Raw genomic sequence first — 54,839 nt, forward strand, 5'->3', positions numbered from 1 at the left:
GTGTGCGGCTAGCCAGCCGTGGCCTGTCGCGCGGCCTCGTCGATGCAATCGGCCAACCGCCCGGCAATCGGCTGGCGGCTATGGCCTGAACATCATTGCCCCTACACCAAGAAACAGTACCGCTGAGAAGTAGAGGATCCGGCATGATTTTCACGATTTGAATCGGAAGGCATGCCATGAAGACGAGCAAGTTCACGGAGGCGCAGATAGCATTGCTCAAGCAAGCGGATCCAGGCACGAAAGTCCGCAAGCAGGGCGTCAGCGAAGCGACGTTTGCCCAGTGTGGCAAGCCCCAAACCATGAAGGTGGGCAACGGCAGCGAGTTCATCTCATAGGCGATGGACCGCTGGGCATACGAGCAGGGTGCGGAACTCCACGAGAGCTTCAACGGGCAGTTCCGGCAAGAATGCCTGGACGAGCGTTGGCTCTTGTCCCTGGAGGACGCTCGGAGCAAAATCGTCGACTGGCGGCGGTACCATAACGAGCGTCGCCCCCAAATCCGCGCTGCGGTGGGCGAGCCCGCCGAATTCGCCTGTCAGGCAAGGAAAACACCTCGACGGAACAACTCAACGACGCCGGAAATCTCCACTTCTGGACGGTACGAATTGCGGTGCAGAATCACTGATGCCTCCGGAAGTGATCCCGATTTGTCAGGGGAGTAGCGCGATGACACATACGACGGAGTACCGTGGTTACGATATTCACCTGGAACTCGTGGGTACATCCAAGGACATGTTCGATCTGTGGTTTTGTATCGAAGGCCCAATACAGCCCCCCGGCATTGCGGCAATCGGCAAGCGCATCAAAGTCCACGGCGGCCCCTTCTCTCGACGTTGGGCGCACTTGATCGGTGAGCTGGCTGGGCGAGCGGCGATCGATGTGATCCTTGGTGTCGAAGACGAGCCGCCCACAACGGACGAGTGGTGAACGACTACTATCTTCTTACCACGTGCTGATTCCGAGCGCGGTGTCGATTGGCATGCTGAATCCCAGATCACTGCTTGCAATGGCCTGAACTTCCACCAGCGGTCGCGACGGTTTGACATTGCCGAAGACCATGGCAATTGGGACATCCGCAGCGTCACGCCCCGTACCGATTCGCAGAAGCCCCATGGGCACTGACGCATTCGATGGATCGACCAAATACCATCGTTGCCCCAAAAACACCTCCACAAACGCGTGAAAATCCGGTGGACCCAGCAGCGGATCAGCACCGTAATCCAGGCTGCTCGAAAAGCGTGCTGGAATACTCAGTGCACGGCATAACGCGATCATGAGGTGCGCATAATCCCGGCACACGCCTTTGCGCTCAACGAGTGTGCTCACGGCAGACGTACGCTCGTTCGTAGACTGCGGCGAAAATCGCACGTAGCGGCAGACCCAGTCCCGAATCGTGATGACAAGCGGGTACCCACGCTGATAACCGCCGAACTCTCGCAGCGCGAATTCCATGAGGCGATCCGATTCGCAGTAGCGACTTGGGGCCAGGTATGTGATGACATCGAGCGGGAGATCTGCAACGGGGACTTCGAACAGCTGCTCAGGAGGCGTCAGCAGATGGTCGATGTCGACGGTTGCGGCATAGCTGACGGAGAAGGGTCCCTTGGGCGCCCGGACACGCAGGCGTCGATTGAGCAGCGTTGGTTCTGTGTGGGGCTTTGCTGGCAACGCCGGAGTCAACTGCAATGACTCGGTGATGACTACCTGGCGCGCTGTTTGTGCGGCGTGGAAATTGAAGATGAAATCGGCGGTCGGGTCGCACACCTCATAAATCAAACCGACCGCATAGCGCATGCGGACCATACGGCCTCCTGCTGTCTGCCTCCAGCGTCGCTTGGTAGTCGGCGCAGACAGGTCATGGGCGGTGCAGTGCCGGCACTGGCTGCAGGTCTGATGCACCTACTCGGAAATCATGAATTGGCCAGGAAAAAATCCATCGATGACATCTTCGGCCATCTTCGCAGCCGCATGTTTGGCTGTTCCGATGCTCTCCCATTGGTCGCTTGCGGCGCGACGATGCGGCTACCCCCGTGCCGTCACAACGCTATCGCTCTTAGCTCGAAACTCGCGGATGCGCGTACCTAGTGCGCGTCTTTCTTCATGTTCTCGATTTCCATGGCGGCGATCCATTCCTCGTACGCCTCAATTGGCTCCGTGGCCTCATCCACGAGCGTGGCTGCGCGCTCCGCAGCGGCCGAAGCCGCCAGAGTGGACTCGCTCCGACTGTCGTCCTCGGTGCTTGGGGGCAGAAGCATATCTTTCAGCATCGCCCGCAACTCCGGGGTATTCCATGGCTTGCCCAGCCTGCGCTGCCTGTTCAAGTAATGACGGACTTCCGCCTCTTGCTGGGTTGTTAGGGGAAGCCCTCGGAATGTCTGATGTATGTCGTGGTGGATCATGGTGCGCCTCCCGAATCGGTCTGCGCGTTCGACTGTCAATGTGGATGGTTGGCGTCGCGATAGAGAACGTCGCGCTTTACATATCGGCCCTGCATGGCAGGTCTGCAGCCAACGCGTTACGTCTTCTTCTTGGCAGCAGCCTCGCTTGCGGCCCGCGATTGAACTGTGCTGAACGGCGTTGCTGGCACCGCAGGTTTCTTCGGTTGCTTAGGCTTCTTCGCTTCGCGGTTGCCGCGCAATTGACTCTTGGCCATGGTGGTACTCCTGTTGCGTTGCTTGCCAAGTGGCAGTCCCCAGCATACGCGCTTCACCCTCGGCAAAGGGGAATATCTTCCGCAGGGTGTGATGCGATTGGCAATGCTTGCCGAAGGCGCCTCCCCCCTCGACTTAGCCGGCATGGCCTTGCTTGGCAAAAATGTTGCGGCACGGGCGTCTGCCGCAAACCCACTCACAGTGCATTGCCCCGCTCGACTGGTTTCGGCGCGGATTCGACTTGCCCGCAGCAACATCGCCCCCCGTGATAGACGAGCTGCGCCGGTGCGCCACCACGCACAACGCCGTGCCTCGACAGCAAACTTCACACCGCCGCCGCGTTTAAAACACGCGGCAAATGGTCGCGGTAAAAATAACAAAAGGGACTGCGCACGTGCAGCGTTATCAACGTTGTGCAGTCCGTGCGTGTCAGTTTTACATGAGCATGTGGCGGCCCGTGCCTGCCGCGGCAAATTAGGGCGAAAACGGCTTTCTTATTGGGGTTTCGGACAGTCAGCGAAACCCTTACAGTCTGGCCCGCGACTCGCCTTCTCGATGTAGTCGAGACCCCGACAAGAAGCACGACGATACGAAGCAACAGGGTTTTTGGCGCGTTTCATCCCTCGTCACTCCCCCCGGTTTTGTGGCGCTTTTTCAACTTGGTCGACCACCGAGTTTGGCGAAGCTTTGCCCGAATTCCACGAGGTGACGCGGACTTAATGCGGCGGTTGCCACTGCCACTGACCCACTTGCATAGGAAGTCCTGTTTCATGCGCACCCAGTTGTTTTCCTTCGGCCGTCTTGGCCTGCTTGCCGGCGCGGCGTTTGCCCTGTTTTCCGCCCCCAGCCAAGCCACCTGCGTGGCCAATCCGCCCACGCAATCCAACAGCACCTTTCCGGCCAGCCTGACCGGCAAGCTCGCGTACCACAGCTACGTGAGCTATGGCGACGGCACCAGCCAGATCTTCATCTACGACTTCTCGGCACGGACGCTCACGCAGGTGTCGAAGGCAGCCTGGGGCATCCAGGACCCGATGAACGCCGTGTTCAGCCCCGACGGCAAGTGGCTGGCTTTCATGGGCATCACCAACAACGCGTGGAACGTGTTCTTCTGGCAGGTCGGCTCGAGCAGCCAGCCAATCAACCTGACCAACAGCACCGGCCAGACGCGCAATGAAGACCCGAAGTTCAGCACGGACGGCAAGTCGCTGCTCTTCAAGCAGAACGGCGACGTGATGCAGGCCGCGTTGTCGTACACCAGCTCGGGCCCGGTGTTCACGTCGGTCATTAACCTGACGCACACCGCACCGACGCTGGAAAACTCGATGCCGTTTGCCACGCCGGATGGCACAGCCGTGTACTACACCACGGGCACGGGTTCGGGCATGGGCCTGTACAAGCAGACGGTGGGCAGCACCAGCAAGGTGGCGTTCGACACGCCGGCAGGCCTGGCCACGTACTACCCGATCGTGCGTGCGGACGGCACCGTGTTCTACGCCCGCTGGCACGACGCCACCAGCCAGGCTGACCAGATCTACACCAAGGTCAACCCGAGCGACACGCCCAACCAGCTCTCGCTCAACGACTGCAATAGCAACAACTCCGACCCATCGCCCGTGAACAACACGAACTACTTGTTCTTCTCGTCGACCAGCGCCGGCGGCTACCAGCTCTACCTCGGCGATGTGACCACCGGCCAGCGCTGGAGCCTGTCGCAATTCGGCGTGAACTCGGACACCACCAAGGCCAAGCTCGGTTCGAACTACTACGCTGGCACCACGGTCACCGCCTCGCAGGCCGTTACGCTGCTGTCGCAAGGCAAGCCGGCCAGCGCATCGTCGAGCTACAGCGCGAGCCTTGGCCCGGCCTACGCATTTGACGGCAACACCACCAGCACCCGCTGGGATTCGGTGGAAGGCGTGGCGGGCGCGCAGTGGCTGATGGTGGATCTGGGCTCCACGCGCACCATCACCGGCGTCGATCTGTACTGGGATGCGGGCGCCAAGGTGTATTCCATCCAGACGTCGAACGATGGCGTGAACTGGACGAACATCTACTCGACCTCGAACGGCGCATCGTGGGGCCACGTGTCGCTGGCCAACCTCAAGGGCAGCGGCCGCTACGTGCGCATGTACGGCACGCAGCGCGCCACGCAGTGGGGCTACTCGCTGGACGAAATGCAGGTGTGGGGTTACTGATCGCGCCGATTTCCCTGTCGGCCGACGGACTCGTCGCTTGATATGACAACGCCCCGGTGGCTTCGGTTATTCCCCCCAACTATCCATACATAGTTAGGGCTAGATAAGCAGCATCCCGACCCCCAACACCCCTGAAGAGGGGTGTTTTTTTGTTCGGAAATTTATCAAACTATTCCCTAAATGTTGATTTGCACCGAATCCTGACCCACCCGAGGTAGGTTTTTGCATCGAATGTTGACCCACGTGTAGAACACTGTCCCGCTCGGCAACGAGCGGGAGATCGGAGTGATCGACGTGGCCATATTGGGCATCATTCGACGCTGGCACCTTCGGCGTCAATGCTCAACACAGCGGTTCGATTCAGCTCCCGCCAGGGAGTCGCTCGGCCATCAAATTCGACTATTACGTATTCGCGCCCACAGGTCCGCGCACTGCTGCATGGTGGTCGGTTGGGTGCCTCATCCCACTTGATGGCAGCCCTGTTCCGGAGTTCGGCCAGCGCCGCCGCAAAACTTTCGAACTCGCCTTGCCATTCGGCGTGAAGCTCATCTTCAATGACAAACACTGGCATCCCGATATGCGTTCAGTTGTGTTGCGCCATTTTATTGGCGGAACGGCCGTTAACTGTCACGGCCTGACCTACAGAACAATGCCATGCTCTGCCGCCGGCTCGATAACATCGCTCTTCTCACCAAGCATGTCCATGAGATCACGTTCGATCTTCCGGCAGATCCGCGCCATGGGCACGTCATTCGGGTTGCCTTCGAACGGGTTCTCTGTACTTTCGCCCACTTGCTCCAGCGCGAGGTACATCCACGAGATCATCGTGCTGAAGGGAATGACGAGCCAGATCATATGGCCATGCATGACGCCTGACACGCTGGCATTGAGCTTTTCGAACTCCGTCAGAATGCCAAACGGCAGCAGCAGACAAAAGGTACTGACAAAGAGCTTGTTGATGACCTCATATTGCCTGGGGTACGGGTACTCCTTGACGCGCTCCGCCCGCCCTTGCTGTACGAACAGGCTCCGGATCAATCCTCCCAGCTCCAGGTAGAAGGCATTGCTGATCTCGCCGGCGGCAAGCAGTCGTTTGATGGCCGCCGCTTGCGTTCCGAGCAACCGGGTTGTCCTGCTCTCGGCATGCAGAACCGAGTCGAGCTCGGCTTGCGGCAGATACCGCGCAAGCGCATGTTCCAATGGGGTTTCCCACTCGGGGACCTGGTAGTACTTCCGGTATTCCATGTTAGCTGCCTTGCCTGCGTTTTCCCACACTCGTGGGCTTCGCAGTTGATAGCGAAGCGCAGTCAGCCACGCGCAATGCCGGAGCATCAGTTCTCGCCCGGCTGCCGGCCCTGCCGGAAAGTCTCGGCTCATCACACCCAGACATCGGCTGAGGCTTAGGATTTCCGTCCAGGCCTGCTGTGCCTCCACGGCTCTGCCGTAGGTCTGCACGTTCCTGAAACCCACGATGAACGACGTGGCGGTGCCCAGCAGCACCACCACCGACACTGGAATCGACAGCCATTTCAGCCCGAGGAACTGGTAAAGGACAACGGGCAGCGAAGCGCACGCCAGAGAGGCATAAAGTTGTCGCCTCGACCAGCGCGTGAACTCGGATAATGAATACGATTTCCCCAGATGCATGGTGTGCCTCTCTCGACGGTGTGACAGAACGCTGGCCGAGGAACTGATTGCCTGGTGTCAGTGGGCCGCAGCCGCGCTGCCGGACGCGGCCCCTTTGTCGGGCTTCGTGAACCAGATCAGCGGAATGACGGCGGCAAAGATCACACCTGAAATCCAGAATATGTCGTTCAGTCCAAGCATGATGGCTTGCGTGTTCAGGCCGCGTTCGAAGTAGGCAGCGGCTTGTGCGGGACTGAAGCCCAGGGTCGACTCGATCGACTGAAGCGCCGCGCCATACAGCGGGTTGCCCGGGCTGGCCTGCTCCACCAGACGCGCATGGTGCAGCACGGCCCGGTCGTTCCAGATGGTAGTGGCCAGCGACGTGCCTACCGCTCCGCAAAAGACTCTGACGAAGTTGGACAGCCCGGCGGCGGCCGGAATCTTCTCCGGTGGCAGGCCCGACAGGATGATAGCCGTCAGCGGAACGAAGAACAGCGCGGTCGGAATGCCTTGCAGCAACGTGGGAAGCACCAGCGTGAACATGTCCACGCCGGTGCTGAATTGCGAGCGCATGTAGAACACGCCGGCAAAGCCGAGGAAGGACAGCGTGGCAAGCACGCGCAATTCCGACTTGGGCAGGATCTTGCCCACGACCGGCGCCAGCAGCACGGCAAAGATGCCCAGCGGCGCCATCGCCAGCCCTGCGTTGACGGCGGGATAGGCCAGGTATTGCTGCATCCACTGCGGCAGCACCACGAGGTTGGCAAAGAAGAGGGCAAAGGCCACCGAGATGGCGACCGTGCCTGCCAAGAAATTGCGGCCCTTGAACAGGCGCAAGTCGACGATGGGATTCGGTTCGGTCAGCTCCCAGATCACGAAGAAGAGGAAGCTGAGTAGCGCGACGATGGCCAGGGCGACGATGACCGGTGAACTGAACCAGTCGAGATCCTTGCCCTTGTCGAGCATGATCTGCAGTGATGCCACCCAGGTGACGAGCGAGGCGAGGCCCACGACGTCAATTGGCAGCACGCGCGTGGCGGTTTCGCGGTCACGGTAGATGGCCCAGGTGACGGCTGCGGCGAACAGGCCGACCGGCACATTGATGTAGAAGATCCACGACCAGGAGTAGCTGTCGGTCATCCAGCCGCCCAGTGCCGGGCCAGCGATCGGTCCTACCGTGGCCGTCATCGCCCACAGCGCAAGCGCCGCGGCACTCTTCTCCTTGGGATAAGAGGACAGCAGGATCGACTGCGATAACGGAATCAGCGGACCCGCCACGGCGCCCTGCAGGATACGCGCGGCCAACAGCGTGACCAGGTTGGGCGCGATGCCGCACAGCCACGACGACAGCACGAACATCAGGATTGCCCCAACGAACAGGCGCACTTGGCCCACGCGCTGGGTCAGCCAGCCGGTCAGCGGGATGGCCACGGCGTTGGCGGCAGCGAACAGCGTGATGACCCAGGTACCCTCATCCACCGAAACGCCTAGGTTGCCGGAAATTGTCGGGATCGCGACGTTGGCGATCGACGAGTCCAGCACGTTCATGAAAGTGACCAGGGCCACGGCAAAGCTCCCCATCACGAGCTTGGCTCCGGTCAATGGAGGTGGCACGACTGAGGGCTGGGCTTGGGACTGCATGATGCGCTCCCTGGGGAGTGGGTCACATGAAAAAACTGATATGGCAGGCAAATGCGAAAAGACAGGCCGTGGGCGCGGCGTACTGCCTAGGCGGCTGCCTGCCCAGCGCGATGTGCTGACGCGCCGGGAGCTGCACGCAAGCGGTTCTGCACCGGCTGCAGGACACCCCCCTGCTTCTGTTGCCGCACGTGTTCAGTTGCCTGTTCTACGCTGGCTGCGCCGTTGCGGTTCTGCGAAATGATCCGATCGATTTCTCGATCGGCTTGCTCGCCGTAGTGCTGGAATACATCGGTGCGGTACGTCGTGCGGACCGGCGCTTCGCCACCAATTCGGCTGCCGCTGGCAAGGCGTGAACCGTCTTCCTTGCGCGTTTGCACGTCGACCTGCATTGATAGACCGACCTGTAGCGGATGCTCGCGCAACTCAGCCGGATCGAGCTGAACGCGCACAGGCAGGCGCTGCACCACTTTGATCCAGTTGCCCGTGGCGTTCTGCGCGGGCAGGGCCGAGAACGCGCTGCCGGTACCAGCAGAAAAGCCGACAACCTTGCCGTGATAGGTCACCTTGCCACCATACACATCGGCATGCAGTTCGACCGGCTGACCGATGCGGATGTGCTGGAGCTGGACTTCCTTGAAGTTGGCATCGACCCACACACCGTCAAGCGGCACGATGGCCATCAGCGGGTTTCCGGGGGCCACGCGCTGGCCAACCTGCACGGAGCGGCGCGCCACGTAGCCGGTGACCGGCGCGGGTAGCGTATTGCGGGCATCGGCCAGGTAGGCTTCCCGCACCTTGGCAGCTGCTGCAAGCACGCTGGGATGGCCGGTAACGGTGGCCTGGTCGGTCAACGTATGGTTGGACGCAAGCTGCTGACGTGCAGTCTCAAGCGCGGCTTCGGCGGCCGTGACTGCGTCGCGGGTGTGGGCGAGGTCCTCCGCAGCGACCGCGCCGGATTCGACCACCTCGGCGCGTCGGCGCAGATCCCCTCTTGCGCGAGCGAGGTCGACCTGGCGCTGCTGCACCGTCGCTGCGAGCACATTGTTGTTCGCATAGAGCGCACTGACTTGCCGCACGGTTTGGCCGAGCGCCGCCTCGGCTGCAGCGAGCGCAACCTTTGTATCGGCCGTGTCGAGCGTGACCACGGGCTCACCGGCCTTCACGATCTGTGTATCGTCAGCGTTGACGGAGACCACCGTGCCGCTCACCTGTGGCGTGAGCTGGATCAGGTTGCCGTTGACATAGGCATCATCGGTTTCCTCATGGAAGCGCGCGACGGTGTAGTAGTACGTGCCATAGCCAGCTGCGACGAGTGCGGCGCTCAGACCAAGCAGGATCAGCAAGCGCCTGCGGGTGTTCCTGCTGGCGGGCTGAGTGACGGCAGCGGAGCGCGCGCCGGTCTGTTGGGTAGCGGGGGCCGGGTGGGCCGAGGGGGTCGTTTGGTTCATCGCGTCACCTTTTCGTCTTCGCTCACGGCGGGCTCCGTATAGCCGCCGCCCAATGCAGCCGCCAGGGCGATTTGCCCGTCGCGGCGCGTCATGCGCAGATTGGCAAGCGCCTGGCTGCTGGCCAGCGCGTTGGTCTGCGCGTTCAGCGCCGTCAGCTGTGTGGTCAGGCCAGCCTTGTATTGCGCCAGCGCTAGGGTTTGTGCGCGGCGCGCGGCGGTATCGGCGCGCACGGCGTTGTCGATCTGCGCGTCGACAGCGCGGATGTCCGAGAGTTGGGTCGCAACCTCGGTCAAGGCATTGACCAGGGTCTCGTTGTAGTGGGCCACGGCGAAGTCGAATTCGGCATAGCGGCCCTTGAGCTGGGCGCGCAAAGCGCCACCATCGAAAATCGGCAAGTGGATCGCCGGACCAACCGAGGCGGTGCGGCTGGCGGCACGCAGGAAGCGGCCCCAGCCGAAGGCATCGAGGCCGATCATGGCGCTCAGGTTGATGTCCGGATAGAACTCCGCCTTGGCCACCTTGATGTCGTGCAAGGTCGCGTCCACGCGCCAGCGCGCGGCGACGATATCCGGGCGGCGTGAAACCAGGTCGGCCGGCAGGTTGTCTGGCAGGCGGACGGCATCGCCAGTGCCGAGGGCGGGACGGCGGATCGCAAGGCCGCGATCCGGCCCTTGCCCGAGCAGTGCACCAAGCTGATAGCGCGTGCGCTGGAGACCGCCGTCGAGCGACGAGAGTGCCACTTCACTAGCAGCCAGATTGGCTTCTGCGGTGCGCTTCTCCACCTCAGTATCCAGGCCCAGCGTGACGCGCCCGTTGGTCACGCGCAGCACTTCGCGGCGCTGCCTGACCTCATCCTGTGCGATATCGTGCAGCGCATAGAGACGGGCCAGTTCGTTATAGGCGCGGGCAATCGCACCGCTGAGTGTCAGCTTGACCTGCTCCGCCTCGGCTTCGCTGGCATGCTGTGCAGACACCGCAGACTTAAGCGCCTCGCGGTTCTTGCCCCACACATCCAGTTCGTACGATGCATTGGTGAACGCCTTGTTCTCCGACTGCCAGGCGCCTGCAAACGGGGGCGGTACCAGCGCGCTTTCCGAAAACCGCTGGCGCGCCCATGAATAACCGGCGCCCACTTGCGGCAACGTGTTGGCATTGGCGCCTTCGCTGAACGCGGCGGCGGCGGCCACACGGGCACGGGCTTTTTCCAGCGAGGGATTGGTCTGTAGCGCCTCGTCGATCAACGCCTTGAGTTGCGCGTCGCCAAATTGGGCGGCCCAATCAGCGGATGGCCAGCGGCCCTGCTCGGCGGGAATGCTCTGCGTGGCGGCGTAGGTGCTGGCATCAGCCATGCGCTTGTCGCTTGTGATGCCGGCATAGTTGGCACAGCCGGCCAACACGGCGGCCATCAGAACGGGAAGGACGCACACGGCGGGTCTGACCAGGCGCGCCCGGCGATCGCCCGGCGAACGGCCAATCCGCAGATCGTGGCGCGAGAGTTTCGTTGTCGACGTGCTCATGATCCAGCTCACGTGTTGTGTCGAATGGCAAAGCGGCGCCCTCCGCTTATGCACGGACCGGCGGATCAGCTCTTTTGGGGAAACAAAGTGCGCGGCAAGAACACTGCGGTGGAGCCCTTCTTGCCCGCATGAAAGGGCATCGGCGTTGCCGATGCCTGCGTGGAAGACTCAGCTACTTCACCGGCATCAAGACCGGCGCGCCCTTCTTCTTGATCAGGAACACGACAAACTTGGCCGGCTGCGTGGCACTGGCGTTGCGCCCGACGGTATGGACGTCGTTGGGGCCTTCGTGGAACGTATCACCAGCCTTGAGGGTGACCTCCTTTCCGCCGTTCAAACTCATGACGATGCTGCCTTCGAGCACATAGACAAAGGCGTGCGCGTCATGGCGATGCACGGGGTCGACCGAGCCGGGCGGATAGTCCACCACGATCATCTGAACTTCTTTGCCCGAATACTCCGGCAACGATTCCGTGCGCAGTGGCGTAACGCTCGCTTCCGGCGCTGCCTTAACCAGCTGCGCCATCAGCAGGCACGAGCACACCACGGCTGCAGCAAAGGACACTGGATTTTTCATGGCATCACTCCAGATGGGCCTTGTCGAGCCCGAATGCCTTGTCGGATGACCCCGGCACCATGCGGAACGCCACGTTCAGCCGGTTCCAGCTGTTGATCGCGCCCACAAGGAACGTCAGATCGGCCAGCTCCTTTTCGGAGTACTGGTCGCGCACGCTGTCGTAGATTTCGTCAGACACGCCCAGGGCGGGCATGTTGGTCAGCACCTCGGCCCATGCCAGCGCGGCGCGTTCGCGCGGCGAGAACAGCGTCGATTCGCGCCAGATCGCCACGTGGTAGAGGCGCAGTTCACGCTCGCCGTGGATCTTCGCCATCTTGACGTGCATGTCGACGCAGAAGGCGCAGCCATTGATCTGCGACACGCGCAGTTCGACGAGCTCGCGGATGTGCGTTTCGATCGTCGTTTTCTGAAGCAGCGTGTTGAGCTCCACGAGCTTCTTGCTCAGTTCGGGGGATTGCTGAAAGTAGTTGAGGCGTTGCGTCATGATGCGCTCCTGATGAGATGACCGCGTGGCGGTGCCCGGCAACGGCGTGATGCGCGAATCCGAGCGTTGTGGGATGTCAGCCGGTGATCAGCCGCCCTTTGCCTGTGCGAACCACTGGTCGAGACCGATGCGGCCGATTCGAGCGTCGCCGAGCGGCACGAGCGACAGTTCCTCGACGAGGCCGCCGTAGTACCGTGCGTCGCGATCCGTCAAGACCTGGCGTGTATCGCCGATTGATTTCAGATAGCGCGCGATGATCTGGGCGAAGGGGGCGCGGTCCGGTCCGGCAATGTCGATCGTGCCGTTCAGCGGTGCGGCGAGTGCGGTCTGTGCGAGGATCGCCGCGATATCGTCGGCCGCGATCGGCTGGAACAAGCCGTCGCCGACGCGTACCGTGCCTGCGACCGTGCTGAAGTCTGCAATGCCGCCAATGAACTCCATAAACTGCGTCGCGCGCACGATCGTGTACGGCACGCCGGCCGCTTCAATCGCCTCTTCCTGCGCGACTTTGGCCGTGAAGTAGGCGTTCTCCGCCATGCGGTCGGCGCCGACGATGGATAGCGCGATGTGATGACGCACACCTGCGGCAACTTCAGCCTTGCCAAGGTTGCGGGCCGAGCTGCGGAAGAATTCGAGCACCGCTTGCGGCTCCCATGACGGCGCATTCGTCACATCCACGACGACATCCGCGTCGGTGAGTGCATTGCTCAGGCCCTCGCCCGTCACGGAATTCACACCATTGCGCGGCGAGGCGGCAAGTACCTCATGACCTGCTTCGCTGAGCAGTGTGACAACACGTGAGCCGATCAGGCCCGAACCACCGATTACGACGATCTTCATGGCAGAGTCTCCAGATGAGAGTCAGTGAATGCACAAGGTGCTGGAAGGGCGTAGCGCCGTCTGAACATGTCGCTGTCGTCGCATCGCTTGAGACCCAGTGTGGAACAATCACGCCCTATAAATAAGGGCCAAGAATTGTCGAAATGACTAGTCCAAGTCGTTTCCGTTTCCCTGGCCGACGAGACCGCCATGACTGCTCCCACACCCGCACTGACCATCGAAATCGACCGGCAGGAAACAGTGCCGATCTATCTGCAGATTTGTGAGCGTTTCAGGACGGCGATCGCGGCCGGGCATCTGCGCCCTGGCGATCGGGTGCCTGCATTGCGCGGCCTCGCAGCGCAGCTGAACACGGCGCGCGGCACCGTCGAGCTGGCCTACACGATCCTGGTTGACGAGGGCTACCTGCAGATGCGTGGGGCGGCCGGCACGTTTGTGTCGCCGTCGCTGCCGGCGTCGGTGGTGCGTTCGTCACGCCGGGAAGCGCCGCCAGCGGCAGAAGGCAGGCGGGGCGCAGGAAGACGGCGGGAACAAAAGGCGTCGGACGCGTCGCATCGGATACCGCCGATCCCCACGCGCCCGTTGACGATTGCCGTGGCCATGAGCGGCGAGCCGCGACCATTGCAGCCAGGTCTGCCGGCCCTCGACGCCTTTCCGCGCAAGGTTTGGAATCGGCTCGTTTCGCGTCATGCGCGCAGTGGCGAACGCGCAGTGCTTGCGTACCCGGACCCGGCCGGTTACCGGCCGCTGCGCGAACACATCGCCACCTATCTCGGGCTGTCGCGCGGTGTCACCTGCTTGCCGGAGCAGGTGTTCGTGACCGGCGGTTATCGCGCAACGCTAGAACTCGTCTTACGCAGTCTTGCGCAGCCGAACGACCACGTATGGTACGAGGACCCCGGCTACCTGCTCGCGCGCAGCTTTCTGGCCGAGACTGGCATGCAGCTCGTGCCGGTGCCGGTGGACGAGGAAGGGATCAACGTCGAGCGGGGTATCGAACTGGATACGCAAGCGCGCTTTGCGTTGGTCACGCCGTCTCACCAGAGCCCGCTGGGGCACACACTTTCGCTTGCGAGACGCATGGCGCTGCTGGACTGGGCGGAGAAAGGGTCCCGCTGGATCGTCGAAGACGACTACGACAGTGAGTTCCGCTATCAAGGCCGGCCACTACCGGCGTTGAAGAGCCTGGACCGGCATGATCACGTCATCTATTGCGGCACGTTCAGCAAGATGATGTTTCCTGGTTTGCGGCTCGCGTATGCGGTGGTGCCGGAGCGCGCCATCGATCGCGTCGGGCGAGTGGCATGCAGCATGAACGCCGGCTCGCCGACGTTGTTGCAGGCGGCCGTGGCAGATTTTATGGAAGAAGGACATTTTGCACGCCACGTGAAGCGCATGCGCGCGTTGTATGGTCAGCGGCGCATGCTGATCGCGCACGCGCTGGAACGCGCGTTTGGCGAGCGCTTGCATGTCGAGTTGCCGCCCGGTGGCGTCCAGTTCGCCGTGCAATTCGCCGAAGGCCCGGGGGGCCCTGTCGACGATGTCGCCGTTGCCGCGCGTGCCCGTGAGGCAGGGCTCGCCGTGCTGCCACTTTCGATCTGGTATGCGAATGGTCGGATGCCGCATGTGCCGCGCGGCCTGGTGATGGGCTTCGCCAACATTGCTGATGCGAGTGAAGCGGCCCGTCTCGCGCGAACGTTGCGTACGTGCTTGCCTGACTGAAATACGGGACAGCAGCCGTTTTGCATGTATCGATGACAGCGTTTGCTTGCGAGCTCGTTGATCCGCATCAAGCACGGCGCCGGTATAAGCACGAACATCAAGATTCGATCGAGATGTTGGTTGAGGCACGACCATGCGTGGGTGACCAAGTGAAAGAAAGTATGCAACCGCGGCAGCAGAGGTTCTCGCTCTGGTACGCCGTCATCGTCGCCCTGAGCATGCTGGCGTTCCAAACGCTGTTCCTGTCTGATCAGGCTGACACCCTGCCCTACAGCGATTTCAAGCTCCTGCTGCATGCGGGCAAGGTCAAAGACGTCGCCATTGGCGAGCAGGACATCACGGGAACCTTCACAGCAGACGGTATCGAGGCGTTGCTGACGAAGCAGCAGGTCGACGTCATCCGCCGCACTGGAAAGGGTGAGCATCCTTTCCAGACGCTGCGTGTGACAGACCCGGCGCTTGTGCAAGAGCTTGAGGCAGCTAAGGTGCGCTTTGTCGGCCGCCCAGATAACAAGTGGTTAGGCACGCTCCTGTCGTGGGTTGACGTGACCGGTTGTTTCGAGTCCAGGTTGAAAGAGAGAATTCAACCCTGGCAAGGAGCAACCCAAGATGCCTCGCAAGAGCTTTACCCCCGAACAAATCATCGCGAAGCTGCGCCTCATCGAAGTAGCGATGGGCAGTGGCAAGACCACCCAACTGGCCTGCAAGGAGGCCAGTATTTCCGAGCAGAGCTATTACCGCTGGCGCAAGGAGTACGGCGGCTTGCAGCACGCCCAAGCCAAACGCTTCAAGGAGCTTGAGCGCGAGAACGCCCGGCTGCGCAAGCTGGTTGCCGACCTGTCGCTGGAGAAGGCGATGCTCAAGGAGGTCGCTTCGGGAAACTGGTGAGCCCCGAGCGACGCCGACGCGCCGTGATGCGTCGGTAGCCATAGCGACCGTAGTCGGCCGCCAGCGCGACGATGGCCTGTGTGAGTGCATCCTCGTCAGCGCGCACCGTCGCCACATAGCGTTGAACCGCTCGGGACTGGCCCACAACGCGACATCACACCCATCAGCAGGTCGAGCGAGCTTGCCTACCCGTTAGTTTAAGTGGGTGACTGTGTCCAGAGATTCAGGGTGGCGTTCCATATTTTTTTGATCAATCGCAATACAAAATTCTCGCTAGACAAGAGATTGACATTGTCACCATCATTGTGGCGATCCCTGGGCATAAGGTCTACCTGTCTGAATCGGATGCCCTCTAAGATCAATAAACGCTCCATTTTTTTTCCGAGCTTTCCGGACGCTCTATGCAAAGAGCTTCCTTTCGCACTCATCATATGCAGCACACTACTTCGCAAATGTTGGCCTCTTTTGATCCTGAAACGTTGATTCGAACCTACATTCGAGCAAAAGACGAAAATCGCCCGCACCTGATGGCACAAACGTTCGCCTCCGACGCAACTCTGCAAATGACGGTCAACTCGAGCGCCATCACCTTTCCTGCACGTAGCGAGGGGGTAGCTGCTATCACCGATGTGCTCGTCAGGCGTTTCGGGCAGACTTATGACAACGTCTACACGTTCTGCCTAGCGGACTCGCGTCCAGTTCGCGGGGTAACGCGCTATAGCTGCGATTGGCTCGTCGGCATGTCCGATAAGCTTACCGATGCTGTGCGCGTCGGGTGCGGAAGCTATGTCTGGACCTTCTCAGGCGATGAACAGGGCCAACGTGTGCAAACGCTCGACATCGTGATTGAGGCGATGGAAGTACTACCACCGGAAACTTCGCAGCCTGTATTTGATAGTTGGCTGGTCCAGCTACCTTATCCGTGGTGCACCATCCCACTGGCCTGCGAGCGAATTCCTGCCATTGAGCAGCTTGAGCCTGTTTTGGCAGCTCTGCGTTCCCGTAACAAGACAGGGTGCCACTTCCAGTAAGGCCATGAATCTCGCGCGCGGCCATGCCTCGGGCGTACATGGCGACGATCTTTTCGCCGAAACCCGTGAAGCCGCTCGTGCTTGGGAATCAGCAGCGGGGCAAAGCTGCCATCCCGGTCGCGCGGCACTTAAATACGGATCGGGCCGTCCTCGGTCAGAATCGTCTTGGCGCTCGTACCGTTTCGCTGGTTGCGCGCAGGCATCAAACACGAGCAACTCTCCGCCACCGTCCCCACCAAAGGCTATAAATCGAGGGGCATAGACTTCGATTTCAACGTCGGAATTGTAGTCGGCTATCTTCTCGAGCGGCCACAGCGCGTCATATCCCGGCTCCGCGTCTCCGTGGGTAGACCCTTCAAACACGCCGTCGGGACGCAGGTACTTAACATACTGTTGGGGGATAGGTGGCAGCATGCTTTCGCACTCCGTCAGGCGCTGCCATCCGGGCTACGGCGCAACCACAAAGTGATGCCGAAAATCTCAGCGCAGAAAATTGCCAAGGCCCCGAAGAGCTTGTAATTCAACCAGACCGCCAGCCGCGCTCTGAAGGCGACGGTAAGGTTCAGGGCCGCAAGCCCCGCGAATAGCGCCGCGAGTGCGACAACACAGCGACGCCATTGCGGGGCCGACAGGCTCAATCGCTTACCCCAAATGGCTCGAACGAGGGTGACCCGAAGGCCGAGCCAGCTGATGGAAAGTGCAAACGCACCGTAAACGAGCGTGTGCTTCAGTACGATGAACTTTTTGTCTCGATGAAAAAAATCGGCGCCTGTTACTCCAATCAGAATCAGGATGGCCAGCGAGACGATGAGCTGAAGAGCAAACGTTCGCCCAGGGGAGGCCATATTCATACTCATTCAGTGCAGGGGTGCCTTAGTTTGGCGCTCAACTGCGAGTGCGCTAGCCGGATGAGTCGTGCTCCAACTTCTGGCAGGGGACGCGCCCAGTGCTTCTTTGTTTGAGCAGCCGGCTTGAGCAACAGAACCATCAGAAGTGTTTGAAGCTTCCGATTATGCGGTCGAACAATACTTCGTTTGTGCGGAACACTCCTTTCACCTTCGTCCTATCTGGGGACATGACCGAGCATTGAACATTCCAACCGTACCGTGGTGTCTGGCTGAGTAGAGTCTTAACCATCATTTGATAACCCTGGGGGGCCTTTTCATCAGTCAACGTTGCAACGGACCAGTACGCAACATCCCCACCTAGACTCGACTTTCCGAAGTCAATTTCCGACACGGAGAAGCCTCCGAACTCTTGAAATCGGGTCAGCCAATCTCCTCTCGACATAGGCTTTCTTTCGTATGCATCATTCAGTTGCGCCTGAGTGTATCGGCCCATACTCTGCGGCATGTCAAAGCGATTCACTTGGCAGCTGAGTGCCGCAACGTCGGCGGGTGCTACCGGCCGCTTAAGAAGCAGGAAGGTACGCCCAGACTCTTCCACCAACTTTGTCTGCCACCCGGTGGGAACTTCAATGCTCATACCAACCTTATCGAACTGTACTTCCGCCGCCATCGCCGTCGTCGTGGCGACGAGGGCAGCAGCAAGAGAGAAAAAAAGCGATTTCCTGAACTTCATCCCATCCCCATGTAGTTGAACATTGCAGGCACGCGGCTGCTACCGGCTAATTACTGCGCACAGCCATAACGACTGTGAGTGCTGCGACGACAGCAGACCAATATTCGACAGGCAAGAAGAACAGGCGATGCTTACGTGGCCTCGGTTCATTCTTATTCATGGAGTAGCCAAAAGCGCCAACAGCCAAAGCAGTCAACAGGCCACCAACTACTTTTGGCCAGAGATGCGCGATATAGAAGCCTTGCCCAAGAGCCGCATCAACGACAAGCTGTATGGTCACAAAAACGACAATTGGGACTAGGAGAATCAGAATGCCAAGCCGGTGCCAGATAATAAACATGTCGAAATCTCGTACTGGAAGTTGATTTTCAAGCTTGGCTAGGCGCTTGAGCGAAGCCAGATGCAGTTGTTCCCAAACGGCATTGGCCTGCCGGTCGCACACGGCACAATGACTGCGTTTTGTTAGCTGCTCTCAGAGGGCCGTTCCACCAGAAGAGCAACGCTGCCTCTCGCCAACCGATAACCCTCGCCCCGCACCGTCTGAATCAGGCCATCACAAGCAGTCCCGGCGAGGGCCACGCGCAATTTTCGGATATGAACGTCGACCGTGCGCTCGCCGACGTACGCACCCCCGCCCCACACCCGGTCAAGCAACTTAGCGCGCGAATGCAGATGCTCAGGGTGCATGACCAAAAAGTGGAGTAGACGGAATTCCAATGGACTGACTCGAATTGGGCGCTGACCAGAGGGCGTCTCAGCAGTCACGCTCAGCGTGAGGGGGGCCAGTCTTAAGTCATTCAACTGAACACTGTTATCGGCGTGCTGTGTCGGACATCGACGCAGTATCGAACGAATACGCGCATGGAGCTCGGCAGGATCACATGGGTCGACGACGTAGTCGTCGGCTCCAGCATTCAATGCTGAGATCTTGGCCTGGATACTACTGTGACGAGAGAATACGATAACGGGCAATCGCCGCAGGTATGCGTCAGAGCGCAATGCCAGCAATTGGTCAATCGCTTGCTGTGGCTGCGGCCAAGCCCACTCCATCAGCATCATGTGTGGGCATGACTTGTACACCATGGCCTGAACCTGCTCAAGCCCATCTGCGCACTGAACGCGATGTCCCGCGTCCCTCAGTACGAATGACAGCCGGTCGCGCTGCGCCTGATCTTGAACCACCAATAAGATCTCACTGCCCATGGATACTGCCACATTCTGTCACTCTGTCCCAGATCAACTGGCGTACCAGCCCCCTCCGTTTTGCTTGCAGTGCGCACCTCTTCGGTACGAGCGCGTCAAGACGCACGTTTTTTTCGAAGGGCAGATCGTAGCGCCCTCAATGAAGTTCTTGTACCTAGCAAACGGCACTTGGGAGACTAAAGCAGCATCATTTCTTTGGCTACCGAATTATTTCGATCGATCAACATCGACGTTATCGATGGCTGATATTTACGTTATCGATTTATCTTTGTTTTAGTCAATCTTAGAGGAAAGTATCACGGCGCATATTTTAACAATCGATAATCAGGTATTTCATCTGCCTGACATCCGGTTTTGGCGAAATGCGGCTGAAATTCCATTGCATATACGCAATCAGCCAATCACTCTCCGCGCCCAACCGCCCTCACCATGAACCATGCTCTGAGCTCGCTCATGCATACCAAGATGCATGAGGCCTCTCGCCAATGCATCTACGGTCGACTCCTCACACGGCATGACCTGCCTGCGTTGCTCAAGCTGGAGCACGACAAGTGGGATACCGATCAGGTGGCCTCGCAGATCGAATTGGAAGAGCGCATCGCAGCCTACCCTGACCTTGCACTGGGTGCCTTCTGTGCCGAGACGGGACAATTGCTTGCGTCTCTTTTCCTTAAGCCAGTAGCGCATGACTTCCATCGTCACGTCCGAACTTGGCGAGACTGTACGTTGCTACCAGCCCCTCAGGAGACAACAACACTTTTCGGTATCAGCCTGACCAGCCGCCGCGGCGACGGCGTTGACGCGCTGCTGGCATTCTTCTGGCCTTATGCGCTTAAGTGCGGATGGCGCCATGTCTATCTTGGGTCTCCCATTCCCGGATTGGGCCAATGGCGGCAACAACATCCGCAGGGCCCAATCGAAGCGTACGTGCGCGCGCGACGCTCCGGCATGCCGCTCGATCCGCAACTGCGCTACTACCGTGGGCGAGGCTTCACGAAGATCGTCGACGTCAAGTCCAACTACTTCCCCCACAAACGCTCGCTCGACTATGGTGTGCTCTTGCGAGGCACCATTCCACTCTCAAGCCTGTCCCCGCTTTGGCGGGTGATGCCGTTGCAGATGCTCAAACGCATCACGCGCCATCTGGCCTGCCTGCTGTAGGAGGGTCCATGTCACCAGCAGTGACGCACCATGGGCATCAGCAACCAAGCTGGCATGACGACCTGCCCAGTCTTCTCTTCCTCGCCACCGTGCTGCTCAATACGGCGTTAATCGCGGTAACGTCGTCTCCTTGGCTGCATGTATTGCTGGCGCTTTCCCAAGCGCTATTTCTGGCGGGTTGCCAAGAGGCAAAGCATATGGCCGTACATCGCACATTTCTATCGCACCATGGCGCGAATGACGCGATCGGCATCGTTTGCGCTGCATTGTTCGGCGTGAACTTCATCGCGTATCGCTACTTTCATCTCCGCCATCATCGCGCTACCTGCACCAATGCAGACCCGGAGGGTCGGCTTTATGTGCTGAGCTGGAAGACACGCTGGATCTGGTTGCTTGCACCGCTTGAGGTGCCTTGGGTTGCCTATCATCAGAATCGGGTTGGCTGGACGATGGTGCCGCCGTCACGATATTGGCAGCGAACCATGGCGCTTGCCTGGATGGTCATATTCATCGCTGCCATCGGCTTCGGTGCCTGGCAGTCGGCTGCGGTAAGACAGTTGCTTCTGTGGGCCTATGTTGTACCTGCGACCGTGCTGTCATGGTTCGACTTCGTGCTGACGCAGGCCGAACACTATGGTGTTCCGGTCACAGCCTCTACCCCTCGACGGGATCCTGGCGCGATCACGCAAGACATCTTGTTGCCGCCTGCCCTGGGATGGATAACCTTACACCGTTCGCTGCATCGGGTGCATCACTGCTACCCGGCCGTGCGTTGGCATCAGGCGCCCAGGCTTCTGCGCGTCGATCCGACCACAGCTCCCATGACGTATCTGGCATTCGCTCGCCGCTGGATGGCGGAAGGGCCCCGGCTCTGGCGCCCCTTGGAGACGATGCCGATAGCGGCCAACGTGGACACCCCGATGGTGGAAGGTGGACAGTCGTCGTGAGTTGCTACACGTTCTCACTTGCTCATGCGAAAGAAGACGCACAGTTGCGCGAGCGCATGGCCTCGGATTGGATTGAAGGTGCCACCGCCATTAGCCTGCGCCGCGAGCCTTCCTATTTTTCCGCCAGTCGTCTGCAAGGGGACAAGGTGCAAGTAATCATGGGTCGCGATACCTTGACAGGGCGCGTGGTGGCTACAGCCGCCCGTAGCATCACGACTGTTGTTCTGAACGGCAGTCCCCAACGCGCAGCACTTCTTTCTGACATCCGCGTCGATCGCGCCCATCGAGGGCGAGGGCTGGCCACGCAGCTACTCCGTGCACTGCAAACACTCGATGGTACGGACCCGTTGCCAACCTACGCGCTCGTCTACGATGACAACAAACCAGCGCTTCGAAGTCTCACCGCCACGCGTGCCGGCATGCCTCAATGGAAACAGTTTGGCGAGCTGACCGTGCTGGCGCTGCGCTTAGGACAACGACGGCCCGAACTGGAACTTGACGGCGTTGAACTGCGGCGCGCCGATGCCAATGCGTTGCCCGCGGTCGTTCACTTTCTCAACATGCACCGGATAGGTAACTGGGCACCTGTGCTCGACGTTGCCGACTTCCAACCGGGAGGTCGTTGCGATACCTTGCAAGCCCGCGATTTCTTCTTGGCAGTGAGAGGCGGACATCTGTGTGCCGTTATGGCTGCCTGGGACCAGTCCTCCCTGCGGCAGGCGCACGTGGAACGCTACTCGCGCCCGTTGGCGTGGATGCGTCCTACCTACAACGCTTACGCATGGCTGCGCGGTCGACCACCTCTTCCTGCGCATGGACAGGCGCTCCCCTATCTCTACCTTGCCTTTATCGCTGTCGAGCACAACGATCCCTCAATCTGTGCTGCGCTACTGCGCTACACCCGAAATAGGCTGGCCGATGGTCCGTGGCTCTACGCATTGGCAGCGTTGAGCAACGGTGATCCGCTGTTGTCGGTATTCAGAGCCTACCCTGCCACCCATTCGGCAGTACGGCTCTATGAAGTGGATTTCCAGACGAGAGTCGGCACTACGGACGCTCCTTCTCCCCACTCGCGCTCGTGCGTAGAGTTTGCCTTGACATGAGCGCAGTGAGCGCCTCTAAGCATAAAAGGCGCAACCAAAAATCTGGCACCGAATGCTGGCCCTTGGTCGATTTGTCGATCCGTTTTGTTCGCGATATCAAAGGAGGTCTCTTAGGCAACAGGGCCGCTACTTTGTGCTGCGTCATGGTGATGCATTGCATCAGTCATCGCCCCTAGGAATGACAGAAAGATCACAACATCCTGGACACAATGCGCGCACCACGCCCAAAACAATCCATGGGTCTGCATCGTTACAATCGCGAGACACCAACCCACCACTGCGGACCCGGTGACAACGGCAAAACCGGAGGCTTGCCCACAGACATGCGCCAGTGCGAAAAGAACCGCCGATAAGAGCGCGACTTGCGATGGCTCCCACAGCTCCCGCGCTACTGCAATGATCGCCCCCCGATAAATGAGTTCTTCTGACAGCGCATTGACCGCCGATATCGCGATCACCCAAAAACCAAACTTGCCGAAAAAAGCCGGCCAATTTTGAATGTTGCGCAGAGAACCGAACACGAGTGCCAACGTGGCCAGGCCGAAACCAAGTGTCAGCAAGCAGCCGCCCTGCACCCAAGAGACACCATCTACGTGAGGAAGGCCAAAAGCTTCCATTTGGACTGGCGACGCGAGTGCTCCAATACCGAACATTCGCGCGCGCTCCGGGGGAGATAGCTGGTGAGCAAGTACGACGACAATCGCCGCCAGCGCACCGAATGCGATTTGGTAACGTACCTGCCGTTGAATGAACCCCTGGGGGGATTCCGCGGCGGCATCTTCTGTAAGCCGCGCAGGATAGCGCCAAAGTGCCCACGCCGCTGAGGTGACGAGGCAGACAGCAGCAATGATCAGGACAAGAGACAGCATATTGATGGGGATCGTCGCTCACTGACAGCAGTGAGTGAAATCGATGGCTGGCCCGGCCAATAGCGGGAGCTGTGCATCAGACGGCCGGGATGAGGAAGCTCTTCTAGGGCTAGGCGAGAGTCGCTCCGGGTATCGATCGGGAGTGAAGTAGCGTTCGACTCCGATGCAGATGTCCCTCAATAGCCTGGGGCTGTGTCACACGCAGAGATCGCTTGCATCAGCACTTCGGTGTGCATGCCACGAACCTGGCAAGCATGGGGTCGAGCAATGGCGCCTGAACACGCATCGTCCGGTGCCTGACGACGTCATCTGCATCGCTGGCCAGTCGCGCCACCACATCCGGCGGCAGGTTGGGGATAACGGCGACGGCGCGGCGGACGACGGTACAGGGATCACCTGCCATCCGTATCACCCATTCGGCCAGACCACGGCCGTGCGCATGCACCACGGCCGCCCGGACGTCAGCCGCGGCGTCCACGGCGAAACCTGTCAACAGGTCGGAGGGACAGCGCGCGTGACTGGCCACCGCTGCCCTCACAACGTGCGCTGGATCATTGGCCAACTGCCGCAATAGCACTTCCGACACGTCTGGAGAGGTTGCTAGCGCCCAGCGCACGCGAGCATCGGCGTGGTCCGCTAGCAAAACCTGCAGCTCAGGCTCAAGCTTGGGGCGCATGGCCACGTCCCAGCCGTGGCTGGCAACCAGATCGACCAGGCGCGCAAGCACGGTATCTGGGTGCAGCGCTTCGCGCCAGACGGTGGCAGGAGCGGGCTCCGGTGTGGAAAAGGCCGAGCGCCTCTGGGCGTCAGCGGCCTTCACGTGAGCGATGACTTCGGCTGAGCTCGGGGTCTCGAAGTCATCGTATTCGTCCTGTTCTTCGTCTTCGCAGCCCTCGGCGCTCGCGGCTTCGACCTTGCACCCGTCCTCTTCGCCTTCGAGCAGACCGAGCATTCGGTAGGGCCTAAGGCTGCTCTTCGCATCGAAGTCCAGAGTGGAGTAGTAGCCTTCGAGATCGGAACGATTCAGATCGAACAGGCACGACTTGTCGGCGCCGATGAAGGCCCGTGCGGCAACCTGCCCGCCGCACTCGAAGACCCAGTCGTTGTGATATTGCAGGTTCAGACCTTGCACCAACAGGTCGCGAGCAACATACAGCGTGTACCACGAGAAAACATGGCGGCAGCGCATGGAGCCAAATACGGCCAGCAACCCGCCTCCAAGGTAGTCGTCATACCAGCCGTCGACGATCACATCGCCAGTCACAATCAGGTTGATGTCGTTCACGACGTTGGAGGGCAAACGCAAGTCGCCTTCGTGGATCCACCAGGTCCAGTCCCGCAGATAGACGTCGACGGTACTTGCCCCGCCCGGTGCCACGCGGTGGCACGCTTTGATCAGGTCGCGGCATTCCTCCTTGGATGCGCGGCGGAAACGATATTGCAAGCTAGAAAGATTGATCATGGGACATTCGATGTAATCGCAATACCGTTGGCCATCCGCCGTAGCAGTTGCAATCCCTTCCCCGACTCGTTCGAGTCTTCCTTTGTGCCATGTCGTCAACACGGTGCGGACCACCGCTTGATGCCCCGGTGTTGTGGGCGGGTCTAAGCGTCACGAACCTCAGACTGCACTGTTTGTGCAGGTCCGTTGGGTAGGTTCAGAAAGACAAAAAGGGATTCGAACAGTGCATCCAGATGTCCAGACGCCGGATCTTCCCGGTAAGTGGCGAAAAGAGGAAGAGGAGGCAGGGTTGCTGCGCTGCGCAGGCGAGTCAGTCGACTTCGCCCTTTTGCACGCGAAATGACGCTTTCCGGTAGCGTGGCGATACCGAAGCCGTCTTCTGCCAGTTGCACTAATGCGGAGATTGAGGAGATGGTATGAATGCGGGGTGGCTCGACCCCATGCTGGCGAAACAGTTGCAGAAGCTCCTGGTGTGGTTGTGAGCCACGTTGAAACGTCAGGAGGTCGGAGCCCGCAATGTCACTCAGCTCATAGGCGTGCGTGTCTGAAAAAGAATCGTCCCCAATGAAACACATTTGCATGGGTGGCAGCGCGAATGTTCTGAATTCCTTTTCGGGCACCGCCCCCGCTGCAAAGATGATATCGAGAGCGCCTTTCTTGACTGACTCCATCAGAACCGGCGACGTTTCGATGGTGAGCTGCAACTCAAGGTTCATGTTCCCCTGGCGCACATGCCTGAGCCAGGAAGAAAGCCAGCTATGGGCCACCGATTCGACAGCGCCCAACCGCAGCACGGTCGGCGTGTCATCGACGCCCCCCATCGCCAGCTTGATCTCGCGGTGCATTCCCAGCAGCTTTACCGACATCGTCAAGAACCGTTGGCCAGCGCTAGTTAGCCGGAATTGCTTTGATCGGCGATCAAGTAGCTTGACGCCCAGCTCGTCTTCCAAGGTGCTGATGCGGTTCGAGAGAGAGGACTGCGTGACATGCAATTTCTCTGCAGCGCGGGTAATGCTCCTGAGGGAGCATGCCCAATAGAAGGCCTCGACGAACTTTAGATTCATATCACCCGACGTATTGGTAAGCCGCTTTTCCCAAGGCTTCGGAGCGCTCTCGGCCGTTCTATCGTCCAGTCGAGAGCGGCCCCGCGATCAGACGTGGTCGCTGCCGTATCCACCACCGCCCGGCGTCTCCACAATGAAGACGTCATCAGCCTCCATCGCCACGGATGCACAGGAGTCGAGATCCTCCGTGACCCCGCTGGCGCGCACCACCCTGTTTCGACCGACGCATCCGGGTGCTCCGCCCTGAGCGCCGAAGGCCCCGTGGCTACGCCCGTTGCTCAGGATGGATGCGATCATCGGCTCCAAGAATCGGATTCGGCGATGGCCGCCATTGCCGCCTTTCCAGCGGCCTGCACCGCCGGAACCGTGGCGGATCTCATAGGCGTCAAGGCGAACGGGATAGCGCAACTCGAGCACTTCGGGGTCGGTCAAGCGCGAATTGGTCATATGTGTCTGGACGACACTCGTGCCGTTAAATCCGTGGCCGGCCCCCGATCCACCGGAGATGGTCTCGTAGTACTGGTAGCGCTCGTTGCCGAAGGTGAAATTGTTCATCGTGCATTGGGCGCCAGCCATCACACCGAGGGCGCCGTAGAGTGCGTTGGTAATACAGCTGGAGGTTTCCACATTGCCGGCCACAACGGCGGCAGGTGCGCGCGGATTGAGCATGCAGCCTTCCGGAACAATCACCTCGATAGGCTTCAGACAGCCCGCGTTGAGCGGAATCGCGTCATCCACCAGCGTGCGGAACACATACAGCACCGCCGCCATGGTGATGGATTTCGGTGCGTTGAAGTTGTTGGGCAATTGCCCGCTTGTTCCCGTAAAGTCGAGTACCGCGCTACGGCGCTGCGCATCCACCTTGACCGACACGCAAATTTGCGCGCCGTTATCCAGCGGGAGCGTGAACTGGCCATCCTTGAGCGCCGTAATAACGCGCCGCACCGACTCTTCAGCATTGTCCTGCACGTGCTGCATGTAGGCGCTAACCGTGTCTCGCCCATAGTGGGCAACCATTGCGCGCAGCTCTTGCACACCCTTCTCATTGGCTGCAATCTGCGCTCGCAAATCCGCCATGTTTTGCGAGGGATTGCGTGACGGATACGTTCCGCTGCTGAGCAGCGCCACCATTTCAGCTTCGCGCAGTCGGCCTTGCTCAACCAACTTGAAGTTATCGATCAGCACGCCCTCTTCCTCAATCGACGTTGAGAATGGAGGGACCGAGCCTGGAGTCACCCCGCCGATATCGGCATGGTGACCACGCGATGCAACATAGAAGCGTGGGCGCGTGTCCTCCTCAAGGAACACGGGCGTGACCACCGTGATATCGGGAAGGTGCGTGCCACCGTGGTATGGGTCGTTTAGCACGAACACATCGCCAGCGTGCATATCGGGGTTACGCGTCATCACCGTCTTGATGGACTCGCTCATCGAACCCAAATGCACAGGAATGTGCGGTGCGTTGGCGATCAGGTTGCCCTGCGCATCAAACAGCGCACAGCTAAAGTCCAAGCGCTCCTTGATGTTCACCGAGTAGGCTGTATTCTGCAAACGCAGCCCCATCTGCTCGGCGATGTTCATGAACAGGTTGTTGAAGACCTCCAGCATCACCGGGTCGACATGCGTACCCGCTGCGTGACCGCTGACGCGTGCGCGCACCCGCCGTAGTTCGAGACAACCTGAACCGCTCAATTCCGCTCGCCAGCCCGGCTCGACAACCGTGGTGGAGTTACGCTCGGCAATGACGGCCGGGCCGTCGACTGTTGCCCCCGGCGCCATCTCCTCCCGGATGTACAGGCCCGCATTGCGCCAGCCGGCAGGCTCGATGTCTTGCATACAGTACATCTTGACCTGCGAGCGCGGGGTTGCGGCATGCGAAGTCACTGTGCCGGCCGACGCCTGGGATACGGGCTCGCCAGGTAGCATGCATTCCACACTCACAGCCTCGATCACCAGTTCCCGGTCTGGCATCAGGAAAGCAAAGCGTTGGCGGTACGCCGTCTCGAATTGATCGCGCAGCGCGGCAATGGCAAATTGCGCCGGGCTTTGCGGGTCGTAGGAGCACGTGAGTGCCGTGTCGGTGCCGTTATAGCGCACCTGCAGTTGATAGCGGCTACGAATGAGGTCCGGCGCAACGCCTTGGGCTTCCAACTCGCGACGTGCTTCTGCTTCAAGCTTGCGTGCCTGCTCGAGGGCGGCGGCAAGTCCCTCTGCATCCAGCGCACGCTCAACAGAAATCTCGCGGAGGGCAATCTGGTCAGCCAAGCCCATCCCATAGGCCGACAGCACCCCGGCAAACGGATGTGCCAGGACGTGCGTCATACCCAACGCGTCGGCCACCAGGCAGGCGTGCTGCCCGCCTGCGCCGCCGAAGCACTGCAACGTGTAGGTGCTGACGTCATAGCCGCGCGCCACCGAGATGCGCTTGACCGCATTTGCCATGCTGCCGACGGCGATCTGCAACGCACCGGCTGCCACTTCTTCGGCACACGTCGCGCGCCCCGATGCAGTGGTCATCTCACGCGCCATGGCTTCAAAGCGCTGGACCACGACGCCGCGGTCCAGGGCCTCGTCCGCGGCGGGCCCGAACACCTTGGGGAACCAATCAGGCTGGATACGCCCCAGCATCACGTTCGCATCGGTAGTGGCCAGCGGCCCACCACGACGGTAGCTTGCCGGGCCGGGGTTCGCTCCGGCAGACTCCGGCCCGACACGCAGCCGTGCCCCATCGAATTGAATGACGGAGCCACCACCGGCTGCGACCGTGTGGATGCTCATCATCGGCGCACGCATACGAACGCCAGCCACTTCAGTATCGAACGTACGCTCAAACTCACCAGCATAGTGACTAACGTCCGTGGACGTACCGCCCATGTCGAAGCCGATCACTTTCGGATGGCCCTCAGCCTGCGCGGTACGAACCATACCGACGATGCCGCCGGCCGGCCCCGATAGGATGGCGTCCTTCCCTTGAAAGCGTTGAGCCTCGGTCAATCCGCCCGAGCTTTGCATGAAGAACAGGCGAACGCCGGGCATCTGCTGCGCAACCTGTTCGACATAGCGGCGCAGGATCGGGGACAGGTAAGCATCGACCACGGTCGTATCGCCACGTGGGACAAACTTAACGAGCGGGCTGACTTTGTGGGAGACGGAAATCTGTGTGAAGCCGATCTCACGGGCAATAGCCTCGGCTTGCAACTCGTGCTCGTGATAGCGATAGCCGTGCAGGAACACGATGGCACAGGCGCGCAAGCCACGTTCAAAGGCAGCCTTCAATTGCGCCTTCAGCGCCTCGACGTCCAGCGCCTGCACGGTTGAACCGTAGGCGCTCATGCGCTCGTCGGCTTCAATCACCTCTTCGTACAGCAGCTCCGGCAAAACGATGTTGCGGTCAAACAATTGCGGGCGCGCTTGGGTCGCGATGCGCAGCGCGTCGCGGAACCCCCGTGTGGTCACAAGCAGCGTGCGATCCCCCTTGCGTTCGAGCAACGCATTGGTGGCCACCGTTGTCCCCATCTTCACGCATTCCACTCGCTCGGGCGTAATCATCTCGCCCGCCGGCAGCGCGAGCAACCGTCGAATCCCCTCCACAGCCGCGTCGCGATACTGCTCGGGGTTTTCCGACAGCATCTTGAGCGTATGGAAGCCGCCCTCAGGATCACGCCCCACAAGGTCGGTAAACGTGCCGCCCCGGTCGATCCAGAACTGCCAGCGTTTCGACGGGTGATTGGAATACAGGCTCATATCGATTTCATCCTTCAACAGCAAAGTTATGCAACGCTCAGGCAATCGCGTGTCCCAATTCCTTGCCCCGTGTTTCGGGCAGTGCGAACACGGTCAGGATCACCGCCAGATAGCAGCCTGCGGATACGACGCCAATGCTCGCGCCAAGTCCATATGTACCGCTGGTCAAGCCGATGATGGCCGGACAGATTGAGCCGACGGCACGGCCAAAGTTGTAGCAGAAGCCCTGCCCCGATCCACGCACGCTATTTGGGTACAGCTCGGCCAGAAATGCGCCCATGCCCGAGAAAATGCCGGACAGGAAGAAGCCCAGAGGGAAGCCGAGGAAGAACATCGCGCTATCCGTGATTTGGAACTTGGTGTACGCCAGCACCAGGACAATCCCGGCTGCAGCAAACACCGCAAAGCACTTGCGGCGGCCGATGGTGTCGGACAACCATGCGCTGCAGAGGTAGCCAATGAAAGACCCGGTAATCAGGATCAACAAGTAGGAACTGGTGCCCAGCACCGAGAGATGACGCTCGGTCTTCAGGAACGTCGGCAGCCAAGTCGTAACGGAGTAGTAGGCGCCCTGCATACCACTGGCCAAGAGGCTCGCCAGAATCGTCGTGCCCAGCAGGTCCTTGGAGAAGATCTGCATGAAGTTCGAGGATTCCTCGTGCTGCATGCGGCGTTGCTTTTCCTGCACGAACACGGGCGACTCCGCCACGTTCCGACGCACATACACGATCAGAAGTGCTGGCAGGATGCCCACCCAGAAGAGCACCTTCCAGGCCAGTTCTTGAGGCAGGTACGCGTAGGCCATCCAAAATGCAATTGCCGACAGCGCCCAACCCACCGCCCAACTGCTCTGCACAAGACCTGCAGCTTTTCCGCGGTGCTTGGCGGCAATCGTCTCCGAGATCAGCACGCTGCCCACCGCCCACTCTCCGCCCATACCAAGCCCCTGAAGCGTGCGGGTCGCCAGAAGCTGATGAAAATTCTGGGTGAACCCACTTAGGCAGGTGAAGATCGCGAACCAGAACACCGTCCACTGCAAGACGCGGACACGACCGTATTTATCGGCCAGGATGCCCGCCGCCCATCCACCGATTGCAGAACTGATCAGCGACGCAGTGGCGATATATCCCGCCTCAGCCTTCGTCATTCCCCAAAGTACGAACAACGTCGGAATGAGGAAGGTGTACACCATGTAATCAAATGCATCGACCGCGTACCCTAGAAAGCCTGCGGTCAACGTCCTACGTTCGGATTGTCCGATTTCCCCGATCCACATTTTCATTTCCTCCGCACAGTAGGCACCCTGTCGAATGCCTGATTTATCTTTATTGTTCGACGATGTCTTTGTTCAACATGTCGGTGACCAGCATGCATCCCGGTGAATGGGTGATGCAGAAATCCAGCTTCGCCTGCAGAAGCGCGACTTGCGGCGTGACGCCACACCCCCAGAAAACGGGGATCTCATCTGCGTGGATGTCAACCGCATCGCCATAGTCGGGCGCTGCAAGATCTTGGATGCCAATGCTGTGCGCATGGGCAAGGTGAATGGGTGCCCCATGAACCATGGGCGTGCGGCTTGTGATCTGGACCGCTCGGATGGCATCAGCTGGTCTCATTGGCCGCATGGTGACCACCATGTTTCCGCCAAATGGGCCAAATGGCGTGGTCTCGATGTTGGTGCGAAACATCGAGACATTCTTCTTCTGCTCCACGTGGCGCAGCTTGATCCCCTCTGCAAGCAGCGCGTGCTCAAACGAGAACGAGCATCCCAGCAGAAAGGTGACCAAGTCCAAGCGCCAGTACGACATGATGTCGGGCACCTCGTCGACCATCTCTCCGGATCGCCAGACCCGATAGCTCGGGATATCGGTCCGGATATCGAGATCGGCCCCACACGATGGCAAGGCTGGATTGCCTGCATCCGAAACTGCCAATACGGGACATGGAATGGGATTGCGCCAGCAATACGCGAGGAAGTCGCTAGCGTGTGCCTTCGGGACGATGACGCAGTTCGTTTGAACGTACTCAGACGCCAAACCGCTTGTGTGGCCACGCAATCTTCCACTGCGGGCCGCGAGACGCACGTCCAATCCGCTGGACCGCTCGTTCAAGTCATTCAATGAGGTCATAGATCAGTAGTCGGTCGACCGTCGCAATAGAGAACTTCACTCTGGCCGCCGCACGGGGCGACCCGGTTCGGCACGTATTGTTTGAATGTTTGATGAACAAATCCAATGGGAAATATGCGTATCCTGCAATCGAATTTTTCGATGAGGCCGACGCAAGGCTAGTTCGATGCAAGAATCAAGGGTTTTCCCTGAATTGAAATACCCACCTCAATCTGATCGGGTGAGTGCTGGCCAACGCGAAAACATCAGCTTTATCGATTGCTCTTGATAACAATTGTTTGGTGCCCAGGCAATAAATGTGTGCGTGTTGTGCAGCTGCTTGGTGACACCCCCTTCCAATGCGCACTCCCGCTTTGTTGATCGACGGGGAAAACGACCAAATACCCCCCGATCAAAAAAAATTGATGGCAAAAAAATTTTTGCCAATTTAATCTAAATAAGGTCAGTCATTCATAACACCGCGTCCTTATGTGGCGAGCCTAGGTGCAGGTCGTTTTCCGATAATTTTGGGTGGATTTCATTCATTCGTAACCAAAGATAGGAAATGCTTCTATATCACCGGCCAACATCAGGGCATAGCTACAAAGCCTGTCTTCTACTATCGATTCTTGGAATCAATTTCGAAAGTGTATTTATTCAAGCAAATGGCGGGAAAAACATCGTCAATGACGAATACCTGGAATTGAATCCGCGAGGGCAAGTTCCCACGCTTGAGGATGACGGAACGGTCATCTGGGGCTCGACGGCGATTCTTGTGTACTTGGCCAGCAAGTTCGACAAGCATCGAACCTGGTTGCCCGCCGATCCTGGCCAGACTGCAGCCGTGATGCAGTGGATGGAGTTTGCGCAGAATGAAGTGAATGGCTTGTTCCTCTCGCGTGCCATCCAAAAGTTCGGATACTCGGGGGACCTTGTCGCTGCGCAGCGCGCTGGCAATGCCGCATTGGATATTCTCGAGGACCGGCTCGGCCGGCATCACTGGCTGGCTTGCGACTGGCCTACCATCGGGGACATCGCGTGCTTTCCCTACGCCGCGGTCGCCGATGACAACGGTTTTGATCTACAAGGCAGACCCGCTTTGAATCGCTGGTTCAAACGCATGATTAAACTGAGAGGCTTCTTTCCTATGCCGGGTATGGAGCCGCTTGTCGCCAGATTGACTGAAGAACGGAAGCTGACTGCCTCGCTCAGTGCCACCAACTTCTAGAGCCGCTTTACGACGACCCCGGCGCCGCCAGCCTCCTTGTTTTCTCCTGACGAGATTGGCGCCGGGTTTTTTTCAATCACGACACGCCGGCCGCAAGACTGGCATTCCGGTGAGGCGCATCCACTAAAGCGCGTCTACGTCGCCCTTGGGATCCCAGAAACCGCCTCTCCCCCGAATATTCATTGCACACTGATCCAAGAATTTGGACATTGGCGACCGTCGATCTATGAAGCTAATCGCGATCCTTTGTTCCGCGGCGATGGCGCTCGCCGCTACTGTTGAGGCAGCAGTCGCAGCGCAGCCCACGGCGGGTGATAAGCCAACACACTGGCGCATGGCAACCGAATACCCCGCAAACACAATGCCCGGCGAAGGATTGGCGGAGTTTGCCAAGGAAGTGAAAGCCCGCACGGCCGGCACCCTGGACATCGTGGCATCCTATGACGGTTCCGCAGGTATCCCCGCTTCTGAAATACCGTTGGCTGTACGCGATGGGCGCCTGGAGGCTGGCGACGCCTACGAAGGGGCATTGGCAGAGTTGAATCCGATCTTCTCACTGTCTTCCCTGCCATTCGTGACCAACGAGGTCAAGGACGCGCAGCGGCTGGCAGACCTCGCGCGCCCGCTCTATGTCGAGGCGTTCGAGCAACTCGGCCAGCATCTCCTCTATGTGACACCCTGGCCGGCATCGGGGCTCTGGTCGGCCAAACCGATCGCCAGCGCTGATGTGCTGCGGACGCTTTCCATCCGCACGTACGACGCTACGTCGGCCAAGGTCATGCAGACAGTTGGCGCCCGGGCGGAAGCCTTGTCATTTGCGGAGGTGCCGGCTCGCTTGGGAAACGGCTCCATCAATGCCGTGCTGTCATCAGGTGACGGTGCGGCCGGTCAAAAGCTGCTGAAATGGTTGCCGTACTTCACGACCATCGAGTACGCAATGCCACTGTCGTTCGCCACAGTCAACGAGAAGGCGTACGCGGCTCTGTCACCCAAGCAAAGGCGCGCGGTCGACCAGGCAGCCGAAATCACTGAATTCCGACAATGGCTGCGGCTACAGCATCGCGCCGCCCAGAACCGCCAGCACTTGCAAGATCTGCACATAGCCGTGGACGAGCCGTCGGCTCCGCTGCGCGCGTCGCTGCAGATCGCGGCCCAGCAGGCCATTGTCGAATGGGAGCGTACGGCTGGCCCCGAGGCGACCGCAATGCTTGAACAATTTAGGCACCGGACCACCCCGTGAGTGCGATTGCCTTCGGATCAGGCGGGCCTATTCTGCACACCATTGGTGCGGACCACGGGCGATAAAAAATCCCTAACACCACCGAGCAATTTTTTTTGCGCCAACACGCTGTCAAGTTGCACGCCAGCCCGACGATGAGAAAGATCAGAGCACGCGCCGACCCTCATCGTGCAGCCCGAAGACCTTTGGAGAATGCAATTGAACAGACTCAGCTTCCGTCAGAAACTCTGGCTGCCTCTCGTGTTCAGTTTGATCGCGTTGACGTTGCTGTCGGTCTTCAACGCCTATCAGACACGCGAGATCCGCATGGATGAGCGCAAGAACAATCTTGTCAGCGTGACCACTGAGGCCTTCAGCATAATTAAGCAATATGGTGATCTCGCACGCAGTGGATCCCTGAGCGACGAGGAGGCCCGCAAACAGGCGCTCGATCGCATCCGCGGGTTGCGCTACGACAAGGATGGCTACTTCACCATCACGTCTTCGCAAGAGGTCGTGATCATGCATCCGATTGCACCCGATCTGAACGGCAAGAAACGGACCGATTTCAAGGATGTGCAAGGTAACGCTCTGTATGTGGACATCTCGAATGCCGGCAAGCAGCCCGACGGAGGTTTTATTCGGTACGTCTGGCCGCACGTCGGAAGTACTGAGCCGGCTCCGAAGCTCGCCTATGTCCTGCGATACCAACCGTGGGATTGGAACCTGACGACAGGCGTCTACATTGACGACATCAACACAGCGTTCATGCACTCGCTGTACGGAATTGCGGGGCTGCTGGCAGCAGTCGTGATTTCCATGGTCATCCTGACAAGCTTGGTGACCCGAAACCTGCAGCGCACGTTGGGCGGCGATCCAGCCTATGCGGCGGACGTCGCCAACCGCATCGCTGGAGGCGACTTGACGGTGCCAATCACAACGCACCCGGATGACCGCAATAGCCTGCTCTACGCCATGAACCGGATGCGTGCCGCATTGGTGGAGATGATCGGTCGCATTAAAGATGCATCCGATACGATCGGTACGGCCACGCGAGAAATCGCGAGTGGGAACCTGGACCTGTCATCACGCACGGAGCAGCAGGCGAGCTCGTTGGAAGAAACGGCTTCGGCAATGGAGCAACTCATGTCTGCCGTGCAGCAAAACGCCGACAACGCCAATCAGGCAAATCGGCTCGCTGTATCAGCTTCGGATGTGGCGGTCCGCGGCGGTGAAGTGGTGACACGCGTGGTGGAGACGATGAGCTCGATCAACGCCTCCTCACACAAAATTGTCGACATCATCGGGGTGATCGACGGCATTGCGTTCCAGACCAACATCCTCGCGTTGAATGCGGCAGTAGAGGCCGCCCGCGCCGGTGAACAAGGCCGCGGATTCGCCGTCGTAGCAGGTGAAGTGCGTAGCTTGGCGCAACGCAGCGCCGCTGCGGCCAAAGAAATCAAAGCCCTCATTGACGATTCCGTGGCCAATGTGAATGCCGGCAGTACGCTTGTCGATGAAGCTGGCATGACCATGCGCCAGGTCGTCGCCAGCGTGAAGCGGGTCACGGACATCGTTGGAGAGATCACTGCCGCCAGTCAGGAACAGAGTTCGGGCATCGAAGAGGTCAGTCACGCCGTTACGCAACTGGATGATGCGACGCAACAGAATGCGGCCCTGGTAGAGCAAGCCGCGGCGGCCGCACAGTCACTGGAGGAGCAAGCACAGGAACTGCTGGCGATTGTTGGGGAGTTCCGGCTCCAAGCCTAGCAACTAGCAAATTCCGCGGCTACAAACATCAAATCATGGAGTGCAGACTACGCGATTTGGCATCGAGCTTCCTCCATTCCTTCGTAAGCGTCCAAGAATCGGTGTCCAGGCCTCCGAGGTCGTAGGTTGAAAGGATTGCGTCCGCAACCAGAATTGCGGACGCATTAATGACCACAGAAGATGACCTGAGTCACGTCCCCAGCGGTGATCGCAATCGACACAGAAGAAACGGTCGATGCACACGAAAGCGAACACCCAACCATCGAGCTTCGATGGAAGCATCAATCCGTAGAAGCGACGGTCGGCTCCGCTGTTCTTGCGCGCTGCATCGTTGCTAGTCGCTTGGTTCCCCCCTGCACAATCATCGCCAAGATCGAGGCCTCGGCAAAGGCCACAAGTGGACGTTGGTAATACAGTGCGTACGAAAGCAGCAAACAAAATGCTGCAAATGAGAATCTGCCAAGCACCATGCCTCGAAGAAGCGAAATCGCGAAGGCCGGCCCATGTGCGCGATGTGAAGACACCGATAAAACGATTCCCAGCAGTGGAAATACCGCGAGCAAACCGCTCCATGCAGGCCCCGCCCAATCGGATATTGAGGTAACCAGTAACGTCAGGACCGCGCCAGCAAACATTCTGCCTATCAGGTCTGACCGCGTAAGCGGCGCAGTTGCTGAGGCCTCCGAGCAGCGCGGCAAGAACGACTGGCCGAAGCACACAGCAGCGAAGGCGGCAATTACTGCCCAAATAGGTGAATTGGGCAGCATTGATAAGCCACACGCGGCGATAAACCACATAATGAGCCCGACAGCTAGTGCTTCCTGCCACGAACGCGAGCGGCAGGTCCATGCATAGGCAAAATTGAATGCTTCTGAGGCGAGGATTGCGGAAAGAGACAGCGTGGCAGCGCGCGCGCCGAAGTTCGGGCCATGCGCGAGCACAAGAAAGAATAGAATCGGACCGGCGACCACGGGTAGACCCGCCAACCAGCCAGCAATAGAGGGCCCCCACCAGTTACCCGACATCGAAACGACAAGCAAGAACAGCGGGACAAGCGTTAGTTTGAGCGCGAGCATGCCGAAATCGATGGATTTAAAGACCGATCATACCCTCGCGCGGACGCGCGGAGCGCCACTGTACCGCCGAAGGGCCGCTATGCAGACACCGAGACGAAGAACCGTTCATGGCCGTTGCTGCCGGTCGCTCCGCCAATGAGGCGACGACGGGTATCGTGGCGGAGCCGTCGCTCAACTCGGCAGCCCAAGGACAGTAGTTTCGCCAGAGCAACGGCATGCTGAACAGGAGCCAACGATTTCCACGAAATCCGGGCGGTTCAGCATGTTGAGCCGAGACATCAAGAAGACGCGGCAACCAACTTTCTTACACGGGCCGCGTCTGCTTCCGTCTCTGGCGTATAGATCACCATACTCAAGTCCGGTCGCCCATCTACGGAGAACGCTGAATATTCGAGCGATAGCAAACCGACCTTATGGTGATTGATGGTCTTGAGTCCTTCGCCATAGCCGCGCACATCATGTTCGCGCCATAGCGTGGCAAATTCCGGACTGTCCATGCAGAGTTCTTCGACCAGGGAGTGGATCTCTGCGGCGACGCCCGCACCGGCGCGGGCGGCGTCGACGCGAAAAGTAGCGACGGCGAGGCTGGCAGCGCTTTCCCAATCCGGTTGGCGGCTGCGAATGGTGGGGTTGCAGAACAGTAGGCGCAAGACATTGCGCTGCTTGGGTGGCAGGGCGGCGTAGTCCACCAAGACGGCGCTGGCGGCGCGGTTCCAGGCAATGATGTCGCGCGTAAAGGCGCGTACCACCAGAGCGGGACTGAAAGTAAGCGAATCCAGTACGCGTTGCAGAGTTGGGCTGATGCCCTCGCTCGCTTGGTAGCGGGCTTCGGGAGGTCGCCCTTGGGCGAGCAGGAACAGATGTTCGCGTTCAACGTCGGTGAGCAGCAGGGCGCGGGCAATGCGGTTGAGTACCTCGGCGGACGGCGCGCCGCCTCGGCCTTGCTCAAGCCAGGTGTACCAAGTGACGCTGACGTTAGCGCGTTGGGCCACCTCTTCGCGGCGCAGGCCTGGGGTGCGGCGACGGGCCGGCGGGATGCCGAAGGCAGCCGGGTCCAACTTGGCGCGGCGGTCGCGCAGGTAGGCGCCGAGCGGGTTCTCGCCTGTGGCCGTCGTGGTCATCCTGTTAGCTCCTATACCAGTATAAAGTCACTACTTTACCCGTATAAATCATAGGGCAAGAATGCTCCTCAGCTCAACGAGGAGGTTCTTTCCATGCGTATTTTCGTAACCGGTGCAACGGGTTTTATAGGGTCAGCCGTGGTCGACGAACTGCTGGCCGCGGGTCATTCGGTGATCGGAATGACAAGGTCGGAGGCTGGCGCGGCACGTCTGCGTGCTGCCGGTGCGACGGCGCACTTTGCCGATCTGGACGATCTCGACAGCATCTTGCGCGGCGTGCAGCAGGCAGACGCGGTGATCCACACGGCGTTCAACCACGACTTTTCCAAGTTTGCCGAACACTGTGCAAACGACCGCCAGGTGATCGAGGCGATGGGCGAGGCCGTGGCGGCATCCGGCAGGCCGCTGGTGATCACCTCCGGCACCGGCCTGTTTGCATCTAGCGGTGTGCTTACGGAGGAACTGGTGCCGGACATGGATACGGTGCCGTTCCCGCGTGTAGCGACGGAAGTTGCGGCGAAGGGGCTGATGGAGCGCGGCGCGAACGTGTCGGTGGTTCGCCTGCCGCCCTCGGTACACGGCGACGGCGACCACGGCTTTGTGCCGATGCTGATCGCCATGGCGCGCGAGAAAGGCGTGTCGGCCTATATCGGCGAGGGCTTGAACCATTGGCCGGCGGTGCACCGGCTGGATGCCGCGAGAGTCTTCCGGCTGGCTGCCGAGCGAGGCGTCGCGGCCCGCTATCACGCAACCGGCGAAGAGGGGCTACCGTTCCGCGATATCGCCACCGTGATCGGTCGCCGCCTAGGGCTGCCGATCGTCAGCATCACGTCGGAACAAGCAGCCGAGCACTTCGGATGGTTTGCCGGCTTCGCTGCAGTCGATAACAGGGCGTCGAGTCAGCTTACGCGTCAGGTACTGAACTGGGAGCCCAAACAGCCGGGCCTAATTGTGGACCTCGATCGGCCGCAGTATTTCGCTCAATGACGCAAACGGCCGGCCCCTGCCTTAGCAGAAGGCAACGGTCCAGCTTGGTAAGTTGCGCGCGCTGGCAGATATGTGATCGAAACCGCCTCTCAAATGGCTGCTCGACGGAAACGGTGGCCGACAACAACCGGCCGGATGCGGTCGGCGGCCCAGCCGGCAAACGGCCACTGTTGTCGCCCCCCCGAACGAGTCACTGTGCCGATTGCCGTGCCTCGATGATTCGACATTCGTCAGAGCGGCAACTGAGCGACGAACTCCGTTATCGCATCACGCGACCGGAGGGTTTTCTTGTCGCCACTGAAGCGCTCGAAAATAGTTCGGTGGGTAACATACGCGCTTGATCCGGTCCGGGATCGGTAGGTCCTGGACCATTCCTAAGTCGTACCCACCGGGAAGCCAATGAATCAGGTCTAGATCGACATAGGCGGCATCAAAACGGCCAGCGATGCGTTCTGCCAAGCAGCTTTTCCCCGCCCCCGAGTTTTCGATAACGACCGTTCTGGTCAGGTCCATCCAGAGCTCGCTCATGAAGGTCGCCACCTCCAACTATTTATTTTTGGAGAGTATATCGACGGTGAAACGTCACGGCCTCGACTACAAGAGTGGGGACTGTTGCCGACGCTGCTGGCGGTGACTTCAAATGACCATTCCTGGCCTGAGGTGGACGCTGACTGCAGCGCGTTCGCCATCCATGCTGTGACGGCGCTAGGCTAAGCCAGCGGGGCCGGCAGTGCAGTTCCATCCTCAAACGCGCCGAGTTCGGTTCGAGCAATCCTGAACAAGCGCTCGACTTCGACGAAGGGCAAGCCGCTATCGAATAAGGAGACTTCCAGCGAGTTGTTAGCATCGCGCCGGAAGACCTCAGCAACCACCTCTCCACTATCGTTCAGCAGTTCAAGTCCGAGGCCATCGCGCCGGACATCCGATGCAACCTGAAGTCGGCATCCCATTCCCTGTCCTCTTAAACTGTGAGCCATTGCCTTGCGTGGACGAAGCTTCGCTGTGACCGCCTCTCAGAATGGCCGTCATAAAGGTGAGAGTCTTCTTTTGGCCGACAAGGGCCGGCGGAAGCCTCCGTCGACAGCGCATCCCTCTTCACCGTCGACTACTCCCGCGCGAATCGTAGCGCTTGTCGCGCCGGCCGTCGGAGCCCGTTCAGCCCAAGCCTTAGTGCAACAATGAGTGCCGTAAAGCGGATGATGTGATCTGGCTCTCGTGGTGATCTAGTTGCTCTGCTTTGGACTGTTGTCTTGGGAACGAGGCTTTGTCGCTGCTTCGACAAATTCGGCTTTCGCCTTTTCCTACAGTTCCGGGTTTTTTTCAACATGGCTCGAACATGGCTGTCCACCTTTGCAAAAGAACCAACCTGCTTTGCCATCTCGGGGTAATCGTCCTTTTCGTGCAAAATCTGACGGTTTCCTCGCAAAGCCTTTATTCATAAGGCATCCCAGGCAATTCCGACAATTGTCTGCTGCCCCAAGGTGACTTCGGGAGTACGATGTCCGCCCGCGATTTCGGCTCGCGTCACCTGGATGGGGGCGGAAGATGCCGGGCTTGGAATTTCGCTATGTGGGAAAGGACAGTTTGCCCACCCGTATATGGAAATCGCGCAGTGAATTCCGGAGTTCATAACCTACGGGCTTATGATAGGAATTCGCGCTTACCCTTTTCGTGCCCCCGATTGCCCCGCTTCGTGCCTGGCTTCTTTGTTTGCCTGGCCGACTCGAAGTATCGGCTAGGGTACGAAGGTCAGTCCGGGGCGCGCTGTCCGGATTCTTCATTATATAGGTCCAGCAACGCCTCGATGGGATGACGCAGACGCTCCCCTCGCATCCGCTTCACCTGGCAACGGCACGAATAGCCGGTCGCGAGGAGTTCACCATGGCCCGCTTCGCCGGGTCGGGCCTGATCGACATGCCGCGCCCACGAGAGCGCGAAAATATCCGCCGACGTGTCACGGTTGCGCGCTTCATGCCCATACGTGCCCGACATGCCGCAGCGGCCGCTCGCCGGCATCGTCAGACTGAGCCCCGCCTTGGCGAATATCTCTGCCCACAAGCCCGTCGCCGCAGTCGCATTCGTGCGCTCCGTGCAGTGTGGCAAAAGCCTGAACGACGGCTTGACGGCACTCCGAGGCTTCTGGGCCAGTACCGCGTCGCGCAGCCATTCCTGAGGTAGTAGAACGTCGATCTCCGCATTCATCCCTGGAACTTTCCTGTATTCCTGCCTGTACACGAGCGACATCGCCGGATCGATGCCAACCAATGGGACGCCCAATCCCGCGAAAGCCTCAAGCTGCGCGGCGTTGCGCCTTGCCGTCCGCTGGAATTGCGACAGAAGCCCGTGCACGTGCAGAGGCTTGCCGTTTGGACGGAAAGGCATCACGAACACGCGGTATCCGAGCCTCCATCATCTCGACGCGTGCGGTGATTGATTTCGACAGTCCCGGCATACGCGAACGCAACGACCGCTTGCGTACAACCATGCGGCAGTTGATGGAAGCCGCGGCACAGCAAGGGCGCTTGCGCTCCGGCGAGATCGACCGGTACGTGCTCGGACTGCGCGCGCTGGCATATGGACTGGCGCGAATGCACATCGACGGCCAATTCGCGAGCTGGGGACAAAACCCCGACGAGGCCCTCGACGAAAGCCTGCGCGTGCTGGAACTGTTCGTGCGTGTCATACAGGTGTAAAGGAGAAGCTGGCGGCGTGCACAAACCTCAATTCCTGTGACAACCCTGACCTTGTCCGGTAGGTTCGCGACGGGATCGACATGGATTTTTCGACGTGCCCTCGGTTGCCGTTCGGATTGACACCATGACTCCCGATGTCAGGATGAGTCGGCAAACACTCACGTTTTTTTCGCACTAACAGCACTTTCGTGCCTGCGCGTGCGGTGATTCGCCCTGCCCTGCGCTTACTTTTGGCCTGTAGCGCGCTGCCGACCTTGGACGATGTGTACGTGATGCAGGAACGGGATAGAGCAGGTCGCCGTCACATCGGGGGCGGGTAAACACCGTGGCCGTTTCCTGCTATGGCATTGCCGTTAGTCGGCAAGATCGGGCCCATACAGGCGTCCCAGGCTTGAAGGAAAGGGCTCTCGTTGCGTCCTTGACTTTAGGGAATTGATTCCCTCAGTGGAACGCGGACGATAATATCTAAGATCAGCAGAAAGAAGGACGCTCGAAATGAATCTCCGGTTCTTGGAAACCTTTGTTTGGGTAGTGAGACTGCGTAGCTTTAGATTGACGGCAGAAAAACTGTTTACTACGCAGGCATCTGTTTCTTCGCGCATTGCAGCGCTTGAGGAGGAACTAGGCGTACGCTTGTTTGACCGCGACGCGCGTGGTGTGAAACTCACGCCGGACGGATACAAAGTCCTCGAATACGCTGAGCGCATGGTGACAACGCTTCACGAATTGCAGGCGGCCGTTACGCAACACGCCGGGTTCGAGGGGCGCGTTCGGATAGGCGCCATGGATAGTGTGATACACACTTGGCTTAGCCCCTTAATTTCGCGGACTGTAGAGCAATTTCCCGCTTTAGAGATCGAGTTGGTGGCAGACAGCGCCACGCACCTGGTAGAGCAACTACAGAAAGGGACCTTGGATATTGTTTTTCAGACGGAAATCTTGCGACAAGAGAGCATTCGCAATGTCGAACTAGCAAGATATCCAATTCGATGGGTCGTGGCGAGCAACTCTCGGTTGGATCGTCCTTATGCGTCATTGAAGGATTTGGCACAAGAGCGGCTAATCACGTTTGTCAGCAATTCTCGTCCGCACCAAGATTTGTTGAATCTATTGCATTTGAACGGCATTGAGTCACCGCGCATCAATTGCGTCAACTCCATAGCGGCGATGACGAGGCTTGTGGATGATGGATTCGGTGTTGGCGCACTACCTACAGTATTGGTACGGGATAAAATCGACTGTGGGACACTGACTGTGCTCGACATCGAACCGCCATTACCCGCACTTCCAATCGTCGCCTCATGGCGAGTTGGGGCGGGCCTGCAAGCACACGAGACTATCGTGGAGTTGGCGCGCAGCATGGTGTGCGAGTTTTGTAAGATCGCGGGTCCAGTCCACGCACTGTCCGAGGCAGACGGGCGGTAGAGCACCGTATGAAGCAATAAATGAAAAGCCTTTTTGACAACACCGCAGTGCTCACGGCCCATCAGAATGTTCCAAATTTGGCGATCGATTGAGTCTTTCCAAATTCGCGACAGCACCTAGCGTTTGTCGCCCCCCGAAGGCGGGGACCTGGTGACTTTAACGACGCCGGCTTCCCGCCTTCGCGGGAAAGACATCACGCTCAGCTCAGCGTGCTGTGGAATTCCAGTGTCTCACCATCGGCTGGAATGCGTAGTCGCGTTTCGACCCCGGCTTCCCTGACAGCGCGTCTGAGGTCGTCACGCGTCACGGGACAGTGGCTCAGTGCTTCGAGGTGATTCGCAACCACGATGCCGGAAGCCAAACGCGTGAAATCGACAACATCCTCGATACCCATGATGATCTCGCCGCCGAGATCGAAGCGCGCACCGCCTGTGGGTATCACACAGACCTGGGGACGGTGTTGCACAACGAAGTCCCTGACAGTGGGAGTCAGTACAGTATCGCCACTCAAATACAGAGAAGGCTCGCCGGGTGACTCGATCAGGTACCCGACGCCATGCTCCATCAGCCTGCCAATCAGCCCGCGTCCGTGTGTACAACGTACGGTCCGTATCGTGCCACCTAGGAAGGGGCCCGGCTGCTCATGCTCATGATGCAGTGGTTGCGCGTTCAGACCACGCTCGATGAGGTGGCCAGCATCATGCGGCGTGCAGATGACGGGAATCTTCCGGTCGCGCAGCCATTGCTTCGCCGCGCGGTCCAGGTGGTCGAAGTGCCCTCGCTGGCAGTGGGTAATCAGGCAATGCGTCACGGATTCCAGAGCCGGCCAGGCGACGTCGGGAAGCTCGGTCAGCGGATTGCGCCGCCGCGCGCCGGACAGTCGCAGTGGCGGTAGCGCATGTCTGGGCGCAAGCATGGGGTCGATCAGGATGCGGTTGGCGCCGATCTCCACGATGATGGTGGCATTGCGTAGTTGTTGGATTTTCATGAACACGTCTCCCGGATACGCATTCATTGTGCTGAGGTTCATCGGCTGCCAGAATGGCACGATCAGACATATTTAATTCATTTTATGCCATGCCTCCACCGCTTCGGATTGGCTTGCTTCTCTATCCGCATTGCATGCCGGCGGGCTTGCTGGCCTTCTCCGATCTACTCCATGCGGCCAACCGCCGTGCAGGGAGAGCGGTCTTTGAGTTGCGCTATGTTTCGCTGCAACCTGCTGAGGTCGTTTGCCAACAAGGGCTCTCTCTACATGCCACGCATGCATTGGAGAAAACCGCGCTCGACGCTGTGTTGGTGCCGGGTTTCTGGGCTGAGTCGGCTACGCAGATAGAAGACGTGCTCGGCGCGAGTGCTGCGTTGATCAGAGCACTGGCGATGTTTGGCCGTAGCAAGCGGCTCTGGGGCTATTGCACCGGCGTCTGCCTGCTGGCCGCCAGCGGCAAGTTGAACGGCCAGCCCGCCACAGTGACATGGTGGGCGGCAGAAGCCATGGAAAGACACTATGGCAAGGTCCGATGGCAGGTCGAGCGGAGTTGCATCGTCAACACGCGCACGGCAACGGCTTCTGGCGTAAGCGGCTATCTCCCTATCGCCCAGGAGCTCATCAAGCAACACGTAAGCGATGAGGCCTTGCATGACCTGATTACGCTGATGGTGCTTCCGCGTCCGGCCCCGACGCACGAGGCGTTCCGGGCGATGAGTCTGATGGAACAGGCCAGCCCGATGCTGCGCCGGCTGCACGACTTGGTTGGGCGGCTTCCGGCAGAATCGATCACCGTAACGTGCCTGGCAGAAGCACTTGGCATGTCAGCGCGCACATTGGCGCGCAAGGTCGTTGGCGAGACTGGCGTCACGATCGCCGAGTATGCGCGCCGGGTAAAGTTGAACCAGGTCAGCGAGCGCCTCGTGTTGACATCCATGCCGGTCAGTACCATCAGCGCGGACCTCGGATTCAGTAGCGACTCGAATATGCGTCGTATGTTCAAGGTCCTGACGTCGATGACCCCCGTCGAGTTTCGCAGGAAGTATTCGCGCCAATCGTGAGGAAACTGACACACGTAAAACATGGAGTGGCTCGCCTTACCTTGATGCTGGACCACAGACTGCCACGGCTTCTGCCGAGTCTCGGCCTCCTACGAGATGCATTGCTTCCAGTTGGCGAACGCGTTGGGAGACTGTGGCCGGGCTGGTACCGAATCCTGCTGACCCCTAGCGAGGAATCCTTCTTGCAGTTTGGCCAGTTGTTGAGCACGTGCCGAACGAAAGCAGACTGGTATGAAGCGATGAACATGCTTGGTATCGAGAATGCGCCGCAACTTGACGCCGAGGATTCGATACGCTTCTGGGCATCGAAGCTTGGCAGCATCGGTCACCCTGCAGCGAAGTTCTTCGCCGGTGATTCGCATGCTGAGGACAACGGAGCCGATGATCCGAACGCCGGCTCCGTCAGCGGCGAGTTGGCGAGCGCGTTTCTTTCGCAGCTTGAGCAACTCGGCGAAGCGTTCTTCATCAACCTGTTTCCTCATGAGGGGCCGTACGGTGTCGGCCATGCCTGGCTGTACGAGCCGCTTTGCGTTTTCTTGCGGGAAGCTCGCCTCCAGGGCAATGCCGTCATGATTCTGTGGGAAGACTAGGGACTGTCTGCATTTGCTGAGATGTGTTTACATCCTGTATCTCTTCACGAGCCGAATAGGATGGTCCGAACACTACTGAGTGACGAGGCCGTTCGGGCCATGCCCATACGGGTTCAGTGCTTTCTTTAGCTGATGCTATCAGTGCAGGTCCAGGCGCCGCATCCTATTCCCGACAGTTGCCGATTCGCGTGGAGTTTCGCGGCCACGAGAGCATCGCAGTCAAATCACCTGCGGCGCTCGTTGCTGGCCTTGCGTGTGCGAAAGCCACGTTCCGGCAGCGGAACCTCTACTGTCAGTTCGACTTGGACCGCTTGCCAGCAGACGAACTGGAGAGGTTAGAGGTAAAAGCCGAGAACCTTGGGGACTACATCCTCGCGGGCCACTTGCTGCGAGATGTCGACGCAGTCTGGTCCGAGTAGCTCATCCCTAAACTCATCCCATCCGGGCTCCATCGCTGACTTCGCGTGCGGCCGCGCGCCGTCAGGGCGCGCTGGCCCCTGTCATCGGCTGTGCTCGCCAAGGAGGCACGATCAGAAGCGAAGGAGCATGACCGACAGGCGACAGCCTGACTGCCTTCTTGAAGGCTGCGAACAATGTCAGCGATGCGGGCATGTACGTTCGCGGTGGGGCGAGCTGCCTGACACCCAGTCAGGCTTGAGATTGTCTCCATCGAGCACAACAGCGGCCAGGTTGGGCTAGGCAAAGCAGGCAAGTGGTTCTATTCTGCTGAGGAGAGTCCGTCTGCCGGAAATGCGCATGTCTGAATGTCCGTGAATCCGCTCAACCCGAGAGGCGGACCCGCGTGCTGTTCCGCTCGGCTGGAATGGCACATTCGATTCGAGCATGGCCAAGGCCATGCGCACAACCCAGCGCGCTTGCGTGGCTCTGTTGATCAGTTCGGCTGGCTCAGGATCGTCAACGGCCAGGCATAGGTTCCGTCCTTCAGCTTGTTGACCAGGTTGAAGCGGTACGTGAGGGACAAACTGGCCGTCGGCCCCGGGAAGGTCATCGTGACCTTGCCGCCGGTGGCTGGGAGCGTGACCGTCGTCCCCAGTCCAAAGACCTGGATCGACTTGAACAGCGCCTGCTGGGCAGGTGCAACCTGGAACACCAGCGTGTAGCCCGCGCGGTCGTTGGTGTGGATCGTCAACTGCGTACCGCTGGCATTGCTGGTGTTCGGCACGTTCACGTAGCCCAGGTTGACGTCTTTGTTGGCAATGACGAGCTGGTTCGGCTGTGTCGCGGTCAGATGCGCGTAAGGCTGCACGGTGGTGCCGACGGCGATATGGTTCGTGGCGGTCTTGGCAAGTGCCGGGGCGACTGGTGCCGCCAGCCATGTGAGCGCGAGCACGAGGCCAAAGAGGCGGAGCAAGGCCGTCTTGCCGATCGGTTGCAGGTACGGGCTGGCGGGGCGGATAACGGTCCGTTTCATGATGTTCCTTCCTTTCAAACTGCATGCGTTCTGGGCACTCGACTGGGCCGGCGAGGCGCGCACTGCGTCATTGATAGGTCAACGTGACCGTGATCGGCACCGTGGTCGTATAGCTGCCTGGCACCACGTTCTGTCCGCCGTTGATCTTGCCGTAGATGGTGAGGTTGACGGTGCCCACCTGCTTGGTCACCGTCCCTGAGAGCGTGGCCGTTCCATCACCATTCCCGTCGCCCCAGATGCTGGTGTCGGCGGAGGTGGTGTACAGGTTGTACGTAATGACATTGCTGCCATTGAGCACCTGCCGGTTGGCATAGGCGCCGGAGCCGACGCTGGCCGAGAGTGTGTAATTGATCGACGAGGCGCCGCCCCAGGCACCGCAAGTAATGGTGACGGTCGTGGTGCCGGTGAGATTGCTGGTGGTGTTGTAGGCCCCGAAGCTGAGCGCGTTGGCGGTGACGCTGCAACTGACGGCCAGCGCGCTGGGCGCCCATAGCGCCAGGGTGGCTAGCGCCGCGCCGGCCAGCAGGGCCCGGGCAGATGCGCGCCGCGGCCGCATCGCGTTTGAAAAGCGTGTCATGGTTGGACTCCCTTGCAAACAAAGATGCCGAGATCGGGCAACGGTTCGGTGCCCGGGGCGAACGGTACGGTGATATCGCACGACTTTCCAAGCCAGCTCGCATGCAGACGGTTTTGCGCCGCCAGGCCGGTGAGGTAGACCACACCGTCGTTGCCGACCGGAAACGCCTCTTTCTGCCCGGCGATCTGCACAGTGGCGCCGGCGGGCAGGTCGCTGCCGTTCTCCAGCTTCAGCGTCAGCAGCGCGTCGCGCGCATGCGTGACCGGAAATTCCAGCACCATGCCGCTGCGGAAATACGGCACGGCCTCCAGTGACAGACTCCCCACCTTGGCGTCGAAAGGCAGGTCGAGCTGCTCCAACGAAATCGCATTCTTTTCGTACGCGCGCAGCCGGGGGATGAGCGCGTCGCCGCCAGGGTTGGTCTTGGCGACCAACTGGTTGTCGGCGTAGATCCGCACGTTGGGGAAATCGGGCACCTTGACCACTGCAAAGCTGTCGGTGATGCGGCGGCTCGGATGCAGGCCGTCCAGCACCGCGATGCCGCCCGAGACGCCCATCCGCACACCCGCCTGCCCGCGGTCGCCGGCCGCTTCCAGCAGGTAGGTGCCGGCGCGGTTCTGCGCGTTCAGAGCGACGTCCCACGTGCCGAGCTGGCTGGCGCGCGCGCTGTAGCCGAAGCCGTCGCCGGGCGGCAGTCCCTGTTGCACTTGCGCCTGAACATCGGTACGGCCCTGTTGCTGGGTCAGGTTGACTGAGGTGGTCGTGCGCTCGCCCAGTGGCAGCGTCCAGTTCAGGCCGACGATCAGGCCGCCGGGCTGATGCAGCGTCTTGGAGACGGCCAGGCTGATGAAACCGAAGCGCCCCAGTTGTGTGCCGTAGCTGGCCGAGGCAAGTTGGGTCGGGTGGCCGTCGCGGTTGTCCAGATAGACATAGGCCAGCCCCAGCGAGCCAGTGCCCGGCAGTGCCATGCCGACATTCACACTGCTCAGCAGGCGCGGTGCAGGCATGCCCGGCTCGAGCCCGAGCTGCGTGAAGCGGGGGCTGGCGAGCTGCGTGTGCACGCCCAGGCTGACCGGGCTGGCTTGCCGCTCGAAGCCGAGGGAGATGAGACCGCCATTGCCTTGCCGCCCACGGCTCGCGGCGGCTGCCACGCTGAACACGCCGACCGATGGCGCCAGCATCACCGTGCCGAGGCCGACGGTCTGCCGTTCGAGCTGCGCTTCCGCGTGGACTTCACCCGTCAGCCATTCGGTGAATCCGAAGCGGTGGGTCGCGGCGGCGAAGGCGCGTCCGTAGTCGTTGCTGTCGGTGCCGAAGTTCCTGCGTTCGGCCCCGGCTTCATACGAGAAATCGTGCAATCCCTTGGCGAGCAGGCTGGCGCTCGCATAGAACGGCACGCTGATGACCTGTTCGCGCCCCAGCAGGTCTCGCACGACAACGCGCACGTCGCCCTGGCCCGTCACCACAGGCACGTTGGTGATCGAGAACGGCCCCGGGGCGACCTCCTTGCGCGAACTCAGCACGTTGTTGACGTAGACATCTACGGTGGAGGGCAAAGCGGCCTGTCCGCCGATGCTCTGTAGCGGCAGTGCGACAAAGCCGGGCTGGACGGCGAAGTTGGTGCCGTACTGGATGCCGCCGAAGCGCACGCTGCGGCCCCACGCGCCGGCGCGGCTGATCGCATCGCCCAGCCGCACGCTGGTGAGGCGGTCGGGGAGGTCCTTGGTCCAGGTGGTTTCCAACCGGATGAGGCGGCGGTCGCTGTCGCCGGTGCTGCCGCTGTTGGCGACGAAGCTGGCGACACCCACGCCAAAACCGTTGAAGACGCCGGCCTCGAACAGTCCGGAGGAACGCGTCTGGCCGGTGGCGTGCTCTGCCAGCAAGTCGTAGTTGAGGAAGCCGCCGAGGCCAGGTTTGACGACGAGCGTGGCGGGCTTGTTTGTCTCGTCGAAGGTGTTGGGCAGAAATGCCTGCGCCGGGGCTGTGACCGTCACGGTCAGACGCGTCTCGTCGAGCTGGTACGACAGCCCTGTGATGGCCTTGAGCGGGTAGAACGGCTCGTTGTTGTGGGTGAGCGGTGTTACTTCCGGCTGGCGCAGGCGCCAGCGCTTCAGGTCCTCCGCCGTGGCGTACAGGTCTCCGCCCTTGCCCTTGAGCAGCAGCACGGTGTCATCCATGCCCTGCTGGTTGAGGTCGAACTGCAGCAGAAGCTCGGCGATATCGCCGGCGGCGATGAGGCCGGACCTCTGCGGGCTCGGCGCGTCGTTTGCGAGTGTCATGCCTGCTCCCGATAGGGCGGTGGCCACGATCGCCAAGGCGGTGATCGCCTTAGCGGGTTTCGGGCGCCAGGGCTGAATCGATGTCGCCGGCATCGGAGTACGCCTTTAGATGCAGCGCGCCGCCATTGAGCGCCGGTGCGCCGGGGCTGCGCTTGAGTAGCAGGCGCCGCGTTTGCCCGGGCAAGACATAGGCGAATTCGGGATACGTACCGACCGGCTTTTCGACACCGGCTGCCGTGACGACGAGGTTGGCCACCTGTGCGTGCGCCGTGCCATCGTTGGTGACGGCGAGTGCCATTGCGCCGTCCGGCTGCGGCTCCGCGCGCCACTTGAGTTGCGGCGCGGTGGGCGCGCGCGGTTTGGCAAACACAGGCAGGCGCATTTCGAGCGCGATCTGCACACCGGCAAAACCCGGCTTGGGTGGCGGCGGCACTTCACGCAGGAAGAGGCGGTAGCACACTTCGCGATCATCGGCGGGCGGGTGGCGCAAGCCGACGCGGATGACCTGCGTGGCGCCCGGCGCCAGCGTAAAGATCGGCGGCGTGGCCAGCAGGTCCTGTGCTGGGGCGTAGGTGTCTTCGCCGCCGTTTTGCGTCCACGCTACGGTGCGCAGTTCGACCACCACGGGCTCGTCGGTCATCTCGTTCTTGACCGTCAGCGCGGCGCTGGGGCGTTGCTGTGAGAGCTCGACCCGAACCGGGGTCACGGTGAAGTTCGCGGCGTGTGTGAGCGTGAACGCCAGGGCGAGGGCGACGCCGGCCACCCCCGTGGTGAGCCGGCGCATGTGTTCTCGGATGGGCAGGATTGACATGGTTCCTCCGCCAGTTCGGATGTTTGGCAAAGCCACGCTCGGACCCGGACGGGTGCCCGGGCCCGGGGCGGCTTCAGTACGTCACCGTCACCGTCACGGTGTCGGCGTAGTTGCCCGGCACGGTGTTCGGCTGGCTTGGGATCAGGCCATAGACGGTCTTGGTGATGGCGTTGCCGGCAGCCATGCCCGCCCCCGTGCCCGCCACGGTGTTGGTGCTTACCGTGTTACCCCAGACCGAGGTGTGCCCCGAGTCCTGGTAGAGCGAGTACGTGAGCGTGTTGGCGCCGCTGGTCATCACACGGCTCGCTACCGTGGCGCCGGTACCGGTGCCGGCATTCAGACCGATGTTGAACGGCGTGGTGTTGGTGCAGTTCACGCTGATCGACGAGGTCGACGCCTGGGCGCCCTGGCTTGGGTCGTAGGCTGCGAAGGTCAATGCGCTGGCCGAATTGATGACGCAGGTGGCGTTGACAGTGGTCGAGACGCTGAAGGTCGTGGTGGTGGTCGCGGCCGAGACCGCCGCCGCCGTCAGACCCAGCGCCATGGCCACGAAGGCTCTGATGGCAGGTGTTTGCATGATGGTCCCCCCAAAGGACGTGGTTTTCCTTGATGGTCAGCTCAGTACGTCACCGTTACCGTCACGGTGTCGGCGTAGCTGCCCGGCACGGTGTTCGGCTGGCTCGGGATCAGGCCGTAGACCGTCTTGGTGATGGCGTTGGCGGGCGCCATGCCCGCACCCGTGGCCGCCACGGTGTTGGTGCCCACCGTGTTGCCCCAGACGGAGGTGTGCCCCGAATCCTGGAAGAGCGAATAGGTAAGCGTGTTGCTGCCGCTGGTCATGACACGGCTGGCCACCGTGGCACCGGTTCCGGCGCCGGCATCGAGGCTGATGTTGAACGGCGTGGTGTTGCTGCAGTTCACGCTGATCGACGAGGTTGACGCCTGTGCGCCCTGGCTCGGGTCGAAGGCGGCGAAGGTCAACGCGCTGGCCGAATTGATGATGCAGATGGCATTAACCGTGGTCGACACGCCAAATGACGAGCTGGTCGATGCGGCCGATGCCACTGCCGCAGCCGAGCAAAGTGCGGCGGCCAGGGCGGTCTTGAGTACAAGTGTTTTCATGTCGGAACTCCTTGAAAAATCGTCTCGGCGCCCGGCCGGTCATGCACGAGAAAGGCGGGCAACCCAACTGGAAACAGGATGTGTGCTGGTTCGCGGTGGTTGGCCTCCTCTCGATGTTGGATGCACGGTCGGCACGCGCCTGGAAGAATGCGCGCGAACGCTCCCCGCGTGCTGTGCGCCCGTGGCGGTACAGCACGTGGTTGATGCGCGGTTGGCGCAGCGGCTACGACGTGGGATGCGGATGAATGCGCGCGGGCTCAGCGAAGTTGCGGAGCCAGGCCCGGCTAGGCCTTCGTGCTGACGATGGCGTTGACATGGTGACTCCCCCGGTGTTGCTTTAGGTATGACAGCCGGCGATATCGTGATGGTGGTTTGTCGGCGTCCAGTTGCAATGGCCGCCGCCGATTCCTGCCGGCTATTTTTCTATCTGGCAATCGTGCTTCGTTGCCATGCCAGCCACTGAGCAATATGCAGGCCATGTGCCCGAATGCTTGGATTCACCGAGGTTTGTATGACATGGACAGCCGGCCGGACGCAACAGTGGTCCCAATTTGTCTCAGGCTTGAAACAGTTGACGTTACCGCCCGCTGCGTTGGGCCGTGAGCAAAACTAATCGCTGGCCGCCTGTCCATTCTGGGCAAGGGTCTGCAGGGTGCATACCCGTGAGGGTGGGCGGCCGCCTTTGCGGCAAGCGCGTCAGGATTGTTCCGGTGATGAAACGCTTATTCGTGTTTAGCTTCTCGCCGACCTCCAGCCGGATTCGAGCCAAGGTTAGCTGGGGTAACTGGAACCTGGGAGCGCGTGGTTCTTTGGGCGTATGAAGCGCTGCGGGAACTGAGACGATCGATTGGGCGTGGGGCGACGAATCGAGCCGCACTGTATGGGAATACCTTCGCCCGCAATGAGGTAAAGCCGCTGCGGGATCGGCTGTTGGAGGTCAATGAGTAGCGGGCGAGGGAGGCGAAGTATGGCGCCAAACGCTTGAAATAGACGTGCACTGTACGTTCCCCTCCATGCAGCGGAGGGCGTTGTCGGTCAATTGAACTATGTCGGTATGTGGCTCCGAGTTTCTATTCTTCCGGAAAACGCGTGTCGGAAAACGGGGGAGCCATGGCCGAGCGCTCGTGAACCACGCCGGCACTTTCGCCTATGTGGTCAGCGGCGTGGACAACACTGTCACCGCATACAGCATTGATGGCACCACCGGCAAGCTGACCGCCGTGACGAACGGCTCGGCGGCCACCGGCAATATCCCGCGCGGGATGGCGGTTGTGGCGGTGCCCTGAGACCAGCCAGGCCAGCTGCACCGCACGAGGTTTCACGGACCGAGAGTCAACCACCACCCGTCCTTTGGTGTCGATCACCAACATAGAGCCCAGGTTTTTGGCGTTCGACGAGCGGTCAAACAGTACAAGTTGACGCATCGCCGGCGGAAGCGCCATCACCTCCGGCGAGTCCACCCCATCAATCACGGCCTGCAGCGATTGGTCGTATATCTCGATGCTTCGCGCGATGTCTCGCTCGAGGATCAAGGCAATGTTTCCGGCCAACTCCCGCGCGCGCCCAAGCGCGTCTTGCCGCATTTCGTATAGAGCCGCGCCGGTAAGTCCGCCGATGGCGGAGACCAGCAAGCAGGCCCCGGCTACTATGACAGAAGGGCTTTTGAACGGTGCGGAGACAAGTCGGCGAAACGGCATACCGACATTTTCCAGCAGTTCAATTGTCGCGTACAGCGCCTCTAATTTTTCCGCCTAGGCGCGACCGGCAGGCGCCGGCCTGCTCATGCGAATGTGCTTTCCCACCACCGCTCCTGAGAGCGATGGCGGAAGGCCGCTAGACGCCGGCTATTGCACCGTGCTGGCATCCGCCCAGGTATAGCCCAGGGAAGTAATGCCAGCGATGATGCTCTGGAAATCCGTGAAGCCTGGCGTGCCGACGTCTGGCTCGAGCCAGGACGGGTGGAAGAAGAACGAGGCAAAGCCGTCGCGAACAACTTGCGCGTACGTCGCGTTGGTCAGGATGTCCTGCGCGGTGTACGTGAGGCACGAAGACGGATCGACATTGCAGATGTTGTATTCCACGTTGCCGAGATTCTCCGGAATCACGCGCTGGCCGTAATAGTCACTGTTGATAATGTACGGGAAGAACTGGCCCACCGAGAAGTCATGGCCGGGCGTTGCGGCGTTCAGCGTCTGCGGGTTGTCAGACGTGTAGTACACCACGCGCTGGTACGTGTTCTTGAAGTACTGCGGCACCGCCAACGGCCGGCCCCTGCCTTAGCAGAAGGCAACGGTCCAGCTTGGTAACACTGTGCCGATTGCCGTGCCTCGATGATTCGACATTCGTCAGAGCGGCAACTGAGCGACGAACTCCGTTATCGCATCACGCGACCGGAGGGTTTTCTTGTCGCCACTGAAGCGCTCGAAAATAGTTCGGTGGGTAACATACGCGCTTGATCCGGTCCGGGATCGGTAGGTCCTGGACCATTCCTAAGTCGTACTGTTGATTTGCACGGAATCCTGACCCAGGATTTGCATCGAAAACTGACCCACCCCAAAGGCGGTTAGGTGTCGCTTTGTGCGGGTTGTTTGGCGG

49 protein-coding genes and 5 pseudogenes are annotated in these 54,839 nt (G+C 60.1%); 18 read left to right on the forward strand and 36 right to left on the reverse strand.

Translation table 11 applies throughout. The annotated features are described in order from the left end of the window. Positions 1–290: 290 nt before the first annotated feature. Both AB0305_RS10610 and AB0305_RS10615 read left to right on the forward strand, forming a co-directional pair. Positions 291–494 (forward strand): annotated as a pseudogene (locus tag AB0305_RS10610) (integrase core domain-containing protein); the annotation flags it as partial. A 172-nt stretch (positions 495–666) separates the two neighbouring features. Next, positions 667–927 (forward strand): hypothetical protein, encoded by a 261-nt coding sequence (locus tag AB0305_RS10615; RefSeq protein ID WP_366172839.1) that lies wholly within the window; start codon positions 667–669, stop codon positions 925–927. A 15-nt stretch (positions 928–942) separates the two neighbouring features. Here AB0305_RS10615 and AB0305_RS10620 read toward each other — a convergent pair whose 3' ends face one another. The 3 genes from AB0305_RS10620 to AB0305_RS10630 all read right to left on the reverse strand — a co-directional run bounded on the left by AB0305_RS10620 (position 943) and on the right by AB0305_RS10630 (position 2,653). After that, positions 943–1,803: a transglutaminase family protein gene (locus AB0305_RS10620; RefSeq protein WP_366172841.1), complete on the reverse strand. Its 861-nt coding sequence runs from the start codon at positions 1,801–1,803 to the stop codon at positions 943–945. A 278-nt stretch (positions 1,804–2,081) separates the two neighbouring features. Then, on the reverse strand, positions 2,082–2,399 hold the full coding sequence (locus AB0305_RS10625) for a hypothetical protein (RefSeq protein ID WP_366172843.1): 318 nt from the start codon (positions 2,397–2,399) through the stop codon (positions 2,082–2,084). A 116-nt stretch (positions 2,400–2,515) separates the two neighbouring features. Further along, positions 2,516–2,653 (reverse strand): hypothetical protein, encoded by a 138-nt coding sequence (locus AB0305_RS10630; protein ID WP_366172845.1) that lies wholly within the window; start codon positions 2,651–2,653, stop codon positions 2,516–2,518. A gap of 768 nt (positions 2,654–3,421) precedes the next feature. Between AB0305_RS10630 and AB0305_RS10635 the strand changes: the two genes are divergently transcribed. Then, the gene (locus AB0305_RS10635) at positions 3,422–4,849 is read left to right on the forward strand and encodes a discoidin domain-containing protein (RefSeq protein WP_366172847.1); all 1,428 of its coding nucleotides are present in this window, start codon (positions 3,422–3,424) and stop codon (positions 4,847–4,849) included. Between the two features lie 639 nt (positions 4,850–5,488). Here AB0305_RS10635 and AB0305_RS10640 read toward each other — a convergent pair. From AB0305_RS10640 to AB0305_RS10670, 7 genes are all read right to left on the reverse strand, one after another. Then, entirely contained in the window at positions 5,489–6,496 is a 1,008-nt protein-coding gene (locus AB0305_RS10640) for a bestrophin family ion channel (RefSeq protein ID WP_366172849.1), read from the reverse strand. A 57-nt stretch (positions 6,497–6,553) separates the two neighbouring features. Beyond that, the gene (locus AB0305_RS10645; protein WP_366172851.1) at positions 6,554–8,116 is read right to left on the reverse strand and encodes a DHA2 family efflux MFS transporter permease subunit; all 1,563 of its coding nucleotides are present in this window, start codon (positions 8,114–8,116) and stop codon (positions 6,554–6,556) included. An 86-nt stretch (positions 8,117–8,202) separates the two neighbouring features. Next, positions 8,203–9,564, reverse strand: coding sequence for an HlyD family efflux transporter periplasmic adaptor subunit (locus AB0305_RS10650; RefSeq protein WP_366172853.1), 1,362 nt, complete (start codon positions 9,562–9,564; stop codon positions 8,203–8,205). Further along, entirely contained in the window at positions 9,561–11,093 is a 1,533-nt protein-coding gene (locus AB0305_RS10655) for an efflux transporter outer membrane subunit (RefSeq protein WP_366172855.1), read from the reverse strand. The genes AB0305_RS10650 and AB0305_RS10655 overlap by 4 nt, the downstream gene beginning before the upstream one ends. 160 nt (positions 11,094–11,253) lie before the next feature. Further along, entirely contained in the window at positions 11,254–11,658 is a 405-nt protein-coding gene (locus tag AB0305_RS10660; RefSeq protein ID WP_366172857.1) for a cupin domain-containing protein, read from the reverse strand. A gap of 4 nt (positions 11,659–11,662) precedes the next feature. Continuing rightward, positions 11,663–12,142 carry a carboxymuconolactone decarboxylase family protein gene (locus AB0305_RS10665; protein ID WP_366172859.1) on the reverse strand — a complete coding sequence of 160 codons (480 nt, stop codon included), beginning with the start codon at positions 12,140–12,142 and terminating at the stop codon, positions 11,663–11,665. A gap of 87 nt (positions 12,143–12,229) precedes the next feature. Further along, positions 12,230–12,982 carry an SDR family oxidoreductase gene (locus tag AB0305_RS10670; RefSeq protein WP_366172861.1) on the reverse strand — a complete coding sequence of 251 codons (753 nt, stop codon included), beginning with the start codon at positions 12,980–12,982 and terminating at the stop codon, positions 12,230–12,232. 189 nt (positions 12,983–13,171) lie between these two features. Here AB0305_RS10670 and AB0305_RS10675 point away from each other — a divergent pair, with 189 nt between their 5' ends. From AB0305_RS10675 to AB0305_RS10685, 3 genes and pseudogenes are all read left to right on the forward strand, one after another. Next, positions 13,172–14,704: a PLP-dependent aminotransferase family protein gene (locus tag AB0305_RS10675; protein WP_366172863.1), complete on the forward strand. Its 1,533-nt coding sequence runs from the start codon at positions 13,172–13,174 to the stop codon at positions 14,702–14,704. Between the two features lie 161 nt (positions 14,705–14,865). Next, positions 14,866–15,198: pseudogene (locus tag AB0305_RS10680) on the forward strand (ATP-dependent metallopeptidase FtsH/Yme1/Tma family protein); the annotation flags it as partial. A gap of 115 nt (positions 15,199–15,313) precedes the next feature. After that, a pseudogene (locus AB0305_RS10685) lies at positions 15,314–15,618 on the forward strand (transposase); the annotation flags it as partial. Here the strand turns inward: AB0305_RS10685 and AB0305_RS10690 are convergent. Beyond that, positions 15,594–15,746: pseudogene (locus AB0305_RS10690) on the reverse strand (IS3 family transposase); the annotation flags it as partial. The pseudogenes AB0305_RS10685 and AB0305_RS10690 sit on opposite strands and share 25 nt — an antisense overlap. Positions 15,747–16,044: 298 nt before the next feature. Here AB0305_RS10690 and AB0305_RS10695 point away from each other — a divergent pair. Next, positions 16,045–16,623: a hypothetical protein gene (locus AB0305_RS10695; protein ID WP_366172932.1), complete on the forward strand. Its 579-nt coding sequence runs from the start codon at positions 16,045–16,047 to the stop codon at positions 16,621–16,623. Between the two features lie 7 nt (positions 16,624–16,630). Here AB0305_RS10695 and AB0305_RS10700 read toward each other — a convergent pair. The 5 genes and pseudogenes from AB0305_RS10700 to AB0305_RS10720 form a co-directional block, all read right to left on the reverse strand. Then, positions 16,631–16,814, reverse strand: a pseudogene (locus tag AB0305_RS10700) (transposase); the annotation flags it as partial. 237 nt (positions 16,815–17,051) lie between these two features. Then, on the reverse strand, positions 17,052–17,480 hold the full coding sequence (locus tag AB0305_RS10705; RefSeq protein ID WP_366172865.1) for a septation protein IspZ: 429 nt from the start codon (positions 17,478–17,480) through the stop codon (positions 17,052–17,054). Between the two features lie 130 nt (positions 17,481–17,610). After that, positions 17,611–18,204, reverse strand: a complete 594-nt coding sequence (locus tag AB0305_RS10710; protein ID WP_366172867.1) for a hypothetical protein — start codon at positions 18,202–18,204, stop codon at positions 17,611–17,613. Positions 18,205–18,250: 46 nt separating this feature from the next. Then, the gene (locus tag AB0305_RS10715; RefSeq protein ID WP_366172869.1) at positions 18,251–18,646 is read right to left on the reverse strand and encodes a hypothetical protein; all 396 of its coding nucleotides are present in this window, start codon (positions 18,644–18,646) and stop codon (positions 18,251–18,253) included. Between the two features lie 20 nt (positions 18,647–18,666). Beyond that, positions 18,667–19,407: a winged helix-turn-helix domain-containing protein gene (locus AB0305_RS10720; protein ID WP_366172870.1), complete on the reverse strand. Its 741-nt coding sequence runs from the start codon at positions 19,405–19,407 to the stop codon at positions 18,667–18,669. 453 nt (positions 19,408–19,860) lie between these two features. On the opposite strand from AB0305_RS10720, the gene AB0305_RS10725 reads away from it, so the two are divergent. From AB0305_RS10725 to AB0305_RS10735, 3 genes are read left to right on the forward strand one after another with little or no spacing between them, the layout of a single operon-like run. Continuing rightward, positions 19,861–20,568 carry a hypothetical protein gene (locus AB0305_RS10725; protein ID WP_366172872.1) on the forward strand — a complete coding sequence of 236 codons (708 nt, stop codon included), beginning with the start codon at positions 19,861–19,863 and terminating at the stop codon, positions 20,566–20,568. Positions 20,569–20,576: 8 nt separating this feature from the next. After that, positions 20,577–21,515 carry a fatty acid desaturase gene (locus AB0305_RS10730; protein WP_366172874.1) on the forward strand — a complete coding sequence of 313 codons (939 nt, stop codon included), beginning with the start codon at positions 20,577–20,579 and terminating at the stop codon, positions 21,513–21,515. Further along, positions 21,512–22,618 (forward strand): GNAT family N-acetyltransferase, encoded by a 1,107-nt coding sequence (locus AB0305_RS10735; protein ID WP_366172876.1) that lies wholly within the window; start codon positions 21,512–21,514, stop codon positions 22,616–22,618. The genes AB0305_RS10730 and AB0305_RS10735 overlap by 4 nt, the downstream gene beginning before the upstream one ends. Positions 22,619–22,728: 110 nt before the next feature. Here AB0305_RS10735 and AB0305_RS10740 read toward each other — a convergent pair whose 3' ends face one another. The 6 genes from AB0305_RS10740 to AB0305_RS10765 form a co-directional block, all read right to left on the reverse strand. Then, a complete protein-coding gene (locus tag AB0305_RS10740; protein WP_366172878.1) occupies positions 22,729–23,487 on the reverse strand; it encodes a CPBP family intramembrane glutamic endopeptidase in 759 nt (252 codons plus the stop codon). Positions 23,488–23,704: 217 nt separating this feature from the next. Further along, on the reverse strand, positions 23,705–24,949 hold the full coding sequence (locus AB0305_RS10745; protein ID WP_366172880.1) for a hypothetical protein: 1,245 nt from the start codon (positions 24,947–24,949) through the stop codon (positions 23,705–23,707). 143 nt (positions 24,950–25,092) lie between these two features. Further along, positions 25,093–26,013: a LysR family transcriptional regulator gene (locus tag AB0305_RS10750; protein WP_366172882.1), complete on the reverse strand. Its 921-nt coding sequence runs from the start codon at positions 26,011–26,013 to the stop codon at positions 25,093–25,095. A gap of 87 nt (positions 26,014–26,100) precedes the next feature. Continuing rightward, complete coding sequence (locus AB0305_RS10755; RefSeq protein WP_366172884.1) at positions 26,101–29,775, reverse strand: hydantoinase B/oxoprolinase family protein; 3,675 nt, start codon at positions 29,773–29,775, stop codon at positions 26,101–26,103. 19 nt (positions 29,776–29,794) lie between these two features. Next, on the reverse strand, positions 29,795–31,033 hold the full coding sequence (locus AB0305_RS10760) for an MFS transporter (protein ID WP_366172885.1): 1,239 nt from the start codon (positions 31,031–31,033) through the stop codon (positions 29,795–29,797). Positions 31,034–31,082: 49 nt separating this feature from the next. After that, the gene (locus tag AB0305_RS10765; protein WP_366172887.1) at positions 31,083–31,886 is read right to left on the reverse strand and encodes a putative hydro-lyase; all 804 of its coding nucleotides are present in this window, start codon (positions 31,884–31,886) and stop codon (positions 31,083–31,085) included. 544 nt (positions 31,887–32,430) lie between these two features. Here AB0305_RS10765 and AB0305_RS10770 point away from each other — a divergent pair. From AB0305_RS10770 to AB0305_RS10780, 3 genes are all read left to right on the forward strand, one after another. Next, positions 32,431–33,093 (forward strand): glutathione S-transferase family protein, encoded by a 663-nt coding sequence (locus tag AB0305_RS10770; protein ID WP_366172889.1) that lies wholly within the window; start codon positions 32,431–32,433, stop codon positions 33,091–33,093. Positions 33,094–33,427: 334 nt separating this feature from the next. Beyond that, complete coding sequence (locus AB0305_RS10775; RefSeq protein ID WP_366172891.1) at positions 33,428–34,333, forward strand: TRAP transporter substrate-binding protein; 906 nt, start codon at positions 33,428–33,430, stop codon at positions 34,331–34,333. A 198-nt stretch (positions 34,334–34,531) separates the two neighbouring features. Next, the gene (locus tag AB0305_RS10780) at positions 34,532–36,082 is read left to right on the forward strand and encodes a methyl-accepting chemotaxis protein (protein ID WP_366172893.1); all 1,551 of its coding nucleotides are present in this window, start codon (positions 34,532–34,534) and stop codon (positions 36,080–36,082) included. A 281-nt stretch (positions 36,083–36,363) separates the two neighbouring features. On the opposite strand, the gene AB0305_RS10785 is transcribed toward AB0305_RS10780, so the two are convergent. Both AB0305_RS10785 and AB0305_RS10790 read right to left on the reverse strand, forming a co-directional pair. Next, on the reverse strand, positions 36,364–37,158 hold the full coding sequence (locus AB0305_RS10785) for a hypothetical protein (RefSeq protein ID WP_366172895.1): 795 nt from the start codon (positions 37,156–37,158) through the stop codon (positions 36,364–36,366). 278 nt (positions 37,159–37,436) lie between these two features. Beyond that, positions 37,437–38,279 (reverse strand): helix-turn-helix transcriptional regulator, encoded by an 843-nt coding sequence (locus AB0305_RS10790; RefSeq protein WP_366172897.1) that lies wholly within the window; start codon positions 38,277–38,279, stop codon positions 37,437–37,439. A 93-nt stretch (positions 38,280–38,372) separates the two neighbouring features. Here AB0305_RS10790 and AB0305_RS10795 point away from each other — a divergent pair, with 93 nt between their 5' ends. Beyond that, the gene (locus AB0305_RS10795) at positions 38,373–39,266 is read left to right on the forward strand and encodes an SDR family oxidoreductase (RefSeq protein WP_366172899.1); all 894 of its coding nucleotides are present in this window, start codon (positions 38,373–38,375) and stop codon (positions 39,264–39,266) included. A 267-nt stretch (positions 39,267–39,533) separates the two neighbouring features. Here the strand turns inward: AB0305_RS10795 and AB0305_RS10800 are convergent, their stop codons facing one another. From AB0305_RS10800 to AB0305_RS10810, 3 genes are all read right to left on the reverse strand, one after another. Further along, positions 39,534–39,794 carry a hypothetical protein gene (locus AB0305_RS10800; RefSeq protein WP_366172901.1) on the reverse strand — a complete coding sequence of 87 codons (261 nt, stop codon included), beginning with the start codon at positions 39,792–39,794 and terminating at the stop codon, positions 39,534–39,536. 182 nt (positions 39,795–39,976) lie between these two features. Then, entirely contained in the window at positions 39,977–40,216 is a 240-nt protein-coding gene (locus tag AB0305_RS10805) for a hypothetical protein (protein WP_366172903.1), read from the reverse strand. A 799-nt stretch (positions 40,217–41,015) separates the two neighbouring features. Then, a complete protein-coding gene (locus tag AB0305_RS10810) occupies positions 41,016–41,657 on the reverse strand; it encodes a (Fe-S)-binding protein (RefSeq protein ID WP_366172905.1) in 642 nt (213 codons plus the stop codon). A 35-nt stretch (positions 41,658–41,692) separates the two neighbouring features. Here AB0305_RS10810 and AB0305_RS10815 point away from each other — a divergent pair, with 35 nt between their 5' ends. Continuing rightward, positions 41,693–41,959 carry a TetR-like C-terminal domain-containing protein gene (locus tag AB0305_RS10815; RefSeq protein ID WP_366172907.1) on the forward strand — a complete coding sequence of 89 codons (267 nt, stop codon included), beginning with the start codon at positions 41,693–41,695 and terminating at the stop codon, positions 41,957–41,959. A gap of 495 nt (positions 41,960–42,454) precedes the next feature. After that, entirely contained in the window at positions 42,455–43,384 is a 930-nt protein-coding gene (locus AB0305_RS10820) for a LysR family transcriptional regulator (protein ID WP_366172909.1), read from the forward strand. A gap of 199 nt (positions 43,385–43,583) precedes the next feature. Here AB0305_RS10820 and AB0305_RS10825 read toward each other — a convergent pair whose 3' ends face one another. Further along, positions 43,584–44,372, reverse strand: coding sequence for an MBL fold metallo-hydrolase (locus tag AB0305_RS10825; protein ID WP_366172911.1), 789 nt, complete (start codon positions 44,370–44,372; stop codon positions 43,584–43,586). 53 nt (positions 44,373–44,425) lie between these two features. Between AB0305_RS10825 and AB0305_RS10830 the strand changes: the two genes are divergently transcribed. Both AB0305_RS10830 and AB0305_RS10835 read left to right on the forward strand, forming a co-directional pair. Beyond that, complete coding sequence (locus AB0305_RS10830) at positions 44,426–45,433, forward strand: helix-turn-helix domain-containing protein (RefSeq protein WP_366172913.1); 1,008 nt, start codon at positions 44,426–44,428, stop codon at positions 45,431–45,433. Between the two features lie 182 nt (positions 45,434–45,615). Further along, complete coding sequence (locus AB0305_RS10835; RefSeq protein ID WP_366172915.1) at positions 45,616–46,023, forward strand: hypothetical protein; 408 nt, start codon at positions 45,616–45,618, stop codon at positions 46,021–46,023. 892 nt (positions 46,024–46,915) lie between these two features. Here AB0305_RS10835 and AB0305_RS10840 read toward each other — a convergent pair. From AB0305_RS10840 to AB0305_RS10875, 8 genes are all read right to left on the reverse strand, one after another. Further along, a complete protein-coding gene (locus AB0305_RS10840) occupies positions 46,916–47,455 on the reverse strand; it encodes a hypothetical protein (RefSeq protein WP_366172917.1) in 540 nt (179 codons plus the stop codon). 67 nt (positions 47,456–47,522) lie between these two features. Further along, positions 47,523–48,032: a spore coat protein U domain-containing protein gene (locus tag AB0305_RS10845; RefSeq protein WP_366172919.1), complete on the reverse strand. Its 510-nt coding sequence runs from the start codon at positions 48,030–48,032 to the stop codon at positions 47,523–47,525. Beyond that, positions 48,029–50,311, reverse strand: a complete 2,283-nt coding sequence (locus AB0305_RS10850; RefSeq protein ID WP_366172921.1) for a fimbria/pilus outer membrane usher protein — start codon at positions 50,309–50,311, stop codon at positions 48,029–48,031. The genes AB0305_RS10845 and AB0305_RS10850 overlap by 4 nt, the downstream gene beginning before the upstream one ends. A 49-nt stretch (positions 50,312–50,360) precedes the next feature. After that, positions 50,361–51,122, reverse strand: coding sequence for a molecular chaperone (locus AB0305_RS10855; protein WP_366172923.1), 762 nt, complete (start codon positions 51,120–51,122; stop codon positions 50,361–50,363). A 73-nt stretch (positions 51,123–51,195) separates the two neighbouring features. Continuing rightward, positions 51,196–51,699, reverse strand: coding sequence for a spore coat U domain-containing protein (locus AB0305_RS10860; protein ID WP_366172925.1), 504 nt, complete (start codon positions 51,697–51,699; stop codon positions 51,196–51,198). Between the two features lie 41 nt (positions 51,700–51,740). Continuing rightward, positions 51,741–52,244, reverse strand: a complete 504-nt coding sequence (locus AB0305_RS10865) for a spore coat U domain-containing protein (protein ID WP_366172927.1) — start codon at positions 52,242–52,244, stop codon at positions 51,741–51,743. Between the two features lie 1,070 nt (positions 52,245–53,314). Then, on the reverse strand, positions 53,315–53,875 hold the full coding sequence (locus AB0305_RS10870; RefSeq protein ID WP_366172929.1) for a hypothetical protein: 561 nt from the start codon (positions 53,873–53,875) through the stop codon (positions 53,315–53,317). A 213-nt stretch (positions 53,876–54,088) separates the two neighbouring features. Continuing rightward, positions 54,089–54,499, reverse strand: a complete 411-nt coding sequence (locus tag AB0305_RS10875; protein ID WP_366172930.1) for a DUF2334 domain-containing protein — start codon at positions 54,497–54,499, stop codon at positions 54,089–54,091. Positions 54,500–54,839: the final 340 nt, after the last annotated feature.

The organism is Arthrobacter sp. NPDC080086, from assembly GCF_040702285.1.

What these genes read in the sequence shown, in the direction of transcription:
- AB0305_RS10615 (WP_366172839.1), top strand. Translation starts at nt 667, where the DNA reads ATGACACATACGACGGAGTACCGTGGTTACGATATTCACCTGGAACTC.
- AB0305_RS10620 (WP_366172841.1), bottom strand. Translation starts at nt 1,803, where the DNA reads ATGGTCCGCATGCGCTATGCGGTCGGTTTGATTTATGAGGTGTGCGAC.
- AB0305_RS10625 (WP_366172843.1), bottom strand. Translation starts at nt 2,399, where the DNA reads ATGATCCACCACGACATACATCAGACATTCCGAGGGCTTCCCCTAACA.
- AB0305_RS10630 (WP_366172845.1), bottom strand. Translation starts at nt 2,653, where the DNA reads ATGGCCAAGAGTCAATTGCGCGGCAACCGCGAAGCGAAGAAGCCTAAG.
- AB0305_RS10635 (WP_366172847.1), top strand. Translation starts at nt 3,422, where the DNA reads ATGCGCACCCAGTTGTTTTCCTTCGGCCGTCTTGGCCTGCTTGCCGGC.
- AB0305_RS10640 (WP_366172849.1), bottom strand. Translation starts at nt 6,496, where the DNA reads ATGCATCTGGGGAAATCGTATTCATTATCCGAGTTCACGCGCTGGTCG.
- AB0305_RS10645 (WP_366172851.1), bottom strand. Translation starts at nt 8,116, where the DNA reads ATGCAGTCCCAAGCCCAGCCCTCAGTCGTGCCACCTCCATTGACCGGA.
- AB0305_RS10650 (WP_366172853.1), bottom strand. Translation starts at nt 9,564, where the DNA reads ATGAACCAAACGACCCCCTCGGCCCACCCGGCCCCCGCTACCCAACAG.
- AB0305_RS10660 (WP_366172857.1), bottom strand. Translation starts at nt 11,658, where the DNA reads ATGAAAAATCCAGTGTCCTTTGCTGCAGCCGTGGTGTGCTCGTGCCTG.
- AB0305_RS10665 (WP_366172859.1), bottom strand. Translation starts at nt 12,142, where the DNA reads ATGACGCAACGCCTCAACTACTTTCAGCAATCCCCCGAACTGAGCAAG.
- AB0305_RS10670 (WP_366172861.1), bottom strand. Translation starts at nt 12,982, where the DNA reads ATGAAGATCGTCGTAATCGGTGGTTCGGGCCTGATCGGCTCACGTGTT.
- AB0305_RS10675 (WP_366172863.1), top strand. Translation starts at nt 13,172, where the DNA reads ATGACTGCTCCCACACCCGCACTGACCATCGAAATCGACCGGCAGGAA.
- AB0305_RS10695 (WP_366172932.1), top strand. Translation starts at nt 16,045, where the DNA reads ATGTTGGCCTCTTTTGATCCTGAAACGTTGATTCGAACCTACATTCGA.
- AB0305_RS10705 (WP_366172865.1), bottom strand. Translation starts at nt 17,480, where the DNA reads ATGAGTATGAATATGGCCTCCCCTGGGCGAACGTTTGCTCTTCAGCTC.
- AB0305_RS10710 (WP_366172867.1), bottom strand. Translation starts at nt 18,204, where the DNA reads ATGAAGTTCAGGAAATCGCTTTTTTTCTCTCTTGCTGCTGCCCTCGTC.
- AB0305_RS10720 (WP_366172870.1), bottom strand. Translation starts at nt 19,407, where the DNA reads ATGGGCAGTGAGATCTTATTGGTGGTTCAAGATCAGGCGCAGCGCGAC.
- AB0305_RS10725 (WP_366172872.1), top strand. Translation starts at nt 19,861, where the DNA reads ATGCATACCAAGATGCATGAGGCCTCTCGCCAATGCATCTACGGTCGA.
- AB0305_RS10730 (WP_366172874.1), top strand. Translation starts at nt 20,577, where the DNA reads ATGTCACCAGCAGTGACGCACCATGGGCATCAGCAACCAAGCTGGCAT.
- AB0305_RS10740 (WP_366172878.1), bottom strand. Translation starts at nt 23,487, where the DNA reads ATGCTGTCTCTTGTCCTGATCATTGCTGCTGTCTGCCTCGTCACCTCA.
- AB0305_RS10745 (WP_366172880.1), bottom strand. Translation starts at nt 24,949, where the DNA reads ATGATCAATCTTTCTAGCTTGCAATATCGTTTCCGCCGCGCATCCAAG.
- AB0305_RS10750 (WP_366172882.1), bottom strand. Translation starts at nt 26,013, where the DNA reads ATGAATCTAAAGTTCGTCGAGGCCTTCTATTGGGCATGCTCCCTCAGG.
- AB0305_RS10760 (WP_366172885.1), bottom strand. Translation starts at nt 31,033, where the DNA reads ATGTGGATCGGGGAAATCGGACAATCCGAACGTAGGACGTTGACCGCA.
- AB0305_RS10765 (WP_366172887.1), bottom strand. Translation starts at nt 31,886, where the DNA reads ATGACCTCATTGAATGACTTGAACGAGCGGTCCAGCGGATTGGACGTG.
- AB0305_RS10770 (WP_366172889.1), top strand. Translation starts at nt 32,431, where the DNA reads ATGCTTCTATATCACCGGCCAACATCAGGGCATAGCTACAAAGCCTGT.
- AB0305_RS10775 (WP_366172891.1), top strand. Translation starts at nt 33,428, where the DNA reads ATGGCAACCGAATACCCCGCAAACACAATGCCCGGCGAAGGATTGGCG.
- AB0305_RS10785 (WP_366172895.1), bottom strand. Translation starts at nt 37,158, where the DNA reads ATGCTCGCGCTCAAACTAACGCTTGTCCCGCTGTTCTTGCTTGTCGTT.
- AB0305_RS10790 (WP_366172897.1), bottom strand. Translation starts at nt 38,279, where the DNA reads ATGACCACGACGGCCACAGGCGAGAACCCGCTCGGCGCCTACCTGCGC.
- AB0305_RS10795 (WP_366172899.1), top strand. Translation starts at nt 38,373, where the DNA reads ATGCGTATTTTCGTAACCGGTGCAACGGGTTTTATAGGGTCAGCCGTG.
- AB0305_RS10800 (WP_366172901.1), bottom strand. Translation starts at nt 39,794, where the DNA reads ATGAGCGAGCTCTGGATGGACCTGACCAGAACGGTCGTTATCGAAAAC.
- AB0305_RS10805 (WP_366172903.1), bottom strand. Translation starts at nt 40,216, where the DNA reads ATGGGATGCCGACTTCAGGTTGCATCGGATGTCCGGCGCGATGGCCTC.
- AB0305_RS10820 (WP_366172909.1), top strand. Translation starts at nt 42,455, where the DNA reads ATGAATCTCCGGTTCTTGGAAACCTTTGTTTGGGTAGTGAGACTGCGT.
- AB0305_RS10825 (WP_366172911.1), bottom strand. Translation starts at nt 44,372, where the DNA reads ATGAAAATCCAACAACTACGCAATGCCACCATCATCGTGGAGATCGGC.
- AB0305_RS10830 (WP_366172913.1), top strand. Translation starts at nt 44,426, where the DNA reads ATGGCACGATCAGACATATTTAATTCATTTTATGCCATGCCTCCACCG.
- AB0305_RS10840 (WP_366172917.1), bottom strand. Translation starts at nt 47,455, where the DNA reads ATGAAACGGACCGTTATCCGCCCCGCCAGCCCGTACCTGCAACCGATC.
- AB0305_RS10845 (WP_366172919.1), bottom strand. Translation starts at nt 48,032, where the DNA reads ATGACACGCTTTTCAAACGCGATGCGGCCGCGGCGCGCATCTGCCCGG.
- AB0305_RS10850 (WP_366172921.1), bottom strand. Translation starts at nt 50,311, where the DNA reads ATGACACTCGCAAACGACGCGCCGAGCCCGCAGAGGTCCGGCCTCATC.
- AB0305_RS10855 (WP_366172923.1), bottom strand. Translation starts at nt 51,122, where the DNA reads ATGTCAATCCTGCCCATCCGAGAACACATGCGCCGGCTCACCACGGGG.
- AB0305_RS10860 (WP_366172925.1), bottom strand. Translation starts at nt 51,699, where the DNA reads ATGCAAACACCTGCCATCAGAGCCTTCGTGGCCATGGCGCTGGGTCTG.
- AB0305_RS10865 (WP_366172927.1), bottom strand. Translation starts at nt 52,244, where the DNA reads ATGAAAACACTTGTACTCAAGACCGCCCTGGCCGCCGCACTTTGCTCG.